We start from the raw sequence: 56545 nt of genomic DNA, 5'->3' as shown, positions 1-56545 counted from the left end.
CTTTTCCTGTCGTTTGCTCTATCAAAACAAGCATTTGTTGGTAAAATTCTGTCAAGGATTTCTCAATAAAGCACGAGAAAATTATCAGTCAAAAGGTGAAGAGTGGGATAAAGTGAGAGCTGGACTTGCACAAGAGTTGGGACTCGAATTTCAGCCAGAGAGACTTCAAGAGTTAGCCTTAAAATTTTATCAATCAGCGATAAGAAGCCCTCTATTCACTTGTAAATATAGTCATGGGGAGGATGAATATGTTTGTGATTCTATCTTGTCAGATATTGTCGGTTTGTGGGTTTCAGAGCTAGTAGGGATGTCGGTAAAAGAAATTGAAGCATTTGCTAGCACTAAAAACAATTAAATCTAAAGAACAAAAATTTATTTCCATTTAAAATATATTATGTTATAATATTAACAGCGATATTTTAAGGAGTTTATATGAGTTCTTCAGAATTTATTTCAAAGATTGATTATTATTGACATAAGAAAGAAAGTCTATTTGACAAAAGCAAGTTCAAATATACTATTCATTCCTAGTGCTAGTTACTTCCTTGCTAAGCTGTGGATTATCTTATCAGCTATCTCTTTGTTTGTTTTCTTGTCAAACGAGCACATTGCAGCTAACTTTTCATTCTTTAGCATCATTAAATTTAGTATTGTCTCTGATCAAATTGCTAACTTTGATATTCCAAATATTCTACGCCATCAGGGAGTTACCTTCATCGCTATCTTAATTGGTGGTGGTTTCTTGATAGGATTACCATACGCTTACCTTAATAAAAACGAAGAGACTTATGTCGTTTAACAATAAGCTTTCCCAAAAAAATCATATCAATAAAAGAGGAGGTCGGAAAAAAATCCAGGCCTCTTTTTGTAAGAAAGTAACTTTGACCTAATATCTGCGTGGACTGTTTTTTTGTTATTTTAACTAAAACTTTATTCTCTCTTTTTATAAACTCCAACAAACTCCTAGACCATCTTCTTTTTCTGAAAATTGAAGAGACTCTTTTGTGAATTTAATATAGAACAAGCGATAAAACATATTAACTATATTGAATAAAAGACTTAAAAAATAAAGATTTGAAAACTGTACATATGCCGATACAAAGCAAATGAAAACGATTGTAAAAATAATATAAATAAAAGAAGAAAGCCTTCCCATAATTTCGATTTTATGTTATAATATTCACAAATAAAAGTTTTAGGAGTTTATATGGTCTCATCAGAATTTATTTCAAAAATTGAATTTGCTTGTAAGAAAAAAGAAAGTCTATACAGTAAAAGTAAATTCAAATATGCGATTCGCTCAATGTTTGCAGGCGCTTTCTTAACTTTCAGTACGGCAGCAGGAGCCGTTGGTGCAGATTTGATTAATAAGATTGTACCAGGTAGTGGACGCTTCCTTTTCCCGTTTGTTTTCGCTTGGGGACTAGCTTATATTGTCTTCTTAAATGCTGAATTGGTAACGTCAAACATGATGTTCTTAACAGCGGGTAGTTTTTTGAAAAAAATTAGCTGGAGAAAAACAGCTGAAATTCTTATTTATTGTACTTTCTTTAACTTAATTGGTGCGCTTATTGCTGGCTGGGGATTTGCTCATTCAGCTGCTTACGCTAATCTAACACATGATAGCTTTATTTCTGGAGTTGTAGAAATGAAGTTGGGACGTTCCAATGAACTAGTTTTACTTGAAGGTATTCTAGCTAATATCTTTGTAAACATCGCCATTCTTTCATTTGTTTTAGTTAAGGATGGTGGCGCAAAACTTTGGTTGGTTCTATCAGCCATTTACATGTTTGTATTCTTAACAAATGAGCACATCGCTGCAAACTTTGCATCCTTTGCTATCGTTAAGTTTAGTGTTGCCGCAGATTCCATTGCAAACTTCGGTATTGGAAACATCCTACGTCACTGGGGTGTAACCTTTATTGGTAACTTCATCGGTGGTGGTCTTCTGATGGGATTGCCTTACGCCTTCTTAAACAAGAACGAAGATACATACGTAGATTAAAAGTTGGATTGATTCCAACTTTTTCTTTTTGTTTATCCATGCTATAATGAATGTAGTAATGTTAAATACAGAGGAAAATCATGAACGAAATTAAATGTCCAAATTGTGGGGAAGTTTTTACAGTCAATGAAAGCCAGTATGCAGAACTCTTGTCGCAGGTACGAACAGCAGAGTTTGACAAGGAATTGCATGATCGCATGAAGCAAGAATTAACATTAGTAGAGCAAAAAGCCTTAAATGAACAACAGACTAAACTTGCTCAAAAAGACCAAGAAATAGCCCAGCTTCAAAGTCAAATTAACAACTTTGATACCGAAAAAGAATTAGCCAAAAAGGAAGTAGAGCAAAGTGCTAGTCAAAGTCTGCTAGAGAAGGAAAAAGAAGTTCAAGCACTGGAGAATCAATTGGCTACCTTACGCTTGGAGCATGAGAATCAACTGCAAAGGACACTGTCTGATCTAGAGAAAGAAAGAGACCAGGTCAAAAATCAGCTACTTTTACAAGAAAAAGAAAACGAGCTTTCTCTGACTTCAGTTAAGCAAAACTATGAAGCCCAACTTAAGGCGGCTAATGAGCAAGTTGAGTTCTACAAGAATTTCAAGGCTCAACAATCAACCAAGGCCATAGGAGAAAGTTTAGAGCAGTATGCTGAGAGTGAGTTTAATAAGGTTCGTAGCTTTGCCTTCCCTAATGCCTATTTCGAAAAGGATAACAAAGTCTCAGCTCGTGGGTCTAAAGGTGATTTTATCTTCCGTGACTTTGATGAAAATGGGCTAGAATTCATTTCCATCATGTTTGAGATGAAAAATGAAGCTGATGGGACAGAGAAAAAGCATAAGAATGCAGACTTCTACAAAGAGTTGGACAAGGACCGTCGAGAAAAGAACTGTGAATATGCTGTTTTGGTATCTATGCTTGAAGCTGATAACGACTATTTCAACACAGGGATTGTCGATGTTAGCCACGAGTATGAGAAGATGTATGTGGTCCGTCCCCAGTTCTTTATCCAGTTGATTGGTCTTTTACGTAATGCGGCTCTTAACTCTCTTAAATACAAGCAGGAACTAGCACTAATCCGTGAGCAAAATATTGATATCACTCATTTTGAGGAAGATTTGGACGCTTTCAAGGTTGCCTTTGCAAAGAATTATAACTCAGCCTCTGTCAACTTCGGCAAGGCTATCGATGAAATCGACAAAGCTATCAAACGAATGGAAGAGGTCAAGAAATTCCTCACTACATCTGAAAACCAACTCCGCCTCGCAAACAATAAGTTGGATGATGTTTCAGTCAAAAAACTGACACGAAAAAATCCAACCATGAAAGCTAAGTTTGATGCTTTGAAGGGAGAATAGAAAGCAACACATGAACGGTATTATCAACTTAAAAAAAGAAGCAGGGATGACCTCGCATGATGCGGTTTTTAAATTGCGTAAGATTTTAGGGACTAAGAAAATCGGTCATGGTGGGACCTTGGATCCGGATGTGGTGGGTGTTTTGCCGATTGCAGTTGGCAAGGCGACACGCATGGTCGAGTTTATGCAGGATGAGGGTAAAGTCTATGAGGGGGAAATCACTCTCGGCTATTCTACAACGACCGAGGATGCTAGTGGGGAAGTCGTTGTAGAGTCACCTGTTTTGTCACCCTTGGATGAAAAAGTTGTTGATGAAGCAATCGCCTCTCTGACTGGACCTATCACACAGGTTCCTCCTATGTATTCTGCTGTCAAGGTCAATGGTCGCAAGCTCTATGAGTATGCGCGTGCTGGTCAGGAGGTCAAGCGTCCAGAGCGTCAGGTAATGATTTATAGTTTTGAAAGAACGAGTCCGATCTCTTATGAGGATAGACTTGCGAAATTTACCTTTCGTGTGAAATGCAGTAAGGGAACTTATATCCGTACGTTGTCTGTTGACCTTGGAGAAAAACTTGGTTATGCAGCTCATATGTCTCAGTTAACACGCACCAGTGCTGCAGGTTTGCAACTGGAGGACGCTCTGACTTTAGAAGAAATTTCCGAAAAAGTAGAGGCTGGACAACTCGATTTTCTACATCCGATTGAGATTGGGACAGGGGATTTAGTTAAGGTTTATCTTACTCCGGAGCAGGCAGGAGAAGTCCGTTTTGGTCGCTTTATTGAGTTAGAACATAGCGAGAAAGAAGTCGCAGCCTTTGAAGGTGAGAAACTACTTGCTATATTAGAGAAGCGTGAGAATCTCTATAAACCAAGGAAGGTTTTCTCTTAAAATTTTATAACTTAAAAAACCATTGGAAATACAGTGTTATTTGACAGTTTAGCTTACTTATGATAAGATTTAACTTAAGAAAAGCTAGAGAAAAATAGAGGATATTATGAGTATTGAAATGACTGTCAGTGAGATTGCTGAGGTCTTGGGCCTTTCCCGACAAGCAATCAATAATCGTGTCAAGGAATTACCTGAAGAAGATATTACAAAAAACGACAAGGGTGTTACTGTTGTTACTCGTAGTGGATTGATTAAACTTGAAGAAATCTACAAAAAGACCATCTTTGAAGATGAACCGGTTAGTGATGAAGTGAAGCAACGAGAGCTCATGGAGATTCTTGTTGATGAAAAGAACGCTGAGATTATCCGTCTTTACGAGCAATTGAAAGCTAAAGATAAGCAACTTGCTGAAAAAGATGAACAGATGCGTGTAAAAGACCGCCAAATCGCTGAAAAAGATAAGCAATTGGATCAACAACAACAGTTAACTCTTCAAGCTATGAAGGATCAAGAAACACTCCAGTTGGAGTTGGATCAAGCTAAGCAAGAAGTTCAGGCATCGAAGAAAGGCTTCTTTGCTCGCTTATTTGGGAAATAAGAAAAAACTGCTTGGTTTCTAGGATTAGACCAGGTGGTTTCTTTTTACAAATCAATAAGGAATGATAAGATGGAAACATTAAGAGAGTATATCTCATTTGATTTAGAATTCAATAAACACCAGAAACAGACTCATTTGATACAAGTATCAGCGGTACATTTTAAAGAAGGTGAAGAAGTAGAAGCATTTGACTCTTATGTATATACGGATGTTCCTTTGAAGAGTTTTATCAATGGCTTGACGGGGATTACTTCCGAGACCCTTAAAGGCGCACCAAAAGTAGAAGAAGTTCTGCAAAAATTTCAAGCCTTCGTTGGTAACTTACCCCTTATCGGCTATAATGCAGCAAAAAGTGATTTACCGATTCTACTAGAGCATGGATTTGACTATAGTCATCAATATCGAGTTGACGTCTATAACGAAGCACTAGAGAGACGCAGTACTGATCTCCATGGAATCGCTAATCTAAAATTACAAACTGTGGCTAATTTTCTAGGTTTTAAAGGGCAATCTCATAATAGTTTAGAGGATGCTCGTATGACTGCTCGAGTGTATGAAGCTTTTTTAGAGTCAGATGAGAGTAGACTTTTACTCAATTCTCAGAGCAGCCTCAACTCGAATCCATTTGGTGGGTTAGATCTATCTCAGTTGTTTGATTAGGAGTTCTTATGAAACCTGAAAAACCAAAAAAATTGGGTTTTAAAAAGATTTACCTAAATCTAGATAAAATCCTCTTTCTATTCTTTTTAATTTTTATGTTGGTTGACTATATCTGGTTGCCACTAAACTCAGTGATAGCTGGATTTTTATTGAGTCAAACAGGATATTTGTTTATATCCTACAACAATATTTTTGCTATTATAAAAAATGCACCTATAGTCAGTCTTGGTTTTGTAATCTTAATAGCCATCAATCTGCTGGTAGCCTATTTTCAACTCAGCCTTCTCTTTATAGGAGCACGTCATCTCCTTTATCACGAAAAAAGAACTCTCTTAGAATTTAGCCGAAAAGTCTTTCGTGAAAGCCTTGCTTTTATGAAGAAGATGACTCTTTCAAAAGCTATGTTTATCTTTCTTTTCGTAGCCATGCTGTTTCCTTTTATCAGAAAGATATTTAAGATTTATTATTTCAATAAGATTGTGATTCCAGAGTTTATCCAAACCTATATGGAAGATAACTATTGGTTATGGTGGGTAGTTATTATCAGCTTATCAGTCTTATTCTTTTATGTTTCTGTTCGATTGGTATTCACTTTACCAAAAATTTTTTATGATAAGATGACTGTGAAGGAAGCAGTTGTTTATAGTCTGGATAAAACGAAGAATTTCTTTTGGTTTTATGCCTGGCATTTATTTTTAATTGTTGTAAAAACCAATCTATTCTTCTATCTTTCTCTCGTCCCTTTACTATCAACCCAGTATATAGTAGATAGCCTTACTCAGAGAGAGTCTCTGGTCCTTGCTATTTTGAATTTTGTTCTGATCAAGAATTTGCACTATATGGCACTGACTTATTTCCTTGTCAAATTCACATCTTTCTTAACGGGAGAAGAACTTGACATTATGCCAAGGCGGGAGAAGGACCATACCATGAGATGGGGAGTCATGGTTTGTGCGAGTATCTTCTTTGCGATTGAAGGATATAATTATCTTGAAGCTCCAGTAGTCAATCCACCTCTTGTAATTTCACATCGTGGTGTATCAAATGGAAATGGTGTCCAAAATACAGTAGAATCCTTAGAAAAAACAGCTCAATTAAAACCAGATTTAGTTGAGATGGATGTTCAGGAAACCAAAGATGGACAATTTGTCATGATGCATGATGCTAAACTAAAAGGATTAGCAGGTATCAATAAAACACCGCAAGATTTGACCTTAGAAGAGTTAAAGCAGATTGACATTCATGAGAATGGTTATGAGACAAAGATTTCAAGTTTTGATGATTATCTGAATCGTGCAAATGAACTGCATCAGAAACTACTCATTGAAATTAAGACCAGTCACAAAGATAGCCCGCAGATGATGGAACATTTTCTAGAAAAATACGGTGCCAAAATTAAGGTTTATGGACATCAAATGCAATCTTTAGATTATAAGGTTATTGAAAAAGTGAGAGAGTATGACACGGATATTCCTGTATACTTCATTCTTCCCTATAATTCTGTTTTTCCTAGAACGTTGGCAACTGGTTATACAATGGAGTACTCTACTTTGGACGAATATTTTGTAACGAAATTATGGAATACTGAGCAAAAACTCTATGTATGGACAATCAATAGTTCTGAATCGTTTAATAAGTCCTTTCACCTAGGTGTTGACGGAATGATTACGGACGACTTGGAAAAAATAAAAGAAGAATTAAAAACTGCTCAGGAAGACCCTGAATACAGCGACTTACTGCTGAATAAAGCAACTGAATTCTTTGCTTTTTAACATAAATAAAAAGAGGCTGTTACACAGCCTCTTTTTCTATGATTAAAATGGCAACTTACCTGCAAATGCCCCAAGTTTCTTCTTAGTAGTTTCATCAATTTGTTCAAGAGCAGCATTGAGTGCTTGCACGGTCATATCTGATAGAGTTTCAATATCCTCGGCATCTACAACTGCTGGATCAAAATCAATTTTAACGACTTTTTTATCACCTGTTAAGGTAGCAGTTACAAGGTTTTGAGCAGAAGTTCCAACAAATTCTGAAGCAGCAAGTTCAGCTTGACTTTGCTCCATTTGCTTTTGAAGTTTTTGAGCTTGACGCATCATGTTTTGCATATTCATCATGGTGGTAGTTAGCTTCCTTTTCTTTTATTTTCCATCTTATTTTAACAATTTTAACTAGAAAAGTCTAATTAAAATCACAGGATAGATATGTCACTAGTTTAAGATTTCTTTAAGCTTTCTATATTATTCTGAAGAACTCTATATTAACCGAGAGTTAAGAATGCAAGGGGTCATTTCTTAAACGCTGTAAGTATATAGTGCTCGCATCATCAGTTACTATCTAGAAAGAACTAGTATTTATTTCAAGATAGCGCTAGATTATGATATAATAGTAGGAAATGAGTTTTTAGAACAAACCAAAGGAGAATCGATATGATTTACGCTGGAATCCTAGCCGGGGGAACTGGCACACGCATGGGTATTAGTAACCTACCCAAACAATTTCTTGAGTTGGGAGATCGACCTATTTTAATCCACACAATCGAAAAATTTGTTTTGGAACCAAGTATTGAAAAAATTGTGGTTGGAGTTCATGGAGATTGGGTTTCTCATGCTGAGGACTTGGTTGAAAAGTATCTTTCTCTCCACAAGGATCGCATTATCATTACCAAGGGTGGTGCTGATCGCAATACCAGTATTGAAAAGATTATAGAAGCCATTAATGCCTACCATCCAATCACTCCAGAAGATATCGTGATTACCCACGACTCTGTCCGTCCCTTTATCACACTTCGAATGATTCAGGACAATATCAAGCTTGCTCAAGATCATGATGCAGTTGACACAGTAGTAGAAGCGGTTGATACCATTGTTGAAAGTACCAATGGTCAGTTTATCACAGACATTCCAAATCGTGCTCACCTATATCAAGGTCAAACGCCTCAGACTTTCCGTTGCAAGGATTTCATGGATTTGTATGGTTCCCTATCTGATCAAGAAAAGGAAATCCTGACGGATGCATGTAAGATTTTTGTTATCAAAGGTAAAGATGTTGCTCTAGCTAAAGGGGAATATTCAAACCTTAAAATCACAACTGTGACAGACTTGAAAATCGCGAAAAGCATGATTGAGAAAGACTAAGGCTATGATTAATCAAATTTATCAACTGACAAAACCAAAGTTTATCAATGTAAAATACCAAGAAGAGGACATTGATCAGGAGAATCACATCCTTATTCGACCAAATTATATGGCGGTTTGTCACGCGGATCAACGGTACTACCAAGGTAAACGCGATCCAAAAATTTTAGCGAAAAAACTACCAATGGCTATGATTCATGAGTCTTGTGGTGCAGTCATTTCTGATCCAACCGGTACCTACAAAGTTGGTCAGAAGGTCGTGATGATTCCCAATCAACCACCTATGCAAAGTGATGAGGAATTCTACGAAAATTACATGACTGGAACATATTTCTTATCAAGTGGCCACGATGGATTCATGCGAGAATTCGTTTCTCTACCTAAGGATCGTGTGGTATCTTACGAAGATATCGAAGATACAGTTGCTGCCATTACAGAGTTTGTCAGTGTGGGTATGCATGCTATGAATCGTTTTATGACAGTTTCTCACAGTAGACGTCAACGAATTGCAGTTATTGGTGATGGAAGTTTAGCCTTTGTCATGGCCAATATTATCAACTACACTTTACCTGAAGCAGAAATTATTGTCATTGGCCGCCACTGGGAGAAATTAGAACTCTTTTCATTTGCTAAAGAGCTCTACATTACGGATAATATCCCAGAGGACCTCAGTTTTGACCATGGTTTCGAATGCGTTGGTGGTGATGGATGTGGACCTGCTATTAATGACTTGATTCGCTACATTAAACCACAAGGTACCATTTTGATGATGGGGGTTAGTGAGTATAAAGTTAATATCAACACTCGGGATTCATTGGAAAAAGGCTTGTTATTAGTTGGATCTTCTCGTTCTGGGCGAGTTGACTTTGAAAAAGCTATCCAAATGATGGAAATTAAAAAATTTGCCAATCGTTTGAAGAATATCATTTATCTAGAAGAACCAGTAAGAGAGATTAAAGATATTCATCGAGTTTTTGCAACAGACCTCAATACTGCCTTTAAGACAGTATTTAAGTGGGAAGTCTAATGGGGGAAGATTATGAAGGAAATCGTTAAAGAGAAGATTGCCTCTTTATTATCAGGTGATGAAGAAATTCAGAGCGTTGAACAGTTGGGTGGAATGACCAATCAAAACTACTTGGTTCAAACATCCTCAAATCAGTATATCGTTAAGTTTTTCGGTAAAGGTACGGATAAATTAATCGACCGCCAGAATGAAAAGTTCAATCTTGAATTGTTGAAAGATTTAAAATTAGATGTCGAAAATTATCTTTTTGATATTGAAGCTGGTATCAAAGTCAATCAATACATCGAAAATGCCGAAACACTTAATTTAAATACCATTAAAACTAAATTTGAGAAAATTGCTCCCATTCTACAAACGATTCATGCTTCTGGTAAAGAATTAAAAGGAGAGTTTGCTCCTTTTGAGGAAATCAAAAAATATGAATCCTTAATTCAAGGAGAGATTTTCTATCCAAACTATGAAACTGTCAGAAAATCAGTATTTTCTCTGAAAGAAGAGCTTGAACAAATCGGAATTGAGAAGAAATCATGTCATATTGATTTGGTTCCTGAAAATTTTATTGAAGCACCAGATGGGCATCTTTATCTGATTGATTGGGAATATTCTTCCATGAATGACCCTATGTGGGATCTTGCGGCTCTCTTTTTAGAGTCTGAATTCACACCGGAAGAAGAGGAAGAATTTTTGGCTCATTATGAGAGTGACAAGACACCTGTTTCAAGAGAGAAAATTCGAATTTATAAAATTTTGCAAGATATCATTTGGAGTCTTTGGACTATTTACAAAGAAGAAAATGGTGCAGACTTTGGAGATTATGGAATCTCTCGTTACAATAGAGCAGTGAAAGAATTGAATTTTAAGGGAGGTTCTCATGAAAACTAAAAATGGAGTTTCTTTTGGTCTACTATCAGGTGTATTCTGGGGATTAGGATTAACTATTAGTGCCTATATTTTTTCAATCTTTACAGAACTTTCGCCTTTTGTGGTAGCAGCAGCACACGACTTTCTAAGTATATTTATCTTACTAGGATACCTTCTCGTTAAAGAAGGAAAAGTTCGCTTTTCAATCTTCCTAAACATTCGAAATGTCAGTGTTATTATTGGAGCGTTACTAGCTGGTCCTATTGGTATGCAGGCCAATCTCTATGCGGTCAAATACATCGGTAGTTCATTAGCATCGTCCGTTTCAGCTATTTATCCTGCAGTTTCTGTCATTCTTGCCTTCTTTTTTCTAAAGCATAAGATTTCTAAGAATACAGTATTTGGAATTTTGTTAATCATTGCAGGGATTATTGCTCAAACCTACAAGGTTGAACAAGTCAATTCCTTTTATATCGGAATTCTTTGCGCTTTGATTTGTGCGCTTGCTTGGGGAAGCGAAAGTGTTCTAAGCTCATTTGCTATGGAAAGTGATCTCAGTGAACTTGAAGCCCTCTTGATTCGACAAGTCACATCCTTCTTGTCCTATCTAGTGATTGTTCTCTTCTCGCATCATTCATTTGCAGAAGTGGCAAACGGACAATTGTTGGGACTTATGATTGTCTTTGCAGCATGTAATATGATTTCTTATCTAGCCTACTATATTGCTATTAATCGATTGCAGCCAGCAAAGGCAACAGGTCTGAATGTGAGTTATGTAGTATGGACTGTTTTGTTTGCAGCAATTTTCTTGGGGCAACCCCTTAATTTACTGACCATCATTACTTCACTTATCGTAATGGCTGGTGTTTATATTATTATTAAAGAATAAAGGAGAAAACGCGTGAAAGCGATTATCTTAGCAGCGGGATTGGGAACTCGTTTGAGACCCATGACAGAAAATACTCCCAAAGCCTTGGTTAAAGTCAATCAAAAACCTTTGGTTGAATATCAAATTGAATTTTTAAAAGAACGTGGAATTGATGACATTATTATCGTTGTAGGTTATTTAAAAGAACAATTCGACTATCTAAAAGAAAAGTACGGAGTTCGTTTGGTCTTCAATGATAAGTATGCTGATTACAATAACTTCTATTCTCTTTACTTGGTAAAAGAAGAGTTGGCCAACAGCTATGTTATTGATGCGGATAACTATCTTTTCAAAAATATGTTCCGTAATGATATCGACCGTTCAACTTATTTCAGTGTTTATCGTGAAGACTGTGATAATGAATGGTTCTTGGTTTACGGAGATGATTACAAAGTTCAAGATATCATTGTCGATAGCAAAAATGGTCGCATCTTGAGTGGTGTATCGTTCTGGGATGCTCCAACAGCTGAAAAAATTGTTGGATTTATTGACCAGGCCTATGCAAGCGGCGAGTTTGTTGACCTCTATTGGGATAACATGGTTAAAGATAATATTAAAGAATTAGATGTTTACGTAGAAGAATTGGAAGAAAATTCTATCTATGAAATCGACAGTGTCAAAGATTATCAAAAATTGGAGAAGATTCTCTCTTCACTAAAATAAGTATTTTTTATGAACTGATACCTGACCTATTTTTACTTGACTTTTTAGGCTTGATGCAGTATACTAGTGAAAATTTAACCTTTAAGGGAAGTCCAGAGAGACTCACAAGGTGTCAGAGAAAAGAAACTACGATTGAAGCAAGTAAATCAAGTGCTTATTTGCTACTTTTGTGTAAATATCTTAACTGAAACCTTGCAATTGCAAGGTTTTTCTTTATCTGATCCCCTTAAAATTTAAGGAGGAAAAGTTATGAATCCAAATTGTAAAAAGCGCATGGGTGCTATTCGCTTAGAAAACATGAAAGTTATTGAGCAAAAGGAAATTGCACCAGCAATCTTTGAACTCGTTCTCGAAGGAGAAATGGTTGAAGCTATGAAAGCTGGACAATTTCTTCATTTGCGTGTACCTGATGATGCCCATCTCTTGCGTCGTCCTATTTCAATCTCATCCATAGATAAGGTTAAGAAACAATGTCATCTGATTTATCGTATTGAAGGTTCTGGCACAGCAATCTTTTCAAGCTTAAAACCAGGGGATAGTTTAGATGTCATGGGCCCTCAAGGAAATGGTTTTGATTTATCAGAGCTAGACAAGCATAGTAAAGTTCTTCTTGTTGGTGGAGGAATCGGTGTACCTCCTTTACTTGAAGTAGCTAAACAACTTCATGAGAGAGGTGTAGAAATTACAACTGTTCTTGGTTTTGCTACTAAAAATGCTGTTATTTTGGAAGACGAATTAGCCAAATATGGTCAAGTATTTGTAACGACTGATGACGGTTCTTATGGAACCCAAGGAAATGTATCTGTAGTGATTTCCGAATGTGACACTGAGTTTGATGCTATTTACTCATGCGGAGCTCCTGGCATGATGAAATACATCAATCAAACATTTTACGACCATCCAAGAGCTTATCTATCTCTAGAATCCCGTATGGCCTGTGGTATGGGAGCTTGTTATGCTTGTGTCTTGAAAGTTCCAGATAGTGAAACAGTTAGCCAACGTGTGTGTGAAGATGGGCCTGTATTTAAAACAGGAACAGTTATTTTATAAGGAGAGTCTACATGACAACAAATCGATTACAAGTTTCTCTACCAGGCTTAGAATTAAAGAACCCTATCATTCCTGCTTCAGGCTGTTTTGGTTTCGGTCAAGAGTATGCCAAATACTATGATTTGGACCTTTTAGGATCTATCATGATTAAAGCTACAACCCTTGAACCACGCTTTGGTAATCCTACTCCACGAGTAGCAGAAACACCTGCTGGTATGCTGAATGCCATTGGTCTACAAAATCCAGGACTAGATACCGTTCTCTCTGAAAAATTACCTTGGCTAGAAAAAGAGTATCCAAATCTTCCAATCATTGCAAACGTAGCTGGCTTTTCCAAATACGAGTATGCAACAGTTTCTCATGGTATTTCTAAAGCGAGCAATGTAAAGGCAATAGAACTCAATATTTCTTGTCCGAACGTCGACCACGGTAATCACGGACTTTTGATTGGGCAAGACCCAGATTTAGCTTATGATGTGGTAAAAGCAGCCGTAGGGGCATCAGATGTGCCAGTTTACGTTAAATTGACACCAAGTGTAACTGATATCGTGACTATCGCAAAAGCAGTAGAGGAAGCAGGTGCTAGTGGTCTCACTATGATCAATACCCTTGTTGGTATGCGTTTTGATCTCAAAACTAGAAAACCAATCATTGCCAATGGTACTGGTGGAATGTCTGGGCCTGCAGTCTTTCCAGTAGCTCTTAAACTAATCCGTCAAGTAGCTCAAACAACTAATCTTCCGATTATTGGAATGGGAGGAGTTGACTCGGCTGAGGCGGCGCTAGAAATGTATTTGGCAGGTGCCTCAGCTATTGGTGTTGGGACAGCAAACTTTACCAATCCTTATGCCTGTCCTGATATCATTGATAACCTACCAAAAATCATGGATAAATATAATATCGAAACTCTGGAGCACTTGAGAAAAGAAGTAAAAAGTAACTTATAGTTTTTTAAATTCGTAATATTTTGAATGCTTTCTTCTTTCTGGTATAATATGACTATGATTGTAACAATACCTATAAAAACTGAAAAAGACATTGCAACTCCAGGTCCAACCGTCCTTGTATTGGGATATTTTGACGGTATTCACCTAGGGCATCAAAAATTATTTAGCATTGCTGGTGAAATAGCTGCTAAAAAAAGATTGAGTGTTGCCTTAATCACTTTCCATGAATCACCAAAATTAACCTTGAATGCTTATTCGCCAGAGAATCTTCTTCATATTTTAAATGCAGAAGAACGTGAACGTAAGCTTAAAAGAGCTGGCGTCGAAAATCTCTATCTGATGGATTTTTCAAGTCGTATTGCAAATATGACAGCTCAAGAGTTCGTAGATACCTTTGTCAAAGAAGTTAAAGCAGATACCATTGTGGTGGGATTTGACTATAGTTTGGGTTCTGATAGAAAATCAGCAGAAGATTTAAAAGAAATCTTTGATGGAGAAGTAGTTGTCGTTCCGGCTGTAGAAGATGAAAAAGGGAAAATTAGCTCTACACGTATTCGACAAGCTATCCTTGAAGGAGATATGAAAGAAGCAGGTCAGTTACTAGGAAGTCCTCTTCCAACAAAAGGAATTGTCGTACATGGGAATGCCCGTGGGCGGACAATTGGATATCCCACTGCAAATCTTGTTCTTTTGGACCGTACTTATATGCCCGCAGATGGTGTCTATACCGTTGATATCGAAATCAAGAGAAAACTCTATCGAGGAATGGCCAGTGTCGGTAAGAATGTAACCTTTGATGGAGAAGAAGAACGTTTTGAAGTGAATATCTTTGATTTTAACGAAGATATTTATGGCGAAACAGTGACTGTCTACTGGTTAGATCGTATCCGAGATATGGTAAAATTTGATAGTGTTGAACAACTGGTCAAACAACTCAAAGAAGATGAAAAAGCTGCAAGAAAATAGAATTTGAAATAATAGGAGAGTTTGAGATTATCTCAAGCTCTTTTTTTGAAATATCATATATTATTTTTTGATAAGCGCTTTCTTCCTTTGTTTAATAGCATTTGTATTAAAGATTATTATTGAAATTTATAGGAATTTTTGCTATAATTTAATCATCAAACTAAAGGAGATTATGATGTTTAAAGAAAAAAGAAATAAAGGCTTTATTTCAGGGCTTATTCTTTCGCTAGTTTTTTTTGCTTTTTCTGCAGGAACTGTCTTCATGTGGAATCATCATCAACATCCAATGGAACCATTTTCAGACGACACACGGTCTGGTAAAGAAGTTACTATGACTGTCTATGATATCTATCCAGAAGTAGTTGGAGAAGTTGAGGGTGGAAGTGTTCTATACCTTGTGCAATATAGCAATGATGGTGATGGTAAATTTGCAGTTGTAGAAGCTAAAGAAAATGATAAAGAGATTCAAAAACTTATGGAACAAGCTACAACTAAAACACTTATAGATAATCCAGCTACTCTAGTAGGTACACAGTTACAACCTCTAAGTAAAAATGTTAACAACAAATCTCGAAATAATAGAATTGTAGACTTGTCTGGCTTTCTTGACTCTATCCTTGAACCTGATTCAACTGTTGCATTGAACATGAACTCAAGTGTCTATCTGAGTTTGACTGAACACTCAAAAGATGGCTGGTGGCATCTCATAAGTGCTGCAATTTTTGGCGGAATTGGCCTAGTCACATTAGTGAGTGCCTTTCTTCTTCGTAAAAAATCTATCGCAGCTTTTGAAGAGCTTTATCAAGCCTATCCTGAATTGCAAGGAAATGTTGAAAATCTAGCTGGTTTGGCAGAATTTTATGATGAAAGTCTAAAGGTAATCCTCTATAAAAATCATCTCATCACTTACTTTAAAGGGACTCAAGCTTTAGACCTAAGAGATGTTGAGCAACTTTATCTAGTGGAAACGAGAATTAACCGTTCTCTAATCACAAATAAAGTCTACCAGTTCTGCTATATTCGTAAGAATGCTAAGAAGAAACAAGACATGACTTTGAAAACAACAAAAACAGTTCAAGAGCAACTGGAAGAACTTTGGGATTTAATCTCAAATAAATTTCCAGAAATTCATCTAGGAGTTTAGTATGAAAGCACCGAAAATCGGTGCTTTTTTATTTATAAAAAAATGTTGTAAAATCGAGTTTATCACTTGACATCTTAAATTTTAAAGAGTAGAATGTTTACTAGTTAATTAAATGGTTAAATACTAGTTAAGGAGTGTTTATGATAAAAAGAAGTATCCGATGGCTTATGATTGCCTTCTTTGCAATTGCCTTAGGAGCGTGTGGACAAAAAGCCAGTCAAGATAATCGTAATGAAACTAAGGGAATGAAGATTGTGACGAGTTTTTATCCTGTCTATGCTATGGTCAAAGAAATTTCTGGCGACCTAAATGACGTTCGGATGATTCAGTCTAGTTCGGGTATCCATTCTTACGAACCATCCGCAAATGACATAGCAGCCATTTATGATGCTGATGTTTTCGTTTATCATTCCCATACCTTGGAATCATGGGCGGGAAGTTTGGATCCAAGCCTGCAAAAGTCTAAGGTAAAGGTCTTAGAAGCATCTGAGGGAATGACCTTGGAGCGCGTGCCTGGATTAGAAGATATGGAAGCTGGAGATGGGATTGATGAGAAGACCTTATATGATCCTCACACCTGGCTGGATCCTGAAAAGGTTGCGGAAGAAGCACAGATCATCGCTGATAAGTTATCCGAACTAGACAGTGCTAACAAGGAAACTTATCAGAAAAACGCTCAAAGTTTTAGTGCCAAAGCTCACGATTTGACCAATAAATACCAACCTATCTTTGAAAAAGCCAATCAAAAAACTTTTGTAACCCAACACACGGCCTTTTCATATTTGGCAAAACGATTTGGGTTGAATCAACTTGGGATTGCAGGGGTCTCTCCTGATCAAGAACCAAGCCCAAGACAATTGACTGAAATTCAAGAATTTGTAAAGACTTATAAGGTTAAAACCATCTTTACAGAGAGCACTGTTTCGTCTAAGATCGCTGATACACTTGTCAAATCAACAGGTGTGAGTCTTAAAACACTCAATCCTTTAGAGGCCGATCCACAAAACGATAAGTCCTACTTGGAAAATTTAGAAGAAAATATAACAGTCTTAGCTGATGAATTGAAATGAGGAGATTATGAAGATTAATAAAAAATATTTAGCAGGATCTGCAGTGTTCCTTACCTTAAGTGTTTGTGCTTATGTTCTAAACAAGCATCAAACACCTGAAAATAAAGATAATAACCGTGTATCTTATATTGAGAGCAAGGAGCCGGATGCTAAAAAGAATGAAAATCTGACACCTGATCTAGTCAATCAAAAAGAAGGAATAGAAGCCGAACAAATTGTTACAAAAATAACTGACCAAGGTTATGTGACTTCTCACGGTGATCATTTTCATTTTTACAATGGCAAGGTACCTTATGATGCTATCTTTAGCGAAGACTTGGTCATGAAGGATCCAAACTATCAACTAAGTGATGGAGATATTGTCAATGAGATTAAAGGTGGCTATATCATCAAGGTGGATGGCAAATATTATGTCTATCTGAAGGATGCAAGTCATGCTGATAATATTCGTACCAAAGACCAAATCGAGAAACAAAAACAAGAACACACATCTGATAGAGGCAGTGACTCTAAGGAAGTAATCGCTGCTCGAGCTCAAGGTCGATATACTACGGATGATGGCTACGTCTTTAATCCTGCGGATATTCTAGAGGATACCGGTGACGCTTATATCGTTCCTCATGGTGGGCATTATCATTACGTTCCAAAAAGTGCCTTATCCTCAACCGAATTGGCTGCTGCACAAGCTTATCTGGCCGGAAGAGGAAGTCAACCAAGTTCAACAGATTACAAACCGACTCCAAGTGTTGAACCAAGTCATCCAGTAGAGAAACCAGCTACAAGCAATCCTGTACAAGAAGAAAATAATCTTCAAAAACTTCTAGAACAGCTTTACGCTTTACCAGTTAGTCAACGCTATAAAGAATCTGATGGTTTGGTATTTGATCCAGCTAAAATTACCAGTCGTACGGCTAATGGAGTTGCTATCCCTCATGGAAATCATTACCATTTCATCCCTTATAGTAGCATGTCTGCTCTGGAGCAAAAGATTGCACGTTTAATACCACTTTCAGGTCTTGCAACACCATCAAATCCTGTAGAAACTCCAAGTAAACCAAGTGAAGGCCATGAACACCACCATGACCACGAAGATGCAAATCATCATCACGAAGAAGATCACGAAAATGATCATCATCACCATGAAGAGGAGCATGACCATGACTTCGCTGCTGATCGAGTGATTAGCGAGGACGACCAAGGATTCGTAGTGTCACATGGAGACCACAAACATTATTTTTACAAGAAAGATTTGACGGCCCAACAGATTAAAGAAGCTCAGGAAAACTTGAAAGGCAAAGCCGAAGTTAAACCTAATCCATCAGATGAACACCATGATGAAGACGGGCATGATGACCACCATGGAGAAGACCACAATCACGGATTCGATGCTGAACGAGTGATAAGTGAAGATGAGCAAGGTTTTGTAGTTTCACATGGAGATCATGCCCATTATTTCTTTAAGAAAGATCTATCAGCAGAGCAGATTAAGGCTGCACAAGACCACCTTCATGGCCATCAGCAGACAGAACCTGTTAAACCTCTTGCCAAGACGGTTGAAAGTTTCTCTCGAGATGCCAGCGATGAAGAAAAAATAGCTTATATTTCTAAAACATATGGCGTTCCGCTTGAGGCTATCAGAATTTCAAATGGATTCTTTGTATTTGGTAATCCAGACCAGGCTTATGACCCAACTCACATTCACCCTTACGCCGTTCGTAAGGAACACGTTAGAATTCCGCTTCAGACTGGTGATGCAGAACTTGATTTCTTAAATGAACTCTATACGACGGCTCTACGTGATGGCGTCTCTCCTTATAGTTTGCAGGTTGAAAATGGTAGTTTCGTCATTCCTCATGGAGACCATAACCACTATATCAAGGTTCAAACTAAAGGTTATGAAGTCGCTTTGAAAAATAAAATCCCGGCCTTGCAAACAACTTACCAACCTGGTGCTTTTGATGAAAAAGCAGTACAGTATAAGGTTGATCAACTCTTGGCAGAGAGTCGCGAAATTTATAAAGATAAACCAATTCAGCAAAGACAGATCGAGCTTGCTTTGGGGCAATTCTCTGAAAATATGAAGAAACTTTCAACCAACTCAACTGCAGGATATCTTGCAGCTTTGGATTTGTTTGATAAGCAGTATATCCATATTGACTCAAGTGTCAAACCAACAGAAATCAGTCCTTTAGACAAAAAATATCAAGCTTTAGTAGATAAGATCAATACCTTGGATACAGATGCTTATGGACTTCCTAAAAAGGATCTCTTGACTCAACTTCAAGAAAATAAACTAGCCCAAGATGAGGCTGGTTTAGATGCAGTTGAAGCTAAGTTACAAGCTTTGCAAGATTTTAATGATCGTACTGGAGTTACAACGGTCGAATACATCAAGTATTTCTATCAACATCTTTCTGATGGACGTTTAAATGACAATCTCCGCAATAAAGTTGCAAACTTAACGTGGACTCTTTACCAGTCACAATCCTTCCTTAAGGCAACTGACTTGAACAAACTCTTCCCAGAAATCTATCAAACAAAACTAGAAGTTGAAGAAGCACTGAAAAATGAACCAGTTGCAAGCAAGACTTCTGAAACAATCTTAGATACAGAAAAAGTAGATGGTCATAGTGCTAAAACTGCTGTTTATGAGTTCTTGAAAGGTTTGTATGATGATATTAAACCTGAGGAACAAAGTAACCATGTCTTAAAAGGGCAAGTAGAAGAATTGCTAACAAAAGCTGATGAATTAGTGGCTCAAGTCAACGAGGAGGGTGTTAAAGCTTCACTCGCTGACGAAGTGAAAAATTTGAAAACCGCGTTGGAGAAAGAAGACTCAGACCTTGATGAATTAAATACACAAGTCCAAGATCTTCTAAAACGCATTTCACAGACTATTCAGAATGAACGTGAAAATGCAAAACAAGATCCAGAGGTCATGGCTCTCTATCAACAGCTTTATAACGGTATCATTGCTCTCCATAGCTATTTGGAATTGAATAATGGTTCAGATGCTGACTTTGAAAAAGTAGATGCCCTATTCGATAAATTGGCAGCAGCAAGTAAAGATAAACAAGCTTTGCTAACGGTTGCTCAAGAAATCCTCTTATTGAATCAAGAAATTAGAACAAAAGCTACCCAAGCTGAGACAAACAAAGAATCAGCAAGTGATAAACAAGATGATTCAAGCTCAAAAGCTACAGTTACAACTCCTGAATCAACAGAAAAAGTAGCAGAATAAGGAAAAGACGAAGTAGCTTAGCTACCTCGTCTTTTTTTAGTCTTTATAAGCTACAATTCCAATAATAGTGTCGACTGCACGTTCCATAGTATGAAGACTGACGTATTCAAAACGGCCATGCATATTTTCGCCACCAGCGAAGATATTTGGCGTTGGAATTCCCATAAAGGAAATCTTAGATCCGTCAGTTCCACCACGAATTGGTTCGATAATAGGTGTGATACCAAGGTCTTCCATAACAGCTTTTGCAATGGTTACTGGGGTCATATCTTTTTCGATGACTTCCTTCATGTTGTAGTACTGGTCTGTCAATGTTAAAGTAACACGATTGCTACCAAGTTCTTGGTTCATCTTATCAGCAATAGCTTGCATGGCAGCTTTACGAGCTTCGAAAGTCTCTTTTTCAAAGTCACGAATGATATAGCTGGCATGCGCTTCCTCGACCGTACCAGTCACATCCATGAGATGGTAGAAGCCTTGGTAACCCTCAGTCAATTCAGGTCGGTCACCAGCTGGAAGTTGGTTGTGGAAATCAATGGCTAACTGAAGGGCGTTAACCATTTGTCCCTTAGCTGTTCCTGGGTGAACATTACGACCTTGGAAGTGAAGTTCTGCACCTGCAGCAGAGAAGGTTTCGTATTGCAATTCTCCAAGAGGTCCGCCGTCAACTGTATAAGCAAAGTCAACATTGAAGTCCTCGGCATCAAATTTGTTGGCACCGACACCGATTTCTTCATCAGGTCCAAAGCCGACACGGATTTCACAGTGTTTAATCTCAGGATGAGCAGTTAGGTATTCGATAGCTGTCATGATTTCAGCGATACCTGATTTATCATCAGCACCGAGAAGGGTAGTCCCGTCTGTCGTAATTAACGTTTGTCCATGATATTTCTCTAAGCTCTTGAAATCTGCCGGATCAAGCTTGAAACCAGAATTTCCAAGTTCGATAACACCGCCATCATAGTTTTCAATAACTTGCGGGTTAACACCTTCAGCATTAAAATCAGCTGTATCCATGTGGGAGATAAATCCAATCTTACGAGTCAAGCTAGGATCGTTAGCTGGAAGAGTACCGATCGCAAAACCATTTGGCAAGTAATAGACATTTTGCAAACCAACACGTTTCATCTCTGGGATGAGGACATTAGTCGCAAAGTCTACTTGGCTTTGAGTACTCGGTGTAGTAGTTGACTGCTCATCAGAACGAGTGTTGACCTTGACATAAGTCAAAAAACGCTCTAGTAGTGTAGGGTATTTCATAAAAACTCCTTTTTCATTTCTTTTAATCCATTGTATCATAGAAGGATGATAAAAACAAAATTAGGAAAGTTGATAACAGCCTTATGTTAACGTTTACTTATGAGTGGTTTAGTGATACAATAAAAAAGATAAAAATATCACAAGGATTAGATTATGAAAAAAGCAATTTTAATGATGACGTTTGGTTCACCAGAAGAGATTACCTTTGAAAGTGTAGCTGATTTTTTCACAAACATTCGTCGTGGGGTGAGACCTCAAGATCACGAGATTCAAACTCTCTATGATAATTACGTACGAATTGGAGGAACTCCTCTGCAAAAAATTACCCGTGAAGAGGTTGCCTTGGTAGAAGCTAGATTGGGACATGAATATAGTGTCTATTTTGCTAATAAGTTTTCTAGACCCTTTATTCCAGATGTGATTGGTCAGATGGAAGCAGACGGCATTGAGCAGTGTATTTGCTTGATTTTGGAGCCCCATTATTCTTTCTACTCTGTTATGGGCTATGAGAAATTTTTAGAAAGCAAACAAATTCAGTTTTTAGTCATTAAGGACTGGTATCAAGAAGGATCGCTTTTAAACTATTGGGCAGATGAAATTGCTAAGATTTTAAATGAAGAAGTAAAGCAGGATAGCTTTAAAGTCATCTTTTCTGCCCACAGTGTGCCCATTTTCGCCTTGGATTTTGGTGATCCCTATATCGATCAAATTTTTGAAAATAGCAAGTTAATTGCTAAAAAATTAGACTTGAATCCAGAGCAATATACCAATACTTGGCAGAGCGAAAGTGATATTGGTATTCCTTGGATTAAGCCAGATGTTTTGGAGTATCTCAGAGAACAGAAAGAACATCCAAATCATTATATTTTTGTACCTATTAGTTTTATCAGTGAGCACATTGAAGTCTTGTTTGACAATGATGTGGAATGTTATGAATTGTGTCAGGAATTGGGGGTGAACTACCATCGTCCACCAATGCCAAATACAGATTCTCGTTTGATTGATGCCTTGGTTAATACTGTCCGAGCTAACGAACATAAAGAATTTAGAGAATTCTTCCCAGAAGAAGAGACCTTTGATGAATTAGTCCCTTCGGATGAAACAAAAAATATTTTAGATGAATCACAAGATTTACAAATGCCAGAATTTGTTAAAAAATTGATTGAGAAAAAAGGTCGTGAAAATGTCAAGATGCCTTATTTAATCAAAAAAATGCTTGAAAAAGCTGGGAAATTACCCAAAGACTAAGTGAAAATAGGAAAGAACTAGAAATACTCTTTGAAAATCTCTTCAAACCGCATCAACGTCGCCTTGTCGTATATATGTTACTGACTTCGTCAGTTCTATCTACAACCTCAAAGCAGTGCTTTGAGCAACCTGCGGCTAGTTTCCTAGTTTGCTCTTTGATTTTCATTGAGTATAAGGTTTGTTTCAGCTATCTGCTAAGGTAGGATCTAGTTTAGAAATTGTAAGAAAAAGAGAGTGGGACAGAAATCGGTCATTCGTTAGAATTCGATTTCGTCGTCCCACCTCCGCACAGTTGAGTAGGGCTGTAAAAGCTGATGAAATCAGCGTAGTAGAGCCCACTCAACTACTTCGTCTTGCTCGACAATCCAAAGACAATTGAGAGGCTAGGACTTTTGTCCCAGCCTCTTTTTATGTTATTTACCCAAACAAAACTGGCTAAACAATTGAGTAATAAGCTCATCTGGCGCAGCATCACCAGTGATTTCTCCGAGGATTTCCCAAGTACGGGTTAAATCAACTTGAAGGAGATCGACTGGCATACCGAGTTCGAGCCCTTCGTTAACAGCTTGCAGACTTTCAACTGCCTTCTCAATCAAGGAAATGTGGCGAGCGTTGGATAGATAAGTGGCATCTTGCTCAACAAGTCCAGCATTTTCAAAGAAGAGCTCATTAATACGTTCCTCAATCTTATCGATGTTTTGATTTTTGAGGACTGAAATGCGGATAATATCTTCTGGAAGTTCTTCAGTTTCGATAGCCTCTGGTAGGTCAGTTTTGTTCAGTAGGATGATACGGTTGGTATCTTGGCTAATTTCAAGAAGTTGTCGGTCTTGAGGAGTTAGAGGTTCGCTAGCATTTAGGACTAGTAGAACTAAGTCCGCTTCCTTGAGGGCCTTCTTGGAGCGTTCAACACCGATTTGTTCCACAATATCGTCTGTTTCACGAATACCTGCAGTATCAATCAATTTGAGTGGAACACCGTTGATATTGACGTATTCCTCAATGACGTCACGGGTAGTCCCAGCAATATCAGTTACAATGGCCTTGTCTTCACGTAGGAGGTTGTTGAGTAGGCTTGATTTCCCAACGTTTGGACGTCCAATGATAGCCGTTGAAATCCCTTCACGCAGAATTTTACCACGACGGGCTGTTTTTAGAAGATTGGTCAAGAGCTGTTCAAACTCCATAGTTTTTTCACGGACAACAGCAGTAGTGGCTTCTTCCACATCGTCGTACTCAGGATAGTCGATATTAACCTCAACCTGAGCCAAGGTATTAAGAATCTCCTGACGAGTATTATTAATCAAGTCTGATAAAGAACCGTCTAACTGTTTGACTGCTATATTCATGGCCTTGTCAGTCTTAGCACGGATAATATCCATAACAGCTTCGGCCTGAGTCAAGTCCACACGACCATTGAGAAAGGCACGCTTGGTAAATTCACCAGGCTCTGCCATACGTGCCCCTTCACGGATAGCTAGTTGGAGGATTTCATTGGTTACGGCAATCCCACCGTGGGTGTTAATTTCGATAATATCCTCACGAGTGAAGGTTTTTGGAGACTTCATAGCTCCTACCATAACCTCATCCAGTACCTTACCAGTCAAAGGATCGATAATATGGCCGTAGTTCAGTGTGTGGCTAGCAACCTTGCTCAAGTCCTTGCCTTTAAAAATTTTTTGCGCGATGGCAAAGCTTTCTGTTCCGCTTAGGCGGACAATACCAATAGCGCCTTCTCCAAGCGGTGTCGAGATTGCTGCAATGGTATCAAATTCACGTGTGATCATTTCAATTCCTTTAAATTTTATTCGTTTGCTTTTATAGACTAATATCTCTTAAAATTGTAACAAAATATAGTGTTTTATTCAACGAATGCCACTTATTAAGAAAAGCCTAAGCATATTGCTTAAGCTTTACTTAGTGCGCATTTCCCCTTGCGGGAAGTAAGTTCCTTCCGGCATATCGTTAATAATAACGTGAACAGCAGATTGTGGTGCACCAGTGTTACGAACCACAGCTTCGGTTACTTCCTTTGCTAGGGCTTTCTTTTGCTCGAGCGTGCGACCTTCAAATAAATCGATGCGTACAAATGGCATAATAGCTTCCTCCACTAGTTTTTGATTTCTTCTATTTTACCACATTTTGCCGTTTAAAGCTTTTGGAAAATATGATATACTAGAATGTAGCAGAAAATTAGAAATGGACGTGAAATAGAAACATGGCACAGTTGTATTATCGTTATGGGACCATGAATTCAGGAAAGACCATCGAGATTCTCAAGGTAGCCTATAACTATGAGGAGCAAGGCAAAAGTGTTGTCATCATGACTTCAGCTCTGGATACACGTGATGGTGTTGGCTATGTTTCAAGTCGGATTGGGATGAAAAGACCAGCAGTTGCTATCGATGATACTACGGATATTTTTGGATTTATTCGAGATTTACCTGAAAAGCCCTACTGTGTTCTTGTCGATGAAGCCCAGTTTCTGAAACGTCATCATGTTTATGATTTAGCTCGTGTCGTCGATGAGTTAGACATACCTGTTATGGCATTTGGTTTGAAGAACGACTTTCGAAATGAACTTTTTGAAGGATCAAAACACCTCTTACTCTTAGCAGATAAGATTGATGAGATCAAAACCATCTGTCAGTATTGTAAGAAAAAGGCGACCATGGTGTTGCGTACACAGGATGGGCTGCCCGTTTATGATGGAGAACAAATCCAGATTGGTGGCAATGAAACCTATATCTCGGTATGCCGCAAACATTATTTTGCCCCTGAAATCAATAAGGAGAATCAGTAAGAATGAATATCTATGATCAACTACAAGCTGTAGAAGACCGTTATGAAGAGCTAGGAGAACTGCTCAGTGACCCAGATGTGGTCTCTGATACCAAGCGTTTCATGGAGCTTTCAAAAGAAGAAGCTTCGACTCGTGACACGGTAACAGCTTACCGAGAATACAAACAAGTACTCCAAAATATCGTCGATGCTGAAGAAATGATTAAAGAATCTGGCGGAGATGCGGACTTGGAAGAAATGGCCAAGCAGGAACTCAAAGATGCTAAGGCTGAAAAAGAAGAGTACGAAGAAAAATTGAAAATCTTGCTTCTTCCAAAGGATCCAAACGATGACAAGAACATCATCCTTGAAATCCGTGGGGCAGCTGGTGGAGACGAAGCAGCACTTTTTGCTGGAGACCTTCTAACCATGTATCAAAAGTATGCTGAAGCCCAAGGCTGGCGCTTTGAAGTCATGGAGGCTTCTATGAACGGTGTCGGTGGTTTCAAAGAAGTGGTTGCCATGGTGTCAGGTCAGTCTGTTTACTCTAAGCTTAAGTATGAGTCTGGTGCCCATCGTGTGCAACGTGTTCCTGTGACAGAGAGCCAAGGCCGTGTACATACCTCGACTGCGACTGTTCTCGTCATGCCTGAGGTAGAAGAAGTAGAATACGATATCGATCCAAAAGACCTTCGTGTTGATATCTACCACGCATCAGGTGCTGGCGGACAGAACGTCAATAAGGTTGCGACTGCCGTTCGTATCGTTCACTTGCCGACTAATATCAAGGTTGAGATGCAGGAAGAACGTACCCAGCAGAAGAATCGCGAAAAAGCCATGAAGATCATCCGTGCGCGTGTTGCTGACCACTTTGCACAGATTGCGCAAGATGAGCAAGATGCTGAGCGTAAGTCTACTATCGGTACTGGTGACCGTTCAGAACGTATCCGTACCTATAACTTCCCACAAAACCGTGTAACAGACCACCGTATCGGCTTGACTCTACAAAAACTTGATACAATTTTAGCTGGTAAATTGGATGAAGTTGTAGATGCCTTGGTTCTTTATGACCAAACACAAAAATTGGAAGAATTAAATAAATAATGAAATTAGCTCAAATGTTTAAAGATTTTGAGGAAAAGTTAATCGCAAAAGGAGAGGAAGCAGAAAGCCTCTCCTTTGTCTATCGTAGCCTGAAAAATCTCTCTTTTACAGACTTCGTTTTCGCTCTCCAACAAGAAGTCACAGAGGAAGAAAAAGAATTTGTGGAGGAAATTTACAAGAAATTAGCAGTACATATACCTGCCCAGTACATCATTGGTTCTGCTGAATTCTTTGGCATGCAGTTAAAGGTGGATGAGCGAGTCTTGATTCCTCGCCCAGAGACAGAAGAGTTGGTAGAAGTCATTTTGGCTGAAAATCCTGAAATGAATCTTTCAGTACTTGATATTGGGACAGGGAGCGGAGCGATTGCTCTTGCTCTAGCTAAAAATAGACCAGATTGGTCGGTTACGGCTACAGATATTTCTCAGGATGCTTTAGAACTAGCAGTGGAGAATGCTAAGGCTCAAAATCTAAATCTCTCATTTATCAAATCTGACTGTTTCTCCGAAATTTCTGCAAAATATGATATAATTGTATCCAATCCACCATACATTTCTCGTGAAGATCGAGAAGAAGTCGGTTTGAATGTTCTTCATTCAGAACCCCATCTGGCTCTCTTTGCAGATGAAGATGGTTTAGCGATTTATCGCAGAATCGCAAAAGATTCCAAGAACTATCTAAATGATGGTGGTAAGATTTATCTTGAAATTGGCTACAAACAAGGTCAAAGTGTTCCCGCTCTCTTCAGGCAACATTTTCCTGAAAAACGAGTTCGCACTCTGAAGGACCAATTTGGCCAAGATAGGATGGTTGTCATTGATGATGGAGAACATTAAGCAAGAGTTGGAACAAGGTAGAGCTGTAGTTTTGCCGACTGAAACAGTTTATGGCCTCTTTGCTAAAGCACTGGATGAAAAAGCTGTTGATCATGTCTACCAGCTTAAAGGTCGACCAAGAGACAAGGCGCTTAATCTCAATGTCGCAGGTCTAGAAGATATCTTGAACTTTTCTAAGAATCAGCCACCTTATTTACAAAAACTCGTTGAAAGTTTTTTGCCAGGCCCATTGACCATTATCCTAGAAGCTAATGACAAGGTTCCTGACTGGGTCAATTCAGGATTGATGACAGTGGGATTTCGGATGCCGAGTCATCCTGTAACTCTGGAGTTGATTCGTGAATTTGGCCCCCTAATCGGACCTTCTGCCAATATCTCAGGCCAATCAAGTGGAGTTAGCTTTAAAGAAATTTTAAAAGACTTCGGACAAGAGGTTCTGGGACTCGAAGATGATGCTTTTTTAACAGGTCAAGATTCGACTATTATAGACTTATCTGGTGACAAGGCGAAAATTCTACGCCAAGGTTCAATTACTCGAGAAGATATTCTTGCCAAGATACCAGCAATCCCTTTTAAGGAGGTATAATATGCTACGTGCTTTGAAAGAAACAGATGTTGAATCTATTTATGAGATTAACAAAGAGGCTTTAGGTTATGCTTTTAGCCCAGAGGAAACAGCTAGTCAGCTAGCGAAGTTGTCTCAAGATTCCCATCACTTCCTACTAGGTTTCGAGGGTTTAAGCAACCATGATCTCCTAGGTTATGTTCATGCTGAAGTCTACGAATCACTCTATTCACATGCAGGATTTAATATTTTGGCTTTAGCGGTCTTACCCCAAATGCAAGGTAAGGGAATCGGAAAAGCTTTACTCGAAGGATTAGAGAAAGAAGCAGAAAAACGTGACTATAAGTTTATACGTTTGAACTCTGCAGACCATCGTATTGGCGCTCATACTTTCTATGAAAAAGTTGGTTATACCTGCGATAAAATACAGAAACGATTTATTAAATTGATTAAAGGAGAAGGCCTATGATTTTTGACAAAGATGATTTTAAAACATATGACGCAGACCTTTGGAATGCCATTGCCAGAGAAGAAGAGCGCCAACAAAACAACATTGAATTGATCGCATCCGAAAATGTTGTATCTAAGGCTGTAATGGCTGCGCAAGGGTCTATTTTGACTAATAAATATGCTGAAGGATACCCAGGACGTCGTTATTATGGTGGAACTGATGTAGTAGATGTTATCGAAACTTTAGCAATTGAACGCGCTAAGGAAATCTTCGGAGCTAAATTTGCCAATGTACAACCCCACTCAGGAAGTCAGGCTAACTGTGCAGCATACATGGCATTGATTGAACCAGGTGACACAGTTATGGGGATGGATTTAGCTGCGGGTGGTCACTTGACCCACGGAGCTCCTGTCAGCTTCTCAGGTCAAACCTATAACTTTGTTTCTTATAGCGTTGATCCTGAAACAGAAGTCTTGGATTTTGATGCTATCTTGAAACAAGCCCAAGAAGTGCAACCAAAACTAATTGTTGCTGGAGCTTCAGCTTATTCGCAAATTATCGATTTTTCAAAATTCTGTGAAATCGCAGATGCTGTTGGTGCAAAACTCATGGTTGATATGGCTCATATTGCTGGTTTGGTGGCAGCTGGTCTTCATCCAAGTCCAGTTCCATATGCACATATCACAACGACAACGACCCACAAAACACTTCGAGGACCACGTGGTGGCTTGATATTGACTAACGATGAAGAACTTGCTAAGAAAATTAACTCAGCTATTTTCCCTGGTATTCAAGGTGGACCATTAGAGCATGTTATCGCTGCTAAGGCTGTTGCCTTCAAAGAAGTCTTGGATCCTGCTTTTAAAGAATATGCTGCTAATGTCATCAAGAACAGCAAGGCTATGGCAGATGTCTTCTTGCAAGATCCTGATTTCCGTATTATCTCTGGAGGTACTGAGAACCACCTTTTCCTAGTTGATGTAACCAAGGTTGTAGAGAACGGAAAAGTTGCTCAAAACCTACTTGATGAGGTTAACATTACCCTAAATAAAAACTCTATCCCTTACGAAACCTTGTCTCCATTCAAGACAAGTGGAATTCGTATCGGAGCGGCCGCAATAACTGCACGTGGTTTTGGTGAAAAAGAAAGCCGAAAAGTGGCAGAGCTCATCATTAAAGCACTCAAGAATGCAGATAATGAAGCTGTATTAGAAGAAGTAAGAAGTGCAGTCAAAGCTTTGACAGATGCCTTCCCATTATACGAGGACTAATATTTTATGGACATTTATATTAAGAAAGCCATTATCCATCAGTTCAGCCCTGATGATACAGAGTTGTTCTTAGCGGATAAGTTTCTCAATATCACTCCTAAAATCGAGGAATACTTGCGTAAAAAAGTGGAGCGCGTTTATTCGGATGATGCCAAAACTGGAATTTTCGAAGAAGATAATCCTTTTTTCAACAACATCACAGAAGATCTAATGGAAACATCTGTGACAATTGCCAATCTCTGGAAAGAGGAATTCTCTGTATCTGAAAATCAAAAGACAAATGACTTGGTCTTTGTCCAGTTTTCAAAAGAGGGAGTCGAACACTTTGCATTTCTACGAATTGCCTTGCGTGAAACCTTGATACACTTGGGTGGCGAGGTTGACAATCCGATTAAACTGACACAGAATAACTTACCTGGATTTGGAACTGGAGCAGATGAGGCCCTAGTTGTTAATCTTCAAAGTCGCAAGTACCACTTGATTGAAAAACGCATCAAGTATAATGGTGCCTTTTTGAACTACTTTTCCGAGAATCTTATTCAAGCACAACCAAAGATTTCACCTAAGAAATCCATTAAGGAACTAGAAAAAACGGCTCAAAAGATTGCCGAAACCTTTAACACAGATGATTTTCAATTTCAATCAAAGGTAAAATCGGCCATTTTCAACAATCTTGAAGAGAACAATGAGCTTTCTCCAGAAAAATTAGCCAATGATCTTTTTGACAATAATCTGACTGCTCGACTTAGCTTCATTGACCAGGTCAAAGAAGCAGTACCAGAGCCAGTACAGTTTGATGAGATTGATGCCAGTCGTCAGTTAAAGAGATTTGAGAATCAGAAACTTTCCTTGTCAAACGGGATTGAACTCATCGTACCAAACAATGTCTATCAAGATGCGGAATCAGTTGAGTTTATCCAAAACGATAATGGAACCTACTCTATCTTAATCAAAAATATCGAGGATATTCAAAATAAATAATGTTTAAATTTATACGAAGAATGCTGGTACTAGCAATCTTCCTTTTCGTTGGATATAAAGCTTATCTCATTCGTCAGGATGTCAAACAAGTCATGACCTACCAACCCATGGTTCGCGAAATCTTGAATGAAAGAGATACTCCAGCAAACGAAGAGCTTGTGCTCGCTATGATCTATACAGAAACTAAGGGTAAAGAAGGGGACGTGATGCAGTCAAGTGAATCTGCTAGCGGCTCTACTGATACCATAAATGATAATGCAAGTAGTATTCGTCAAGGGGTTCAAACCTTGACAGAAAATCTCTATCTAGCCCAGGAAAAAGGAGTGGATGTCTGGACAGCCATTCAAGCTTATAACTTCGGGCCTGCTTATATCGATTTTATCGCTCAAAATGGGAAAAAGAATACTCTTGCACTAGCTAAGCAATACTCCAGAGATACAGTTGCGCCGATATTAGGGAATACAACAGGGAAAACCTATCGCTACATCACCCCCATTTCTATCTTTCAGGGTGGAGAACTTTATGTGGATGGGGGAAACTATTATTACTCTAGACAGGTTCAACTAAATCTCTCTATCCTAAAAATTTTTAATCTATTTTAAGAGAGTGGGACAGAAATCGTTAATTCGTTAGAATTCGATTTGTTGTCCCACCTCCGCACAGTTGAGTAGGGCTATAAAAACTGATGAAATCAGCGTAGTAGAGCCCACTCAACCACTGCGTCTTGCTCGACAATCCAAAGACAATTGAGAGGCTAGGACTTTTGTCCCAGCCTCTTTTATAAGTTTTCTTTAAGGATACTTTAATATGCTAGAGTAGAAAAGGAGGAACGTCTCATGCGAAAGAAATTCTTTCTGACTAGCGCTGCAGTACTTTTAGCAGTTGCAACACTGCAAAGCGCCCAGGCAGCTACTGATGTTCAAAAAGTAATTGATGAAACTTATGTTCAACCTGAGTACGTCTTGGGTTCTTCACTAACAGAAGATCAAAAAAATCAAACACTGAAAAAACTTGGCTATGATGCCTCTAAAGATACTAAAGATTTGAAGACGATGACACCAGATGTCTACTCAAAGATTATGAATGTAGCCAACGATTCAAGTCTTCAACTTTATTCATCAGCAAAAATTCAAAAACTAGGTGAAAAGTCTCCACTTGAGGTAAAGATTGAAACACCTGAAAACATCACTAAAGTGACGCAAGATATGTACCGTAATGCGGCTGTTACCTTGGGTGTGGAGCACGCACGTATCACCGTTGCGGCACCAATCCCAGTTACTGGTGAAAGTGCCCTAGCAGGTATTTACTATTCTCTTGAGTCCAATGGTGTCCAACTTCCACAAGAAAATAAAGACTTGGCTCAGGAAGAGCTAAAAGCCTTATCAGATATCAATGATGAAAACAAGGACAAATCAGGCTATGATGCCAATAAACTGAACGTAGCCCTTGCTGATATCAAGGCTGCTATTGCTAAGGCTAAAGAGTCTAAGGGTGAACTTACAGAAGATGATGTTCGTAAGATTGTTGAGGATACTTTAAAGAACTATAAACTAGATCAGGTTATTACAGGTAATCAAGTGAATGTCATCATCAACTTCGCTTTCAATCTTTCAAAGAGCGATATTCTTAATAACGAAGACTTTACAAAGACGCTAAAAGATTTGAAACAAAGTATTGTTGCGCAAGCTGGTGATAGTTTCAACAATATCGACCTTAATTTTGATGCCAATAAAGCGATTCAAGACGGTGGAAATATCCTCAGCTCAATTTGGCAAGCCATCCTTGATTTCTTCAAGAGTTTTGGTGCTTAGGTCAATTCATGGTATAATAGATGGTAACAGGATTGTTGCCGTCTTTTTTTGTCGGCTCATAGAAAGTGAAACATATGTTAAAGAAAAATGATATTGTTGAAGTAGAGATTGTCGATTTGACACATGAAGGAGCGGGTGTTGCCAAGGTAGATGGCTTGGTCTTTTTTGTAGAGAATGCTCTTCCGACTGAGAAAATCCTTATGCGTATCCTTAAAGTCAATAAAAAGATTGGCTTTGGTAAAGTCGAGGAATACCTGACACAATCTCCACATCGTAATCAAGACTTAGATTTGGCTTACCTGCGTTCAGGTATTGCTGACTTGGGACATCTAGCTTATCCAGAGCAACTCAAGTTTAAAACCAAGCAAGTAAAAGACAGCCTTTATAAGATTGCAGGAATCACGGATATTGAGGTTGCTGATACACTTGGCATGGAACATCCTATTAAGTATCGTAACAAGGCTCAAGTTCCTGTTCGTCGTGTTAATGGTGTTCTGGAAACTGGCTTTTTCCGTAAGAATTCTCACGACCTCATGCCGCTTGAAGATTTTTATATCCAAGATCCAGTGATTGACCAAGTTATTGTAGCCTTAAGAGATTTGCTTCGTCGTTTCGACCTCAAGCCCTATGATGAGAAGGAACAGTCTGGCTTGATTCGTAACCTTGTAGTTCGTCGTGGTCATCATTCAGGGCAAATCATGGTTATTTTGGTGACAACTCGTCCTAAAATTTTTCGAGTTGAACAGTTGATTGAACAGCTGACCAAGCAATTTCCAGAGATTGTGTCTGTCATGCAAAATATCAATGACCAGAACACCAATGCCATTTTTGGGAAAGAATGGCGGGTTCTCTATGGTCAAGATTACATTACGGACAAAATGTTGGGAAATGATTTCCAAATATCGGGCCCAGCCTTTTACCAGGTCAATACCGAAATGGCAGAGAAACTCTATCAGATAGCCATTGACTTTGCGGAGTTAAGAGAAGACGATGTGGTGATCGATGCCTATTCAGGAATCGGGACCATTGGCTTATCTGTCGCTAAACATGTCAAGGAAGTTTATGGTGTCGAAGTTATCCCAGAAGCAGTAGAAAATAGCCAGAAGAATGCAAGCTTAAATGGCATTAGCAATGTCCACTATGTCTGTGACACAGCTGAAAATGCTATGAAGAATTGGCTCAAGAAAGGTATCCAACCAACCGCCATCTTGGTCGACCCACCACGCAAGGGCTTGACCGAAAGCTTTATCAAAGCAAGCGCTCAAACAGGAGCTGACCGCATTGCCTATATCTCCTGTAATGTCGCCACCATGGCGCGTGATATCAAACTCTATCAAGAATTAGGCTATGAATTGAAGGAAGTACAGCCGGTGGATTTGTTTCCTCAAACGCATCACGTCGAGTGTGTATCTTTGCTCGTAAAAAAGTAAAAAACTTGTAACGAAAAGGGTTAAGAAAAGCCTTGTAGGTAAGACCTTTTCTCGTTTAGTCGGGAAGTATTAAAGTAACCACAAGTACTTTTTACTAGGTTTGATAACTTATTTGAGATGGGTTCTATTTCCATAGACACTGTGGGGATGTTTTTGTTACCAAAGATAAGAAGTTAATGGGAATAAATGCGTCTCTCCATCATTACTTTAATAAAATGGAGAAGATAATGTGGACTAAAAGAATACATTATTTAACAGAAGTAAGTGAACTTTTGGATTATTTAAAAAAAGTAAATAATTTTACTGACTGTATCATTAGCTCTTTCAGTTTCAATAGTGAAAAGCAATTTTTATATCTAACAATTGAAGAGGATAAAACCTCAAGTGATTTTACAAACTCTTCTTCATTAGTTTGGGATTTAAAGTGTGAAGGTGTTAGTGATTTCCTCATGAAAGATATGGGCGGATTATCTAAATGGTGGCTTCATGCTCTATACTTTGAAGACAATTACCTTCATTTTCATCTGTTAGATGGCTATTTTTCATTTAAGGTAACTGATTACAAATTGGGTATTCCTTATAGCTCTAAAACTTCAATTGGGAATGATATTCAAAGATTACATATAGATTATCTACTTCAGGAATTTAAGGCTGGAAAGAATATAGACGAAACTTGCTTCTCGTTTGAAAGTGATCCTATAACAGAGTTTCGGTATATTGGTTATTCAGAACATAATCCCTTGCCATATTGGGCGGGTCTATGTGACTTACCTGATGGTAGAAGATTTCAGACTGCCGATGAACTTTTTGAAGCAAAAATTTATGATGGTAAATCTCTAAAAGAAAGGTGGGATGAAGTTACTATTTATAGTATCTATTCTTTGCCACTTGATGATTGGTTGAGTTGTTTACCACATTCCGTTGAGACAACTGTTTATGAACCAGAAGATGATTATGCTCTTTATATCAATGGTGTTGAACTTGAGGGTTTTATTGATGAAGATTCTATATGCAAGACATGTGGTGCTAATCAATGCTATTTGGACGATTATGATGAGTATTTTTGCCCCTATTGTAATATATGGATGTATAAAGATTTTTGGGATAGAGATGAATCACACTATTTTAAAAAAAGACCCCTAGAACCAGAGTTGTTATGGAAACCAAGTAAAGAATTGAATTTTTGTAATGTTCGATTCTTTCCAAGTGACAAAGAATATGTGTATTATTGTCCTGATGAGTCAATAGAGAAATATGATTGGATAGAAGTTCCTGTTGGGAAAAAATCTCATCTAAAAGAGGCACAAGTTACTGAAGTTTTCAAAAGACAAGCGAATAAACCGCCATTTCCTCTTGAAAAAATAAAAAAAGTAGAACGAAAATTATCTATTAGAAACGAAAAGATTTTAGAAACGCAAAATAGTCTATTAAGTGAAGGTGTTATCTGCGATTTATCAGGAGCTAAAGATGGAGTAAATTCCAAGCAAGCTTATGATATCCTTAAAACACCAATCGGAAACTTTTGGTTAGAGCTTAATGGTTCCCCCATAAAAATTTCCATTGGTTCACATTATCCAAATAATGATGATGAATACTATGTGGAGGCTTCTTATTACATAAAACCTCTCAATCCAGATTTTGAAAAGTTTAAATCGTTGACAATCTGCTCAGATATTGATTTAAGAAGTGCAAGATTAATAGATAATTTAGGAGGTGAACATAAAGAGGGTTATAATTGGCAAATAGATAATATTGATCTAGGTATTGTGGCTCATCCATATTCTTATCTAGAACAGGAAGTCTCTGAAACTCCAGTTGGACTTCCATACTATGTGGAATGGATTGAAAAATATAAAGAACTTTATGGATTTACAGTTGCTTGGAAGTATTTTGTATCTGATGATGATTTGTCAGTTTGGTTTAATACATAACAATTTTTATTAAGTTAAGTATGTGATATTACTCGTGTGATCTTAGTTAGTCAATAATAAAATAAAGTGTATTAAGAAGAAGTTGTAATTTCAGAAGTTGGTCATACTTGATAAATATTATGTACCTTTAGAAAGTTTGAAAGATTTGCAGGAAAAAATTTTACAGTGTAGATAGCTAGATGTGGAGATAAAAGATGATTTGGACTAAGGAATATTTTTCAAAAATTGAATTTATTATTTATTGTGGTTGTGAAATTATTGGGTATTTTAAGTGTAATCTTATGAACTCTGAATTATCTTACCAAGAGTCTGGGGTTACTGGAAGACTCTCTTTTGAACATAGTCAGAAACTGTCAGAAAAATACTTGTCCAAACTAATGAACTATACACGTCTTATTGATTTTGAACAATATAGAGTGGGAAAGAATTCAAATAAGATGGATAAAGTTATTGGTTATAGAGATTCATTCTCGATAACTTTTAAGGGCTATAGTCAAGATGGACAGCCCTTGCTGATTTATAAGATGGACTATGTATACAAGGATTGGTACAATAGACCAATTGATAAACTATACAATTTTATTAGTGATACTTATTTTTCAGACTTTCAAAATAATAGTAGTTTTATTGCTCAAGGTCTGATGGCTGGTGTACTTCCATTTTAAGTGTAATAGAAAGTGGAATCAAATAAGTCATTGAACTTTATTTCTATTAGATAGAAAATTATAAATAGTCCAAACTTCGTTAATAGAAAATTTTTAAACTATAGTTGAAAGTCTCACACGTATTACACAAGGAGGAATCTGATGCTAGGAGCAATAGTTGGAGACATTGTTGGGTCAGTATATGAATGGGACAACATTAAAACGAAAGACTTTCCCTTATTTAGGGATGACTGCTTTTTCACAGATGATACTGTTATGACTTGCGCAGTTGCAGAAGCAATCATGAATGGCGGTCAGAAAGATGACTTCATTGATGCCATGAAGAAGTACGGTAGGATGTATCCTGATGCAGGTTACGGTGCTAGATTTGGTAATTGGATTGATGGCGACGATCGAGAACCTTATAATAGCTTTGGCAATGGCTCAGCCATGCGAGTTTCTCCATGTGCCTGGGCCATGGATTGTAGTTTCTGTGCACGAACGGGAGCCTGGCCGTCCAGAAGAGCTCTTGCACGACTTTCTGCAGAAGTGACTCATAACCATCCAGAGGGGGTCAAAGGAGCTATGGCGACGTCTGATGCAATCTTTATGTGTCGGTATTATTTTGGAGGTTACAGTGGCGACTACGGAAAACCGATCAACGACAACCCTGCGGAGTGTAAGAGGCTTATCAAGGAACACATAGAGCAAGAGTATGGCTATAATCTTTCTCAATCACTAGATGAAATTCGTCCACATTATCGTTTCAATGAAACCTGTCAGGATACGGTGCCTCAAGCCATCATTGCATTTCTTGAAAGTACAGATTTTGAAGATGCAATTCGAAATGCCATCTCTCTTGGCGGTGATAGTGATACTCTTGCTGCCATCACAGGAAGTATCGCAGAGGCAGCTTACGGAATTCCTGAGTGGATTAAGGACAAGGCCTATACCTATCTAGATGAGACTTTAAAAGATGTGCTCAGACGATGGGAGGAAGAAGTTTCAATATCATAACAGATACTAACTAGTCAATATCCAACTCTGAAGATAAGATTAAGGAAATCGAGCAAATACTAGGGTAAAGAGTTATCACCTTGTGAGAAGAAAAGGAAGAAACTAACTTAACCAATTCATGAGCTTGACCACTGAAATACAGCAAATCGACGAGATAACAAATAAATCTCGTCGATTTTTACTATTAAATTAATGGCGTAATTAATCCATTTTGCTTTATTCAACTACTTACTCAGACTTTTGCTTATTCAGTAGTAAGATACCTATCATTACTGCTATACAAGATAGCAGAATCAAGTACCATAGATTTTCAAGCCGAAGCCCTTTATCTAACATCAAACGGTATCCCCAATAAGCGGGAAAAACATGGCCTATTACTTGAAGAAAATCAGGTAGCAAACTAATTGGAAACATAATCCCCGAAAGCATAATTGAAGGTAAAAATACAAGTTGAGCTAACATGGTCAGCTTTGCCTGATTTTTTAAAGTTAGTCCAAGAATACTTCCAATACTCAATGACACAATGATATAGATGGTGAGTGAAAGTAAGAAAAACGGAAGTTGAGTCGGTAGACTTGCTTTAAATAAAATAGGGGCAAGTAGCAGGATCACAATGCAGGTCATCATCAAATGGACAAAGGCCGAGAGAACCATGGTTACCAATCCTAAATAAATAGGCACACCATTTGCATTATAGATTTTTTTAATGTCGCTTCCATAAATTTCAACCAATGAAGGTGGCAAGCCAAGAAAGGCGCCCATTGAAACACTCATGACTATCATAGACTGTATGAGTGTGCTTCCCATTCCAGGCATAACGGAAGTAAAAATACCACCCATGATAAGAAAGAAAACAAGCGGTACAATATAGAAAGTAACCAAGAGAGATTTGCTTCGTATATCTAATTTCCACTGTAATGTTAGGCTATATAAAAAACCATTCATTTTGTTTCCCTCCTTGCCATTTTGATGAAATGCTCTTCCAAGTTGCCACGATCTACCTTAATATCCAACACATGAATTTTTTTCTCTTTTAATTCTGTTAGTAATGAAATTAGACTGTCCTCGATATTATCCGATTCATAAGACTTGATACCTTCAGGGGTCTTGATTTGAATAAAATATTTTCTACCTACCTTATCTGTCAGTTCTGAAGGAGTTCCACAGAAAACAATCTTTCCCCTATTCAAAATTGCAATACGATTACATAAAGTTTCTACCTCTGCCATATCGTGACTTGCCAAGACGATTGTCTTTCCCTGTGATTTGAGCTTTCGGATTTGTTCGTGGAGGGATAATCTTCCTTCAACATCAAGTCCCGCTGTCGGTTCGTCAAGAAAAATAATATCCGGATTATCTATGAGCGCTAGAGCAAGATGTAAACGTCTTTTTTGGCCTGTGGATAATTGACTGTATTGCAATTTTTCAAGTTCTTTTATTCCAAGACTGTCAAGTATGGTACCATCAATTATTGAATTGTTCCATTTCGCAAAGAGCTTTATCGCTTCCATAGGTTTGATATGGGCTGGCAAAGAAGATGACTGTAATTGAATTCCCATTTTGCCGTTTACAACAATAGTACCTCCATCATATTTTCTCAGACCTTCGATACATTCAAGTGTTGTTGTTTTCCCAGCTCCATTCGCACCGAGCAAAGCGAAAATTTCTCCTTTTACGATTTGAAAATTAAGACCTTTTAAGATCTTATGACAGCCGTAATTTTTAATTAGTTCACGAACCTCTATTGCGTTTTTCATGGTTTCACCTCCTCAAAGGGATTGGTTCCAAGTCTTGAAAAATAAACTTGCAAAGCTGGTTCTAAATAATCATTAACGATCTTTTGTTTTTCTTCCCAAGCGTTAGTGGCGGTATCAATATTACCGACTTCCATCAACTTCGGAAGCATAGTCATATCTCCATTTGTAAACTCCATGATCAAGCTCCAGTATTCTTGTACAACTTGTTGGCATTTTTCGCTTTCAGCTGGCACCTTTTCTTTTTGGAGTAGCATAATCTCATCACTTAGGCGATTAAATCTGTCCATAAAGTCTACTCCGCTTTTCTTGTCAAATCGACCGCGTATGTGGTCCAGCGTATCATCATCAAAACGTTTAATCAGAGAGTAAGATTCATTCTTCATTTGTAAATTGACAATAATATCTGCATACTTCTTAAAGTCAACTGTCTGTATTTGTAAAACTTCAACTTTTAACTGCTCTATTTCTGACAATGATGCCTGAAGCTGTTCTATTTTTTGGCGAATATCATCTGCTTGTTCTGTAAGAGCATTTGCAACTTCAGCTGGAGTTTTCAAAGAGTTCAAACGTCCCTTTATGTCCTTAAGAGAAAAACCAAGTGATTTCAAGGATATAATCTGATGAAGCATAACTAGATCTTTATCGGTATAAAGCCTACGTCCTCCCTCACTTTCTGCAGACGGGGAAAGCAATTCTTCTTTATCGTAGTATTGTAGAGTTCGGACTGTAACTCCCATTTTCTTGGCAACTTCCCCAACTGTCATAAACCCTTCTGGGATTGCTCTGAGTTTTGCCATCATTCTCACCTCCTAATATATATTATACATCATGACGTAAGGTCATGAGCAAGCGCTTTATAAAAATTATTGATAAAAGATTTATTCTAGTGTTCTCGTTTACTTAATATAAATAAAAATGCTTCTGAAAAGAGCTATTTAAAAGTGACAAAAAGGAGTTGAAAGAGAAGAACCAAAACAATTACTTGCATTTAGTATATCTTTTTGCTTTGTTCAATGATTGGTGCTATAATGTAGTTAAAAAGTAAAGAAAATATAGGAGATATATGATGAACTCAACTTATATTATTGTATTTTTTCTTGTCCTTTGGCTCTTGCTTTTTGTTGGATTTATGATTGTATATAACAATAGAAAGAAAAAAGCTGTTAGCTTTGTTAGTGATAATAATGATAAAGCTATTGTTCATTTATACTGTTCAAAAGCTAAAATTAATGGACGGAATCTTGCTGACTTTAATCCAATAACTGGAGAAAACCTAGAAAGGGTAGTTGCTTTAGTTCCAGGGAGATATACAATCGAGGGCGTTTATAAAACGACTGAGACTCGATTGAACAAAACAATCAATATCAAATCAGAAAATATCAGTATGGATCTTGACTTGGAGGCTGGAAACACCTATTCAATAGCTATGTACCTATACTATCCTGAAGAAAGACAAGAGTATGAGAATGGCAAAACTGATGAAGTTGTTTTGAGTGTTCCGTTAACTATTGTCGTGGGTAGTGATTTCATCAAAGCATACATTATTTGCTACAAAGAAAAATGATTATCTAAGAGGCTGGGCTTAAGTTTGTTACTGGCCTCTTTTCATAAAATTAAGTCAAGCTATGTTCAGCATCATTTTGTTAAGTAGACTTGCCAATCAATCTGAATTTATGGGGGAGATAAATGTTATGAAAAAGAGTACCCATAATCTATTAACTATGATTCCTATATATGGAATTTTATTAAAACAATCGAGTAAAGGTGAGATGAGGCTATGCAGTCCATTCCTTCAAAATTTGGCGGAAGAAGGGATTAGACCAATTGAAATTTATGAACTTCTAGAAGAGAAATATCCAGGTGAAGTGGTAACAAGAGATCGTTCTTATGAAGGTTATAATAAAATACTTAAATTAAAGTTTAAGCAGGAGATTGACAAAATTTAATGTCTTACTTTTATTTTTCAACAGTAGTACCACCTGAGAATGAGTAATAACGTAAAAATGATCAGAATTAATAGAAACAGTTAAGATTTGAGGATGATAGATGGTTATATTGGAATTGTACCAAAATGATTTTTCTAAAGATTTAGTCGTGTTTGATTCTTTAGAGGAGGGGAAAGCCTTTGTAGCTCAAATCCCTGGATATACTTTAGAAATAGAAGACGGGTTTGAAATGGAGTATTTTAATCCAAAAAATCTACCGGATTATATGGAAATTGTCTTCAATGGAAATATTGTCCCTTTATCTAGATTTTCGTTTGAACCCGAAGAAAATGTGGACATTATTTGGAAAGTAATTTCGAATCTGTCCCTTAAAAATGATAAAGTAATCGAAGGCGCTACAAAAATCGATGCCTATGTCGTTAACAACGATGAAGTGAAAGCCTATGTCAAAGCCAGAGAAGCAAACTTCCGCAAGGCAAAAGCATTCTTAGAAAGCAAAGGATATGAAGTCGACAGAAGCTTTTTCGGAAGTGAAGACGGCGAAGCGATTGTCTACAGAAAAAAAGGCGTCCAAGATTGGCACTTCTTATGCCACTTAGACCCGCTGTTTGTAGAGATTGAAGATGTAGAAGGATATATTAAAGAAGCGATGGAGGATATGCAATAGTCACTCAAATTTCCTTTTGAGTGTATGCCACTGCTTGCGTAGACGGCTTGAACAGTAAAGGGAAACATCTAGCCCTATCTAGCTTCTTAAGGAGAAATATCTATCATGAAAATGGAAATCGGGAAAACCTATCTTGTAAAAAAAGATATTTTTGGTTTAAAAAAAGATGATCTTTGGACCTTAGTTGACAAGGGTTATCAGGCTTATTTTGGTGAACATAATTTCGTATTTGTCAATGATGAGAAAGTGAAGGTATTTGCAGTTTTGCAAGATGGTTCAGAAGAAGATATGCGAATCTACCATCATCTGGATGACTATCTTGAAGAAGTCGCTCATGAGAATTTCTGAAGAAGGTGAGCTGCAAATTGAAAATGCTTGCTTTTAAAAAGTTTACTGAAATACTTTTGTGGGAAATCATAATTTTTAATATATTTAGTGAGAAAGATAATGGGTAAAGAATTTTATATGACACCAAATTCTGAAGAAAGCAATATTGTCCTGAAACAGGCTTTGAAAGAACTAATCGAAGATATGTACGAAAAAAATATAATATCAGGTTTGTTAGATGATGATATAGATAGTCAATCCTTTGAGGATCTTGTTCTTTCTTTAAGGGATAAACTTAAAGAATGCTATCCTAAAACTAAGCTCAAACGAATGATGAAGAGCATCCATTATGCGAATGGTTTTGAAGATAAATCTTTAAAAGAAAGTGCTTTTCTCTTGGATGAGATTGAACAGTATCTTAGTAGCAATCGCTTTCTTGATCATGATCAAGCGGTCAAGTATTTTAATGACAGAATTACTGCTGATGGCTTTGAAATCAATCCCCAATCTCTGGTTTTAATCATGATTGAAAGTTTGCATAGCTGAGAGAAGCTGTATAGGATATTGAGAAAATATGCGTAATGATAATAAAAGAGAAAGGTATAGCTATGTCTTATGATTTAGTAGTATTTGAGAAATCAATCGCACCAGCTAGTAAAGCTGAATTTTTAGATTGGTATGAGGAGCAAGTGGAGTGGAAGGAAGACCACGATTATGATTCAATTGAAGTTAGTTCAAGCAAACTAAAAAGTTGGTTTCTGGACATGATAAAACTATTTCCTCCTATGAATGGTGACTTTGATATGGATGATGCTTTAGAGAATGACCAAGAGCTGGAAAGTCGTTTTACTGACTATAGTATTGGTAAGAATCTTATCTATGCAGGATTTGCATGGTCACAAGCCGAAACAGCCTATAATACAATGCTCATGTTAGCCTTAAAACATGATGTGGGATTTTTTGATGTCAGTGGTACTGGGGCAATTATCCTATCTGAAACTATCAAGTTAGATTAAAAGATGAGCCAGGTTAGTTCTTAGGAGATTTTATGATTTCCATAGCTTCCTAGCATATGTATTTAATAACCCTTTTACAGGGAATTAATTTTGAGATAGACCTCCTTACAGAGGCAAGACCGATTATAAAAAAACTAGACTGAAACCAAGGTGAAAACCGTCTGGTTCAGTCTTTTTTTCTGTTAATGTAGTATAATGAGGGTATAGGAATTCTATTTTTTAATAGGATTTTTCCAAGAACGAAAATTCATCTAGAAAGAGGAAAAATATGAAACAATCACTTGAATTTTTAAGAGAAAGAATCACTGATAAGATGTCATTGGAGGATATGGTCGCAATCTTTGAAGACTTGTGTCGTGAGCCAATTGATGATGAAATGATTTTGTTTGAAGTAGGGACATTTACAAGCATATCTGATAAGCCATTGTTTCAACTATCCTTAGTAAGGCAAGTCCCTAATGAGGATGAAGAGTTTTATCAAGTTCACCTTGATATTTTCTATGAAGCTAGTCAAGATAATCAAATCTTTAGTGAATCGACCTGGGATGAAGATTTAGAGGAAAATATTTTTGACTACATTAGAAATTCAGAAGTATTTGCCTATGCAAAAGATCAGAAATACCAAGCGGTCAAGATTTATCTGGAAGAAACTTAAGAAAAGGTAGTAATATGTTTAAATTTTTTAAGAAAGCAACACACAAAAAACTTGAAATCAATCTCCACAACAATTCAATGATTATTAACGGAACCAGTTTATCTTTTCCTTTGTCCTTGAAAGATATTGAAGCTGTATTGGGGAAGCCTGATCAGATTGCCAAAAGAGATAATAAGTTTATTAAATACATTTATGACAATATTGGTATTGTATTTGAACATTCTTTCTCGATTAAAAATCATTTAAAAAAATCTAAAACATACATTGATGAGGAACATTTGATTTCTACAGTTTTTCTCTACTATGGCGATGTTGTAAAATCTATGACCGGAGAGAAAGAATTGCCAAAGCAGCCATGTCAAGCTGTGGTATTATCAGATGGAAAATCTCCTTATTTCTTTTCTGATAGGCATAGAGTAGGGGATTTTAACCTTATTTTATGGACTCCTTATGGTACTAATTTTAATGGAATTACAGAGACTATCACAGACACACTTTCTATTTCCTTCTTTCCAGAGATAAAACGTGAACGGGAAAGTTACAAGTTAAATACAACTGATGAAGAAGTGCTTCACTTTGACAATATAACTTTTAAACTAGCCATTATCCAGGTTTTGATGTATGATTTAGAGGTTTTGAAACCTGTTTTTAATATTTTTGACTTTGCAGAGGAAGTCAGTGAGTCGAATATCGACACAGAAAGTATGGAGATTATTCAGCCAGCACTTGATTATTTGATAAATCTTCCTATACCTAAGAAATATGCTGAACAAGTTCAAGAAATCGATATGGATGGAGGTAACGAGATTTATATGAATCTGATACCTCAGTGGGACGGTGAAGATGATAGTTTCGATCTAAATAAAGTTAGTCTTAAAGAACTGCAACAGTTTCCAAATCTGAAGAAAGCGACAATTATGACTAGTAATTTTGAACAAGTTAAGGATATTTTTAAGAGTCAAGGAATAAAAGTAGAACTACTATAAACGTCCTTTTTAACTAGATTTAATAAGTTCTCTCAAGACGGGGTGTCAAAGGATACTAGTAGCAAGCATTCTATTCTTGATGATTTTTAACATTGAAAACTTAAGAACTTTAAGAATTAATATTAAAGCAATATTAGGTAAGAGATCAATCTATTTAAACTCAGGACCTTCAATTTTTAGTTTTAAGAAATTAGTTATATAATGGCATAGTATTAAAAAAGCTATATTGAAGCTTAATTTTTTATAGTTAGGTCGTAAGGAGAATGATATATGAATAAAATAATGGTGATTATTAATCCAACATCTGGTGGCGAAAAAGCCTTGGATTATAAAGTCAAACTCGAGAATAAAGCTTTAGAACATTTTGAGCATGTTGAGACCAGAATCACTGAGAAAGCTCTTGATGCGACAAACTTTGCAGCAGAAGCTTCTCGTGAACGATATGATGCTGTTCTTGTTTTTGGTGGGGATGGGACTGTCAATGAAGTTATCTCTGGTATCGCTGAAAAAGACTACATTCCCAAACTTGCGATTATCCCAGGAGGAACTGGGAATCTTATTACCAAACTATTAGAAATCAATCAGGATATTGATGGAGCCATTGACGAGCTTGATTTTAGTTCTACGAATAAGATCGACATTGGCAAATCTAACGGAAATTATTTTGGTTATATTTTTAGTATTGGTTCACTGCCAGAAGCCATCCATAATGTTGGGATAGAAGATAAAACAAAGTTTGGTATGTTCGCCTATGCGATTAACACCATGAAGTCTGTCGTTACAGATCAAGCGTTCAACATTAGAGTTGAGACAGAAAATGGAAATTATATTGGCCCTGCCAGTCATGTCTTGATTCTCCTTACAAATTATTTCGCTGACAAAAAAATCTTTGATGAAGACAAGGATGGTTATGCTAATATTTTGATTTTAAAAGATGCCTCAATCCTTACTAAATTGTCAGTTATCCCTGATTTATTAAAAGGTGATGTTGTAGAAAATGATCACATCGAGTACATAAAAGCTCGCCACATAAAAATTTCATCAGATGCTGCATTAGAAACGGATGTTGATGGTGACAAATCTGATGACCTACCAGTAGAAATCAAAGTGCTAGGGCAGCATATCGAAGTCTATTCTCAACCGAGAGAATAAGATTTTTAAACTTTACAAAGGAAAACCTATGAAAATAAAAAAATTAGCATCTATTGGGCTTAGCTCAATGCTTCTTTTAAGCTTAATGGCATGTAGTCAAGTTCAAAAGACATCTAATGGAACTACTGAAACTTCAGCCAGTCAATCACAGTCCAATCAGGTTTCTTGGAAAGCCACTTATAGCAATTTGAACAGTAAACCTAGTGAAGAAGAAGTTCGAAAAGCCTTGGCAGCATATTTAGATAAAGATAGTGTCAATGCATTTTTCAACCTTGTAAATGATTATAACGCCACTGTTGGTTCAGTAGGTTTAACTGGAGATTTTTCTACATTTACCAAAACAAACTATGATGTTGAAAAGATAAGCAATCTATGGACACCCAAAAAAGGTGATTTTGTTGGTACCAACTGCCGTATTAACAGTTATTGTTTATTGAAAAATTCTATCGAAATCCCTAAGTTAGAGAAAGATGATTCCCTCTTGTTTGTCGATAATGATGCCATTGATAAAGGAAAGGTCTTTGGTGCAGAAGACAAGGATGCTTTTGATATTTTATTCTCAAGAGTCAAGACCGAAGCAACGACAGATGTCAAAGTTCATGCTGCAAAGATGGAACAATTTCTTTCTCAATTCAAGTTTAATGAAAATGCAAGGATGCTCTCCGTAGTAGTCCATGATGACTTGGATGGGCAATCCCTCTTTATTGGCCATGTCGGCATACTTGTGCCGAGCGAGGACGGCTATCTCTTTGTTGAAAAGTTAACCTTTGAGGAGCCTTATCAAGCCATCAAATTTGCGACCAAGGAAGATTGTTACAAATATCTAGATACAAAATACGAAAACTATACAGGTGAAGGTTTAGCGAAGCCATTTATTATGGATAATGATAAGTGGGTTCAATTTTAAGGGAGTAGACATTATGGATGTATTGTTTGGACTGATAGTCTTATTCCTAATAGGGGTATGGGCTGTTTGGGTTATCAAAGGAAACCAGCAGAGACCAAGAAATAATGAACGATTTATTGGTTATATCAATCGATACGATGAAGATGGAGATCCTTACCAAGCAGAGGTTTGGGAAGTCACTGAAGATGAGGAGTAGACATATGGAATTACAAGATTTTATGAAACAAGAACAAGAAATGATTAAAAAGGGCTTAACTTTCTCTAAGCTTAACGATAAGGAAACTGCCGATAAGATTATCGCTTTAATTCCTCAAGATATGATTAAACGAATTCCATTTTTTGTTAGAAAACATGCGATTACACGCACGATTAAGAGGATCTCTCTTGAGTATCCGGAATTGTACGCTGTTGCTGAACAAGAAGGCCAGCTGCCAGAAAAAGAAGCTCAAGAATTACGCCAAATTCTTACAGACATTTTCCAAGAGAAAATGAAAAAGCATAAGATCAAGTAGGAGAGCCTAAACGCTCATCTATTTGATTATATGCTTACTAATGACTAAAACTAACACTCCATCATTCCCACATGCTATGCTGGGCTCTGACTCCATAGCTATCAATCGAACCATCTGAATTGAATTTGGATTCAATACGGTATCTTTTCCAGAGGTCGTAATCTGCTGTTTGAATGGTTAGGATAAAGTTGTTATCCTTATCAGAGACGTTATAATCAGCTGGATTGACTTCAAAAATATCGATTAATTTTCGTGTTTGAAAATCTTGGAGCTTGAGATTTGCTAGCTTTACATGATTGATGGAAATTTTTTCTAGTTGCTTGTTATCCTTAGGTGTTCTGTAATAGGTGATGACGCAGTTTTTGAGCTGATCAGTATCTTTACCTGTGGGAGTAAGGATCATAAAGCCATAAGACTGATTGTCTCGCTTGACTTCAAGAAGTTGTCCGTAGTAGAAGTGGTCGTTTTTGGGATTGGTGATGGAAGTCTCTGGACTTTTATCTTCGAAGCTAAAGCCTTGGTCTAAAAGCTCGGAAGCCTTGCTCTCACCGATAATGACAGTAGTATCTTGAATGGTTAATGGAACAGGTTGAGCTGGAAGGCCACTCATCATCACGCAAAACATAAAAACATAACTCGTTAAAAAAGCTGTTCCGATAAAAGCGTTGGTTGATGCATAGGCATGACTGTTTTGAAAGTTTTTGCTTATAGCCAGTACAACAAATTTGCCAATACTTTTTAAAACCATACTAACAAGTACGATAAAAAATTGTTTTTTCAAACATTCATAAATGGCTTGAGGAAAGCTATTACCATGATAGTAGAAGCCAGCCAATACCAATAGATTTACGATTAGATAGATTAGAAAGAACCAATGAATCTCTTTAATGGCATTGGCATCAGTGATTTCTTCATAGTCAACGTGAATTCTTCCTTGAACAGCATGACCAAGTTTATAGATCCATTTTGGGACATCTTTCTCTTGTCTGACCGCAACTACAAGTCTGATATAGAGATAGATAGTAAAGGACAAGGATAGAAAGAAAAGAGCATAAAAAGCTAAAACAATACTAGTGAACATGACTGTTCCCCCTATTTAACATTCAATAAAACAATTTCTTAGCTCCATTATAGCATTTTCTATAGAAAAAGAGCTAGAAACATCAGTATTATCCTACAAGATTCAAAGGAGAAAAATCATGGGAATGATTGCCAATTATCAATATTTACCAGACAATGAATTAGAACAAATAAAAGCTCTTTCTAACCAAAAAGATGACTTGTTAGATTTTGCTGAGGACTCCGCTGATACTCATGATATCTTAATAGATATCGATAAGATGTGGGATGCCCTAGTCTTTGTCATGACAGGATTTAGTAGTTCAGAATTTTTGGATGACAGTCCCTTGAGAGAAGCGGTTTTAGGAGTGACTCCTCTAGAGGATGTATCTGAATATATCGCCTATACTGAAAAATCGAGAATAGCGGCTATCAGTCAAGCTTTAGAAGAATTTGATATGGACAAGGCTTTGAAAGACTTTAGTATGGAAGCTTGTAAAAAAGCAGACTTGTATCCTGATATTTGGGATTATCTTGAGGAAGAGGAAGAAATCAAGGATGAAATTCGAATCAGTTTTGAAAATATGAAAAAGTTTTACAAGCAAATCTTAAGTCTAGAAGGAAATGTTTTAGTTACCATTTGTTAATCAGAATTTATCCATGTAAGAAAAGGTAGTCAGATGAATCCATATTTACAAGAATATATCACCCTGACAAGGGAATACCATGCTCAAGATGGAAAGCCTTCAAGTGTCGCAGCTCTTTATGATTTGGCTGATGAATTAGCTAAGTCTGATGATTTAGATGCAAAGAAGGTCTTAGTTGACCTCTATGACCAATTGGGTCTCTACACTAGTGCCTATAGCTTATTGACCGAAATCTTAGACAAACCTGATCGAAAACAGATAAAGAAACTGAGCCGTTTACAAGAAACGAGTCAGAGTCATGGCGATCGTTTTGCCCTTCCTCGTCCTCTAAGAAAAGAGGAGAAGAAGCATAGGCAGAAGCTATTACAGTCTTTGCCGCATTTTATCTATCATCCAGATCCGTTGGCTACAGGTTCATTTGTTGAAGGAGAAGCTAAGGTTTGTCCATCTTGTGGGAAAGAAAGCAATATTTATTATGACTTGATCCCTTATTGTATCGAGGATATAGAATACCTTTGCCCAATGTGCATTGCAAACGGTCAAGCAGCTAAAAAATTCGATGCAGAATTTATCCAAGATGCCGAGTGGCAGGGTGAATTGGATCCAGAAAAGAATCAGTTGCTTTTTTGTCAGACCCCAGGCTACTCTAGTTGGCAGGGAGAATATTGGCTTTCTTGTTGCCAAGATTATTGTGCTTACTTGGGTACAGTTGGAACTCGAGAATTGAAGGCCATGGGAATCGCTGAGCAAGTCTTGATAGACTATGAAGCGCGTGAAGAATTTCAAGATATTGAAGACTACTTGGTCAAAGACGGGCCTATCTGTGGTTATTTGTTTAGATGTCTCCATTGTCAAAAATACCAGATCTGGGTTGATGCAGATTAAATCGAAATGTGATTAGCTATGAAAATTAAAGAGAAGACTATGGAAGAACTAGAATTATTCGAAGCTGCCTCCAAAGATTTATTTGATACTATGCAGGGATTTAAAGACAATCTATCTGCTCAATTTCCCCTATTAGATAGTGATAACTGGCAGTATGATAAGGGATCGATAAAGGTTTGTAAGGCTGATGAGTCAGGATTAAAAAAAAGATGTAGAGTCGGAGTCAGTTACAACTTGAAAATCTCCCTATCAAACGAAGATGCTGAACAAATCTGGTTACTGTTTAAAGACTGGTTCAATGCAAGTAGATTAAGTCTAGTTGAAAGAAATTCTAATAATGAGGATTTGGGAAGATATGTCTTCTCAGCAAGTTCCCCTCTAGGTGATCAGGTAGATTGTTCGCTTTATTTGCCAAATGAGTGGAATATCCCTCAGATTAGCTTTTCAGGCTATCTAACAGCTCGTTATAGGGCTTGTGATCTTGATAAATAGCAAAAATAAGATAGAGGTTTTTAGAGATGAGAAAGATTGATTGGGACAAGATAAAGACTCGCTTAGATGCTTTGCTAGTCATTGACGAATATCTGACAGATCCGAGTGAGGATTGGCTCAGACTCGTGATTAAGACTGAGGAAGACTATGGAGTTCGCTATCTTATTGACAATGGAACTGGTGATTCTTTAGATGTGATTTTGACTGACAAAATGATCCTCATAAAAGGTTTTGATCACGAGAACAGCTTAAGTCAGTTTGCTGCTGATGAGTGGAATCAAGACGTCATTAAAGGTTTTTATAAAGGACTGGATGAAAACTATCTCTCACTTTATTCTGAGGACCAAAAAGATGAAACAACTTTCTTTATCTGGTATGACGGTCAAGCGCATCAACACACTTACCAAGATCAGGATGGAGGAGAATGGTTGCTATCTTACCTCTTTGATAGCTTTGAGAGATTTCATGAGTTTGTGACTGACTATTATTCAATTACCGTAGATAAAGATTTACTTAGGAAACTCTACATGGAAGGACAACTCTCAGAGATAGAATTAAAGCAATTAATCATGGAGAGTTAAGAGAGTAATCATGAGAGTGAACTATAAAAATACACCTGAAAACTATCGAGCTATGGCAGAAACAATCATGCCACCATTGCTTAATTTACTCAAAAGTTTAACCTTGTTAGAAGAGGAAATTTTTGAGCGTAACAGAGCACTGGATAAGGAAAAAGAAGCCCTTGCCATCCCAGCAAATCAAGTTCATCCAAAGTGGAATGATCTTATGGATGACTATTTTCAGAGGCAAATGCAACTTCTAACTGGACGAGTGACCCAAAAATGCTTGGAAGGAGGAGTTCGAAATTCTTATGGCTCCCCAAGTGAGTATAACTATGTTAAAAGGAATGATTTCTCTGTAGATTTTATCATGACAAAAGCTGAAGAAGCAAGAGTCATCACCCATTATCAAGAAGCTTTAGAAATGAAGCACCAGTTTGTACTTAGATTGGTGGATGGGAATTGGCTGCTTGATGAGAAATTTTACGGTTTTGAGGATGAGGAAACTTGGTATGGCGACTTACTTTGAGTAAGAGAGCTTTGCTTTCCAACTGATATGAGAAAAAGGAGAAGTCCTGTGAATTTTTTAAAAAATCTATTTACTAGTAAGAAAGAAAAGTCAGAGAAGAAAAAACAACTGATCTTGTCCATGCCTCTTTTCAAAGGAAATCAAGCCTATTCTTTAGACCAGGTCGTTCAGGAATTGAAATCTCACTGGGAGCTTCAAGTTTCCGAAATTTCTGGGGATGATTCTAGTGCAACCTTTGTGATTGATGGTGCTCTTGTTGCGCTGGCTTTAATGGATTTGCCTATTCCAAGTCAAGAATTTGAAGAATTGTATGCCTATTCTTACCTCTGGCAGGATGTTGAGAAGGAAACACAGGAGCACACACAACACGCCATTGTTTCTATTTTGTCTGACAATCTTTCGCCAGTAGAAACTTATTCCCTATTAACTAAAGTCAATGCCTCTATCCTAAAAACTAGTCAATCAGCTATTGGTATTTATCAGGGTTCTACCACCTTGCTCTTGCCCAAAGATCTTTATCTAGACCTGGCTGACCTTTTGAAAGAAGAAATGCTTCCCCTTCAACTCTGGATTTATATGGGAATTATCAACCAGGGAGATAAAACTAGTATTTACACTTATGGTTTGAAAGAGTTCGGAAAAATTGAGATTGAAATTATCGAGTCTCCTATGAATAGCGATGACTTATATTATTTCCTCCTGTCTATTCTTCAGTATGTTTTAGGCAGTGATGTCACCTTAAAGGACGGTGAAACCATTGGCTTTTCAGAAGATCAAAAAATCAAAATCACTGAGTCAAAAGCTGTCTTTCTAGAAGGTAATTCCTTAAAATTAGATGTTTAGAAGATGATTTTCGATTGATTTCTCCACCTAGAATGAGGTTTTTATGAAACGTGATTTAAAAAAGTATTATCTTTACCGATATCTGGTCTATAGATTTGAAAAAGTTTCTTGTAAGAACCAAAGTCTCAAGGAAATAAAACCAGAAAATAAAGAAAGAATTTGTCTTGAGGCAACTCGAACGACTAGAAAGATTATTCTAGTCTTAGGAATTCTGTATGTTTTTCTAAATGCTGCTTTGTTCATTTACCTTAGAATCAGTGATTTCCAAAATCCTTTGTTTTTGATGTTTACGGACTACATCGACTATTTGGGACAGCGGATAAATGGAGACTGGGGTGGTAGTTTGCGGCAAAAGAAGGCTAGTTTTTTGATGATTGCTATACTGGCTTTACCGATTGTGCTGATAGAAGGCGGCCCCTTCTTCTTGATGGTTTTATTGATTGGGAATCGGATATTAAAGAGAAAGATAAGATTTGAGAGAAAAGATAAAGGAGTAGAGAGCCATGGCTAGAACGGTGATTATAGGTACCTTAATTGCTTATACAATCTTTAATTTACTACTCGGTCTGGGCTTTTATCTCTTTCTAAAAAAGAGGAAAGAGAATGGACAGTCATTGTACGAAACTCCTGTAAATCAACAAACTCGAACAGAAAGACTAGGTCTAGGTGAGATTTTGGTCTACCTGTCCCTGATTGCAATCGCGGGTATGTTTGCTTTTCAGACCTTAAATAGAGGTGGTGTGGGGAATTCTATTTTAGCTAAAATGATCCTCCTCCCAGCTATAATGGCTCTTTTCAATGCAAGAAAAAGGACTGGAAAGTCTTTACTTGCCCTCCTTATAACCTTTATGGTCTTTCTAGTAGGAGTTATGTTTAATATCACGATTGGTTTGCCACCTCAAACACCAATTTTGCAAATTAATGAAAGTAAAATCATTTTAGCAGAAACAAAAGCAAGTGATCTGATGGAAGCTGGGTTTGATATCTATGTCAGACAAGGTGATGGTGCTAGCGACTATGAAGAGCTCCTGACAGATGGCAGTTTCCAGAAGTATTTGGGCAATAAAACAGTCACTATCGAAAAAGGCTTCCGACTTGATAGCAATGCAGTCCCTTACGCTCCCTATCTTCTTGTAAAAGATGGTATTGTACTAGGAAGTATTTCCTTTTACGGTGCTGAGGACCAGAATGTGGCTTTAGAAGATTCTAAGGTTATTCAGGTTCGATTTAACAAGGATAGCATTGAAGCGGCTAAGAAACATTTTATCACTTTGAAATTGGATGAACTCGACTTGACTAGTCGACTGGATGTTCCACTTGTTCAAGAAACTTTCAAAAAGCATCTATGGTCAATTCCCCCATCAAATACAAGTGATGTCACTCAATTGTGGTATGGATTACAATGGGCTAGCAACAGTGACTCTCTATTTTGGAATGAGTATTACAGTCTTATCCGTCTAGATGAAAATTATTTGATGACTGATTTTGAACTAGCTGCCCAAGTAGCGCGAGATGAGTAAATACGATTTTGAAAAGTTGAATTTGCTTATGACTATCTAAAGGAATTAATTAATTTATTTAGTTCCTATTTTATTATTTAAAGGCAAATTTGAAATAGTTTTCAATTTTTGGGTATAGTAAAAATACGAACAAAAATGTAAATAATTTATAAAGTTTCCCCAAAATACTTTACAAACTTTTGTAAACATGATATAGTTATAAGGCTTAGAAAATGAGATGATGTTTTCTAGTAAATATAAACCCGAGTAAAAAATGCCTACGGACAGGCAGGGTTGAATGCCGAAGCGTGGTCGAAAAGCCACATTATTGATAGGGTTAAAAGCCTACTTTTATAAGTTGATGTTAGGACACTTGTCCTAATTCGTATAGATTTGTTAGTGTGGTGAAAGCACACGTCATCTTGTGAAACGATCAATAAAGTACGTAATATTTGCTACTAGAGAGTTAGGAAACATCAGGAACAGACATACTCAAAAGAAACAAACATAAAAACGTCAGAAGATTGTAGAGCAGGTGCCAACCTGCTCTTTTTTCATAAGTATCCTTTAGCGCCTTACACAAGGTGAAAAAAACTATGATAAAGGAGTATGTCTCTATAATGTTAAATCAAAACCAAGCTCCTATTTATGAGGGACTGGTCAAGTTACGAAAAAAAAGAATTGTACCTTTCGATGTACCTGGTCATAAGCGTGGCCGTGGGAATCCAGAGTTAGTCGAACTCTTAGGGGAAAAATGCGTTGGTATTGATGTCAACTCTATGAAGCCTTTGGACAATTTGGGACATCCCATTTCGATTATCAGAGAAGCGGAAGAACTAGCGGCAGAAGCATTTGGTGCTGCTCATGCCTTTTTGATGATTGGTGGGACAACTTCATCCGTGCAAACTATGATTCTTTCTACCTGCAAATCAGGTGATAAAATCATCCTTCCTCGGAATGTCCATAAATCAGCTATTAATGCTCTCGTTTTATGTGGAGCCATTCCCATCTACATCGAGATGAGTGTGGATCCAAAGATCGGTATCGCTCTTGGGCTTGAAAATGACCGTGTGGCACAAGCTATTCAGGATCATCCGGATGCCAAGGCTATCCTCATTAACAATCCAACCTACTATGGAATCTGTTCAGATCTTAAGGGATTAACAGAGATGGCTCACGCTGCAGGAATGAAAGTATTAGTGGACGAGGCACACGGAGCTCATCTGCACTTTACAGATAAACTTCCTCTATCTGCTATGGACGCAGGTGCAGATATGTCAGCCGTATCTATGCATAAGTCTGGCGGTAGCTTGACTCAAAGTTCGCTGCTTTTAGTTGGCGATCAGATGAATCCTGAGTACGTACGTCAGATTATTAACCTGACACAGTCAACATCCGCATCCTACTTGCTAATGGCTAGTCTCGATGTTTCTCGTAGAAACCTAGCCCTGCGTGGAAAAGAGTCCTTTGAGAAAGTTATTGAGTTGTCTGAGTATGCACGTCGTGAAATCAATTCCATCGGTGGCTACTATGCCTACTCAAAAGAACTAGTAGATGGTGTCTCAGTTTGTGATTTTGATGTAACCAAGCTGTCAGTTTACACTCAGGGGATTGGTCTAACAGGTATCGAGGTTTATGACCTCTTACGGGATGAATATGACATTCAGATTGAGTTTGGTGATATTGGGAATATCTTGGCCTACATTTCGATTGGTGACCGGATCCAAGACATTGAACGCTTGGTCGGTGCCTTAGCTGATATCAAGAGACTATACTCACGAGATGGGAAGGACTTGATAGCTGGAGAATATATCCAGCCTGAGTTGGTGCTATCTCCTCAGGAAGCCTTCTATGCAGATAGAAGAAGCTTAACATTAGACGAGTCCATTGGCCAGGTATGTGGGGAATTTGTCATGTGCTATCCTCCAGGTATTCCAATCCTAGCGCCAGGTGAACGCATTACACGAGAAATTGTTGATTATATCCAATTTGCAAAAGAACGTGGTTGTTCTCTACAAGGGACGGAAGACCCAGAGGTCAATCACATCAATGTTATTGAAAGAAAGGAGAACTAGATGGATTTATGGTTTTCTGAAGTTCATACTCCAGATGTCAAGTTAACGATGAGAACAGCCAAACAACTATATTCTGGTCAAAGTGAATGGCAGGATATTGAAGTACTCGATACTCCGGCTTTTGGAAAAGTGTTAATTTTAAATGGCCATGTTTTATTTTCAG

At 37.5% G+C, this 56545-nt stretch carries 62 protein-coding genes and 1 pseudogene (2 of these 63 only partly in view); 55 read left to right on the top strand and 8 right to left on the bottom strand.

Annotation, left to right across the window (positions count from 1 at the left end):
* The 8 genes and pseudogenes from ACVC7R_RS01805 to ACVC7R_RS01770 all read left to right on the top strand — a co-directional run.
* Nucleotides 1-355 carry the 3' portion of a hypothetical protein gene (locus ACVC7R_RS01805; RefSeq protein ID WP_447263275.1) on the top strand. 287 nt of this gene lie to the left of the window's left edge, so only the last 355 of its 642 coding nucleotides appear in the window; its start codon lies beyond the left edge, outside the window; its stop codon occupies nt 353-355.
* A 192-nt stretch (nt 356-547) separates the two neighbouring features.
* A pseudogene (locus ACVC7R_RS01800) lies at nt 548-799 on the top strand (formate/nitrite transporter family protein); the annotation flags it as partial.
* Nucleotides 800-1207: 408 nt separating this feature from the next.
* On the top strand, nt 1208-2005 hold the full coding sequence (locus ACVC7R_RS01795; RefSeq protein ID WP_447263274.1) for a formate/nitrite transporter family protein: 798 nt from the start codon (nt 1208-1210) through the stop codon (nt 2003-2005).
* A gap of 80 nt (nt 2006-2085) precedes the next feature.
* Nucleotides 2086-3360, top strand: coding sequence for a DUF2130 domain-containing protein (locus ACVC7R_RS01790; protein ID WP_447263273.1), 1275 nt, complete (start codon nt 2086-2088; stop codon nt 3358-3360).
* A 10-nt stretch (nt 3361-3370) separates the two neighbouring features.
* Nucleotides 3371-4249, top strand: coding sequence for a tRNA pseudouridine(55) synthase TruB (gene truB, locus ACVC7R_RS01785; protein ID WP_447263272.1), 879 nt, complete (start codon nt 3371-3373; stop codon nt 4247-4249).
* 106 nt (nt 4250-4355) lie between these two features.
* Nucleotides 4356-4847: a DUF536 domain-containing protein gene (locus ACVC7R_RS01780; RefSeq protein ID WP_004252719.1), complete on the top strand. Its 492-nt coding sequence runs from the start codon at nt 4356-4358 to the stop codon at nt 4845-4847.
* 69 nt (nt 4848-4916) lie between these two features.
* Nucleotides 4917-5507 (top strand): 3'-5' exonuclease, encoded by a 591-nt coding sequence (locus tag ACVC7R_RS01775; RefSeq protein WP_447263271.1) that lies wholly within the window; start codon nt 4917-4919, stop codon nt 5505-5507.
* Nucleotides 5508-5515: 8 nt separating this feature from the next.
* Nucleotides 5516-7279, top strand: a complete 1764-nt coding sequence (locus ACVC7R_RS01770) for a glycerophosphoryl diester phosphodiesterase membrane domain-containing protein (protein WP_447263270.1) — start codon at nt 5516-5518, stop codon at nt 7277-7279.
* Nucleotides 7280-7321: 42 nt separating this feature from the next.
* Here the strand turns inward: ACVC7R_RS01770 and ACVC7R_RS01765 are convergent, their stop codons facing one another.
* Nucleotides 7322-7621: a YbaB/EbfC family nucleoid-associated protein gene (locus ACVC7R_RS01765; protein ID WP_447263269.1), complete on the bottom strand. Its 300-nt coding sequence runs from the start codon at nt 7619-7621 to the stop codon at nt 7322-7324.
* A gap of 312 nt (nt 7622-7933) precedes the next feature.
* On the opposite strand from ACVC7R_RS01765, the gene ACVC7R_RS01760 reads away from it, so the two are divergent.
* From ACVC7R_RS01760 to ACVC7R_RS01710, 11 genes are all read left to right on the top strand, one after another.
* Nucleotides 7934-8641: an IspD/TarI family cytidylyltransferase gene (locus tag ACVC7R_RS01760; protein ID WP_447263268.1), complete on the top strand. Its 708-nt coding sequence runs from the start codon at nt 7934-7936 to the stop codon at nt 8639-8641.
* Between the two features lie 4 nt (nt 8642-8645).
* Nucleotides 8646-9668 carry a ribitol-5-phosphate dehydrogenase gene (locus tag ACVC7R_RS01755; RefSeq protein WP_447263267.1) on the top strand — a complete coding sequence of 341 codons (1023 nt, stop codon included), beginning with the start codon at nt 8646-8648 and terminating at the stop codon, nt 9666-9668.
* A gap of 12 nt (nt 9669-9680) precedes the next feature.
* A complete protein-coding gene (locus ACVC7R_RS01750; RefSeq protein ID WP_447263266.1) occupies nt 9681-10550 on the top strand; it encodes a phosphotransferase in 870 nt (289 codons plus the stop codon).
* Nucleotides 10540-11418: a DMT family transporter gene (locus ACVC7R_RS01745; protein WP_447263265.1), complete on the top strand. Its 879-nt coding sequence runs from the start codon at nt 10540-10542 to the stop codon at nt 11416-11418. Before ACVC7R_RS01750 ends, ACVC7R_RS01745 begins: the two co-directional genes overlap by 11 nt.
* Nucleotides 11419-11430: 12 nt before the next feature.
* Entirely contained in the window at nt 11431-12120 is a 690-nt protein-coding gene (locus ACVC7R_RS01740) for a sugar phosphate nucleotidyltransferase (protein ID WP_447263264.1), read from the top strand.
* 249 nt (nt 12121-12369) lie between these two features.
* Nucleotides 12370-13170 carry a dihydroorotate dehydrogenase electron transfer subunit gene (locus ACVC7R_RS01735; RefSeq protein WP_447263263.1) on the top strand — a complete coding sequence of 267 codons (801 nt, stop codon included), beginning with the start codon at nt 12370-12372 and terminating at the stop codon, nt 13168-13170.
* 11 nt (nt 13171-13181) lie between these two features.
* Nucleotides 13182-14117 (top strand): dihydroorotate dehydrogenase, encoded by a 936-nt coding sequence (locus tag ACVC7R_RS01730; RefSeq protein ID WP_447263262.1) that lies wholly within the window; start codon nt 13182-13184, stop codon nt 14115-14117.
* A gap of 54 nt (nt 14118-14171) precedes the next feature.
* Entirely contained in the window at nt 14172-15083 is a 912-nt protein-coding gene (locus ACVC7R_RS01725) for a bifunctional riboflavin kinase/FAD synthetase (RefSeq protein WP_447263261.1), read from the top strand.
* A gap of 175 nt (nt 15084-15258) precedes the next feature.
* On the top strand, nt 15259-16227 hold the full coding sequence (locus ACVC7R_RS01720) for a hypothetical protein (RefSeq protein ID WP_447263260.1): 969 nt from the start codon (nt 15259-15261) through the stop codon (nt 16225-16227).
* A 140-nt stretch (nt 16228-16367) separates the two neighbouring features.
* Nucleotides 16368-17297, top strand: a complete 930-nt coding sequence (locus ACVC7R_RS01715; protein ID WP_447263259.1) for a metal ABC transporter solute-binding protein, Zn/Mn family — start codon at nt 16368-16370, stop codon at nt 17295-17297.
* A 7-nt stretch (nt 17298-17304) separates the two neighbouring features.
* The gene (locus ACVC7R_RS01710; protein WP_447263258.1) at nt 17305-20538 is read left to right on the top strand and encodes a pneumococcal-type histidine triad protein; all 3234 of its coding nucleotides are present in this window, start codon (nt 17305-17307) and stop codon (nt 20536-20538) included.
* Between the two features lie 36 nt (nt 20539-20574).
* Here ACVC7R_RS01710 and pepT read toward each other — a convergent pair whose 3' ends face one another.
* Nucleotides 20575-21798 carry a peptidase T gene (pepT, locus tag ACVC7R_RS01705; protein ID WP_447263257.1) on the bottom strand — a complete coding sequence of 408 codons (1224 nt, stop codon included), beginning with the start codon at nt 21796-21798 and terminating at the stop codon, nt 20575-20577.
* A gap of 153 nt (nt 21799-21951) precedes the next feature.
* Between pepT and hemH the strand changes: the two genes are divergently transcribed.
* Nucleotides 21952-23046 (top strand): ferrochelatase, encoded by a 1095-nt coding sequence (hemH, locus tag ACVC7R_RS01700; protein WP_447263256.1) that lies wholly within the window; start codon nt 21952-21954, stop codon nt 23044-23046.
* Between the two features lie 413 nt (nt 23047-23459).
* Here hemH and mnmE read toward each other — a convergent pair whose 3' ends face one another.
* Both mnmE and ACVC7R_RS01690 read right to left on the bottom strand, forming a co-directional pair.
* Complete coding sequence (mnmE, locus tag ACVC7R_RS01695; protein WP_447263255.1) at nt 23460-24833, bottom strand: tRNA uridine-5-carboxymethylaminomethyl(34) synthesis GTPase MnmE; 1374 nt, start codon at nt 24831-24833, stop codon at nt 23460-23462.
* Nucleotides 24834-24959: 126 nt separating this feature from the next.
* Nucleotides 24960-25142 carry a 4-oxalocrotonate tautomerase gene (locus ACVC7R_RS01690; protein WP_001117401.1) on the bottom strand — a complete coding sequence of 61 codons (183 nt, stop codon included), beginning with the start codon at nt 25140-25142 and terminating at the stop codon, nt 24960-24962.
* 122 nt (nt 25143-25264) lie between these two features.
* Here ACVC7R_RS01690 and ACVC7R_RS01685 point away from each other — a divergent pair, with 122 nt between their 5' ends.
* The 13 genes from ACVC7R_RS01685 (at nt 25265) to ACVC7R_RS01625 (ending at nt 37868) form a co-directional block, all read left to right on the top strand.
* A complete protein-coding gene (locus ACVC7R_RS01685; protein WP_447263254.1) occupies nt 25265-25849 on the top strand; it encodes a thymidine kinase in 585 nt (194 codons plus the stop codon).
* A 2-nt stretch (nt 25850-25851) separates the two neighbouring features.
* On the top strand, nt 25852-26931 hold the full coding sequence (gene prfA, locus ACVC7R_RS01680; protein ID WP_006148466.1) for a peptide chain release factor 1: 1080 nt from the start codon (nt 25852-25854) through the stop codon (nt 26929-26931).
* Entirely contained in the window at nt 26931-27767 is an 837-nt protein-coding gene (gene prmC / locus ACVC7R_RS01675; protein ID WP_447263253.1) for a peptide chain release factor N(5)-glutamine methyltransferase, read from the top strand. Before prfA ends, prmC begins: the two co-directional genes overlap by 1 nt.
* Nucleotides 27751-28353 (top strand): L-threonylcarbamoyladenylate synthase, encoded by a 603-nt coding sequence (locus ACVC7R_RS01670; RefSeq protein ID WP_447263252.1) that lies wholly within the window; start codon nt 27751-27753, stop codon nt 28351-28353. Before prmC ends, ACVC7R_RS01670 begins: the two co-directional genes overlap by 17 nt.
* 1 nt (nt 28354) lies before the next feature.
* Nucleotides 28355-28801 carry a GNAT family N-acetyltransferase gene (locus ACVC7R_RS01665; RefSeq protein WP_447263251.1) on the top strand — a complete coding sequence of 149 codons (447 nt, stop codon included), beginning with the start codon at nt 28355-28357 and terminating at the stop codon, nt 28799-28801.
* On the top strand, nt 28798-30054 hold the full coding sequence (glyA, locus tag ACVC7R_RS01660; protein WP_447263250.1) for a serine hydroxymethyltransferase: 1257 nt from the start codon (nt 28798-28800) through the stop codon (nt 30052-30054). Before ACVC7R_RS01665 ends, glyA begins: the two co-directional genes overlap by 4 nt.
* Before the next feature lie 6 nt (nt 30055-30060).
* The gene (locus ACVC7R_RS01655; RefSeq protein ID WP_447263249.1) at nt 30061-31035 is read left to right on the top strand and encodes a nucleoid-associated protein; all 975 of its coding nucleotides are present in this window, start codon (nt 30061-30063) and stop codon (nt 31033-31035) included.
* Nucleotides 31035-31637 (top strand): lysozyme family protein, encoded by a 603-nt coding sequence (locus ACVC7R_RS01650; RefSeq protein WP_447263248.1) that lies wholly within the window; start codon nt 31035-31037, stop codon nt 31635-31637. Before ACVC7R_RS01655 ends, ACVC7R_RS01650 begins: the two co-directional genes overlap by 1 nt.
* Nucleotides 31638-31871: 234 nt before the next feature.
* Nucleotides 31872-32846 (top strand): DUF1002 domain-containing protein, encoded by a 975-nt coding sequence (locus tag ACVC7R_RS01645; protein ID WP_447263247.1) that lies wholly within the window; start codon nt 31872-31874, stop codon nt 32844-32846.
* 74 nt (nt 32847-32920) lie between these two features.
* Nucleotides 32921-34276, top strand: coding sequence for a 23S rRNA (uracil(1939)-C(5))-methyltransferase RlmD (rlmD, locus tag ACVC7R_RS01640; RefSeq protein WP_447263246.1), 1356 nt, complete (start codon nt 32921-32923; stop codon nt 34274-34276).
* A gap of 227 nt (nt 34277-34503) precedes the next feature.
* Nucleotides 34504-36207, top strand: a complete 1704-nt coding sequence (locus ACVC7R_RS01635) for a hypothetical protein (RefSeq protein WP_447263245.1) — start codon at nt 34504-34506, stop codon at nt 36205-36207.
* Nucleotides 36208-36401: 194 nt separating this feature from the next.
* Nucleotides 36402-36872, top strand: a complete 471-nt coding sequence (locus ACVC7R_RS01630) for a hypothetical protein (protein WP_447263244.1) — start codon at nt 36402-36404, stop codon at nt 36870-36872.
* Between the two features lie 141 nt (nt 36873-37013).
* Nucleotides 37014-37868, top strand: a complete 855-nt coding sequence (locus tag ACVC7R_RS01625; RefSeq protein WP_447263243.1) for an ADP-ribosylglycohydrolase family protein — start codon at nt 37014-37016, stop codon at nt 37866-37868.
* Between the two features lie 228 nt (nt 37869-38096).
* Here ACVC7R_RS01625 and ACVC7R_RS01620 read toward each other — a convergent pair whose 3' ends face one another.
* Genes ACVC7R_RS01620 through ACVC7R_RS01610 form a run of 3 tightly spaced genes read right to left on the bottom strand, consistent with a single transcriptional unit; the run spans nt 38097 to nt 40422 of the window.
* Complete coding sequence (locus tag ACVC7R_RS01620) at nt 38097-38813, bottom strand: ABC transporter permease (protein ID WP_447263242.1); 717 nt, start codon at nt 38811-38813, stop codon at nt 38097-38099.
* Complete coding sequence (locus ACVC7R_RS01615; protein WP_447263241.1) at nt 38810-39625, bottom strand: ABC transporter ATP-binding protein; 816 nt, start codon at nt 39623-39625, stop codon at nt 38810-38812. The genes ACVC7R_RS01620 and ACVC7R_RS01615 overlap by 4 nt, the downstream gene beginning before the upstream one ends.
* Nucleotides 39622-40422, bottom strand: coding sequence for a MerR family transcriptional regulator (locus ACVC7R_RS01610; RefSeq protein ID WP_447263240.1), 801 nt, complete (start codon nt 40420-40422; stop codon nt 39622-39624). The genes ACVC7R_RS01615 and ACVC7R_RS01610 overlap by 4 nt, the downstream gene beginning before the upstream one ends.
* 269 nt (nt 40423-40691) lie before the next feature.
* On the opposite strand from ACVC7R_RS01610, the gene ACVC7R_RS01605 reads away from it, so the two are divergent.
* From ACVC7R_RS01605 to ACVC7R_RS01550, 12 genes are all read left to right on the top strand, one after another.
* Nucleotides 40692-41189, top strand: a complete 498-nt coding sequence (locus tag ACVC7R_RS01605) for a hypothetical protein (RefSeq protein WP_447263239.1) — start codon at nt 40692-40694, stop codon at nt 41187-41189.
* Between the two features lie 127 nt (nt 41190-41316).
* Nucleotides 41317-41571, top strand: a complete 255-nt coding sequence (locus ACVC7R_RS01600; protein WP_447263238.1) for a hypothetical protein — start codon at nt 41317-41319, stop codon at nt 41569-41571.
* A 100-nt stretch (nt 41572-41671) separates the two neighbouring features.
* Entirely contained in the window at nt 41672-42238 is a 567-nt protein-coding gene (locus ACVC7R_RS01595) for a hypothetical protein (protein ID WP_447263237.1), read from the top strand.
* 105 nt (nt 42239-42343) lie between these two features.
* Complete coding sequence (locus tag ACVC7R_RS01590; RefSeq protein WP_447263236.1) at nt 42344-42586, top strand: phosphohydrolase; 243 nt, start codon at nt 42344-42346, stop codon at nt 42584-42586.
* A 99-nt stretch (nt 42587-42685) separates the two neighbouring features.
* Nucleotides 42686-43111, top strand: a complete 426-nt coding sequence (locus ACVC7R_RS01585; RefSeq protein WP_447263235.1) for a hypothetical protein — start codon at nt 42686-42688, stop codon at nt 43109-43111.
* Nucleotides 43112-43173: 62 nt separating this feature from the next.
* A complete protein-coding gene (locus tag ACVC7R_RS01580; RefSeq protein WP_447263234.1) occupies nt 43174-43581 on the top strand; it encodes a hypothetical protein in 408 nt (135 codons plus the stop codon).
* A 268-nt stretch (nt 43582-43849) separates the two neighbouring features.
* Entirely contained in the window at nt 43850-44236 is a 387-nt protein-coding gene (locus ACVC7R_RS01575) for a hypothetical protein (protein WP_447263233.1), read from the top strand.
* A 14-nt stretch (nt 44237-44250) separates the two neighbouring features.
* Nucleotides 44251-45222, top strand: coding sequence for a DUF6892 domain-containing protein (locus ACVC7R_RS01570; protein ID WP_447263232.1), 972 nt, complete (start codon nt 44251-44253; stop codon nt 45220-45222).
* 270 nt (nt 45223-45492) lie between these two features.
* The gene (locus ACVC7R_RS01565) at nt 45493-46374 is read left to right on the top strand and encodes a diacylglycerol/lipid kinase family protein (RefSeq protein ID WP_447263231.1); all 882 of its coding nucleotides are present in this window, start codon (nt 45493-45495) and stop codon (nt 46372-46374) included.
* A gap of 28 nt (nt 46375-46402) precedes the next feature.
* Nucleotides 46403-47281, top strand: coding sequence for a DUF4300 family protein (locus ACVC7R_RS01560; protein WP_447263230.1), 879 nt, complete (start codon nt 46403-46405; stop codon nt 47279-47281).
* A gap of 13 nt (nt 47282-47294) precedes the next feature.
* On the top strand, nt 47295-47477 hold the full coding sequence (locus ACVC7R_RS01555) for a hypothetical protein (RefSeq protein WP_447263229.1): 183 nt from the start codon (nt 47295-47297) through the stop codon (nt 47475-47477).
* Nucleotides 47478-47481: 4 nt separating this feature from the next.
* Nucleotides 47482-47793, top strand: coding sequence for a hypothetical protein (locus ACVC7R_RS01550; protein ID WP_447263228.1), 312 nt, complete (start codon nt 47482-47484; stop codon nt 47791-47793).
* 61 nt (nt 47794-47854) lie between these two features.
* Here the strand turns inward: ACVC7R_RS01550 and ACVC7R_RS01545 are convergent, their stop codons facing one another.
* A complete protein-coding gene (locus tag ACVC7R_RS01545) occupies nt 47855-48874 on the bottom strand; it encodes a hypothetical protein (protein WP_447263227.1) in 1020 nt (339 codons plus the stop codon).
* Nucleotides 48875-48992: 118 nt separating this feature from the next.
* Between ACVC7R_RS01545 and ACVC7R_RS01540 the strand changes: the two genes are divergently transcribed.
* The 10 genes from ACVC7R_RS01540 to speE form a co-directional block, all read left to right on the top strand.
* Nucleotides 48993-49499 (top strand): YfbM family protein, encoded by a 507-nt coding sequence (locus ACVC7R_RS01540; RefSeq protein WP_447263226.1) that lies wholly within the window; start codon nt 48993-48995, stop codon nt 49497-49499.
* A 33-nt stretch (nt 49500-49532) separates the two neighbouring features.
* Nucleotides 49533-50384 (top strand): CbrC family protein, encoded by an 852-nt coding sequence (locus ACVC7R_RS01535; protein WP_447263225.1) that lies wholly within the window; start codon nt 49533-49535, stop codon nt 50382-50384.
* An 18-nt stretch (nt 50385-50402) separates the two neighbouring features.
* Complete coding sequence (locus tag ACVC7R_RS01530; protein WP_447263224.1) at nt 50403-50876, top strand: hypothetical protein; 474 nt, start codon at nt 50403-50405, stop codon at nt 50874-50876.
* A gap of 26 nt (nt 50877-50902) precedes the next feature.
* Nucleotides 50903-51457 (top strand): hypothetical protein, encoded by a 555-nt coding sequence (locus ACVC7R_RS01525; RefSeq protein ID WP_447263223.1) that lies wholly within the window; start codon nt 50903-50905, stop codon nt 51455-51457.
* A gap of 10 nt (nt 51458-51467) precedes the next feature.
* Complete coding sequence (locus ACVC7R_RS01520; RefSeq protein ID WP_447263222.1) at nt 51468-51965, top strand: hypothetical protein; 498 nt, start codon at nt 51468-51470, stop codon at nt 51963-51965.
* Between the two features lie 48 nt (nt 51966-52013).
* The gene (locus ACVC7R_RS01515) at nt 52014-52808 is read left to right on the top strand and encodes a DUF4261 domain-containing protein (protein WP_447263221.1); all 795 of its coding nucleotides are present in this window, start codon (nt 52014-52016) and stop codon (nt 52806-52808) included.
* A 43-nt stretch (nt 52809-52851) separates the two neighbouring features.
* Entirely contained in the window at nt 52852-53319 is a 468-nt protein-coding gene (locus ACVC7R_RS01510; RefSeq protein ID WP_447263220.1) for a hypothetical protein, read from the top strand.
* On the top strand, nt 53312-54328 hold the full coding sequence (locus ACVC7R_RS01505) for a hypothetical protein (protein ID WP_447263219.1): 1017 nt from the start codon (nt 53312-53314) through the stop codon (nt 54326-54328). Before ACVC7R_RS01510 ends, ACVC7R_RS01505 begins: the two co-directional genes overlap by 8 nt.
* A 599-nt stretch (nt 54329-54927) precedes the next feature.
* Nucleotides 54928-56382: an aminotransferase class I/II-fold pyridoxal phosphate-dependent enzyme gene (locus ACVC7R_RS01500; RefSeq protein WP_447263218.1), complete on the top strand. Its 1455-nt coding sequence runs from the start codon at nt 54928-54930 to the stop codon at nt 56380-56382.
* A protein-coding gene (speE, locus tag ACVC7R_RS01495; protein WP_447263217.1) for a polyamine aminopropyltransferase crosses the window boundary here: on the top strand, nt 56383-56545 show its start. 698 nt of this gene lie beyond the right edge of the window; only the first 163 of its 861 coding nucleotides appear in the window; the start codon lies at nt 56383-56385; its stop codon lies beyond the right edge, outside the window. It begins immediately after the preceding gene.

It is taken from the genome of Streptococcus sp. Z554, assembly GCF_053010305.1.
This window is presented reverse-complemented; position numbering and strand designations above follow the sequence as displayed.

What these genes read in the sequence shown, in the direction of transcription:
- ACVC7R_RS01795 (WP_447263274.1), top strand. Translation starts at nt 1,208, where the DNA reads ATGGTCTCATCAGAATTTATTTCAAAAATTGAATTTGCTTGTAAGAAA.
- ACVC7R_RS01790 (WP_447263273.1), top strand. Translation starts at nt 2,086, where the DNA reads ATGAACGAAATTAAATGTCCAAATTGTGGGGAAGTTTTTACAGTCAAT.
- truB (WP_447263272.1), top strand. Translation starts at nt 3,371, where the DNA reads ATGAACGGTATTATCAACTTAAAAAAAGAAGCAGGGATGACCTCGCAT.
- ACVC7R_RS01780 (WP_004252719.1), top strand. Translation starts at nt 4,356, where the DNA reads ATGAGTATTGAAATGACTGTCAGTGAGATTGCTGAGGTCTTGGGCCTT.
- ACVC7R_RS01775 (WP_447263271.1), top strand. Translation starts at nt 4,917, where the DNA reads ATGGAAACATTAAGAGAGTATATCTCATTTGATTTAGAATTCAATAAA.
- ACVC7R_RS01770 (WP_447263270.1), top strand. Translation starts at nt 5,516, where the DNA reads ATGAAACCTGAAAAACCAAAAAAATTGGGTTTTAAAAAGATTTACCTA.
- ACVC7R_RS01765 (WP_447263269.1), bottom strand. Translation starts at nt 7,621, where the DNA reads ATGATGAATATGCAAAACATGATGCGTCAAGCTCAAAAACTTCAAAAG.
- ACVC7R_RS01760 (WP_447263268.1), top strand. Translation starts at nt 7,934, where the DNA reads ATGATTTACGCTGGAATCCTAGCCGGGGGAACTGGCACACGCATGGGT.
- ACVC7R_RS01755 (WP_447263267.1), top strand. Translation starts at nt 8,646, where the DNA reads ATGATTAATCAAATTTATCAACTGACAAAACCAAAGTTTATCAATGTA.
- ACVC7R_RS01750 (WP_447263266.1), top strand. Translation starts at nt 9,681, where the DNA reads ATGAAGGAAATCGTTAAAGAGAAGATTGCCTCTTTATTATCAGGTGAT.
- ACVC7R_RS01745 (WP_447263265.1), top strand. Translation starts at nt 10,540, where the DNA reads ATGAAAACTAAAAATGGAGTTTCTTTTGGTCTACTATCAGGTGTATTC.
- ACVC7R_RS01735 (WP_447263263.1), top strand. Translation starts at nt 12,370, where the DNA reads ATGAATCCAAATTGTAAAAAGCGCATGGGTGCTATTCGCTTAGAAAAC.
- ACVC7R_RS01730 (WP_447263262.1), top strand. Translation starts at nt 13,182, where the DNA reads ATGACAACAAATCGATTACAAGTTTCTCTACCAGGCTTAGAATTAAAG.
- ACVC7R_RS01725 (WP_447263261.1), top strand. Translation starts at nt 14,172, where the DNA reads ATGATTGTAACAATACCTATAAAAACTGAAAAAGACATTGCAACTCCA.
- ACVC7R_RS01720 (WP_447263260.1), top strand. Translation starts at nt 15,259, where the DNA reads ATGTTTAAAGAAAAAAGAAATAAAGGCTTTATTTCAGGGCTTATTCTT.
- ACVC7R_RS01715 (WP_447263259.1), top strand. Translation starts at nt 16,368, where the DNA reads ATGATAAAAAGAAGTATCCGATGGCTTATGATTGCCTTCTTTGCAATT.
- ACVC7R_RS01710 (WP_447263258.1), top strand. Translation starts at nt 17,305, where the DNA reads ATGAAGATTAATAAAAAATATTTAGCAGGATCTGCAGTGTTCCTTACC.
- pepT (WP_447263257.1), bottom strand. Translation starts at nt 21,798, where the DNA reads ATGAAATACCCTACACTACTAGAGCGTTTTTTGACTTATGTCAAGGTC.
- hemH (WP_447263256.1), top strand. Translation starts at nt 21,952, where the DNA reads ATGAAAAAAGCAATTTTAATGATGACGTTTGGTTCACCAGAAGAGATT.
- mnmE (WP_447263255.1), bottom strand. Translation starts at nt 24,833, where the DNA reads ATGATCACACGTGAATTTGATACCATTGCAGCAATCTCGACACCGCTT.
- ACVC7R_RS01690 (WP_001117401.1), bottom strand. Translation starts at nt 25,142, where the DNA reads ATGCCATTTGTACGCATCGATTTATTTGAAGGTCGCACGCTCGAGCAA.
- ACVC7R_RS01685 (WP_447263254.1), top strand. Translation starts at nt 25,265, where the DNA reads ATGGCACAGTTGTATTATCGTTATGGGACCATGAATTCAGGAAAGACC.
- prfA (WP_006148466.1), top strand. Translation starts at nt 25,852, where the DNA reads ATGAATATCTATGATCAACTACAAGCTGTAGAAGACCGTTATGAAGAG.
- prmC (WP_447263253.1), top strand. Translation starts at nt 26,931, where the DNA reads ATGAAATTAGCTCAAATGTTTAAAGATTTTGAGGAAAAGTTAATCGCA.
- ACVC7R_RS01670 (WP_447263252.1), top strand. Translation starts at nt 27,751, where the DNA reads ATGATGGAGAACATTAAGCAAGAGTTGGAACAAGGTAGAGCTGTAGTT.
- ACVC7R_RS01665 (WP_447263251.1), top strand. Translation starts at nt 28,355, where the DNA reads ATGCTACGTGCTTTGAAAGAAACAGATGTTGAATCTATTTATGAGATT.
- glyA (WP_447263250.1), top strand. Translation starts at nt 28,798, where the DNA reads ATGATTTTTGACAAAGATGATTTTAAAACATATGACGCAGACCTTTGG.
- ACVC7R_RS01655 (WP_447263249.1), top strand. Translation starts at nt 30,061, where the DNA reads ATGGACATTTATATTAAGAAAGCCATTATCCATCAGTTCAGCCCTGAT.
- ACVC7R_RS01650 (WP_447263248.1), top strand. Translation starts at nt 31,035, where the DNA reads ATGTTTAAATTTATACGAAGAATGCTGGTACTAGCAATCTTCCTTTTC.
- ACVC7R_RS01645 (WP_447263247.1), top strand. Translation starts at nt 31,872, where the DNA reads ATGCGAAAGAAATTCTTTCTGACTAGCGCTGCAGTACTTTTAGCAGTT.
- rlmD (WP_447263246.1), top strand. Translation starts at nt 32,921, where the DNA reads ATGTTAAAGAAAAATGATATTGTTGAAGTAGAGATTGTCGATTTGACA.
- ACVC7R_RS01635 (WP_447263245.1), top strand. Translation starts at nt 34,504, where the DNA reads ATGTGGACTAAAAGAATACATTATTTAACAGAAGTAAGTGAACTTTTG.
- ACVC7R_RS01630 (WP_447263244.1), top strand. Translation starts at nt 36,402, where the DNA reads ATGATTTGGACTAAGGAATATTTTTCAAAAATTGAATTTATTATTTAT.
- ACVC7R_RS01625 (WP_447263243.1), top strand. Translation starts at nt 37,014, where the DNA reads ATGCTAGGAGCAATAGTTGGAGACATTGTTGGGTCAGTATATGAATGG.
- ACVC7R_RS01620 (WP_447263242.1), bottom strand. Translation starts at nt 38,813, where the DNA reads ATGAATGGTTTTTTATATAGCCTAACATTACAGTGGAAATTAGATATA.
- ACVC7R_RS01615 (WP_447263241.1), bottom strand. Translation starts at nt 39,625, where the DNA reads ATGAAAAACGCAATAGAGGTTCGTGAACTAATTAAAAATTACGGCTGT.
- ACVC7R_RS01610 (WP_447263240.1), bottom strand. Translation starts at nt 40,422, where the DNA reads ATGGCAAAACTCAGAGCAATCCCAGAAGGGTTTATGACAGTTGGGGAA.
- ACVC7R_RS01605 (WP_447263239.1), top strand. Translation starts at nt 40,692, where the DNA reads ATGAACTCAACTTATATTATTGTATTTTTTCTTGTCCTTTGGCTCTTG.
- ACVC7R_RS01600 (WP_447263238.1), top strand. Translation starts at nt 41,317, where the DNA reads ATGAAAAAGAGTACCCATAATCTATTAACTATGATTCCTATATATGGA.
- ACVC7R_RS01595 (WP_447263237.1), top strand. Translation starts at nt 41,672, where the DNA reads ATGGTTATATTGGAATTGTACCAAAATGATTTTTCTAAAGATTTAGTC.
- ACVC7R_RS01590 (WP_447263236.1), top strand. Translation starts at nt 42,344, where the DNA reads ATGAAAATGGAAATCGGGAAAACCTATCTTGTAAAAAAAGATATTTTT.
- ACVC7R_RS01585 (WP_447263235.1), top strand. Translation starts at nt 42,686, where the DNA reads ATGGGTAAAGAATTTTATATGACACCAAATTCTGAAGAAAGCAATATT.
- ACVC7R_RS01580 (WP_447263234.1), top strand. Translation starts at nt 43,174, where the DNA reads ATGTCTTATGATTTAGTAGTATTTGAGAAATCAATCGCACCAGCTAGT.
- ACVC7R_RS01575 (WP_447263233.1), top strand. Translation starts at nt 43,850, where the DNA reads ATGAAACAATCACTTGAATTTTTAAGAGAAAGAATCACTGATAAGATG.
- ACVC7R_RS01570 (WP_447263232.1), top strand. Translation starts at nt 44,251, where the DNA reads ATGTTTAAATTTTTTAAGAAAGCAACACACAAAAAACTTGAAATCAAT.
- ACVC7R_RS01565 (WP_447263231.1), top strand. Translation starts at nt 45,493, where the DNA reads ATGAATAAAATAATGGTGATTATTAATCCAACATCTGGTGGCGAAAAA.
- ACVC7R_RS01560 (WP_447263230.1), top strand. Translation starts at nt 46,403, where the DNA reads ATGAAAATAAAAAAATTAGCATCTATTGGGCTTAGCTCAATGCTTCTT.
- ACVC7R_RS01555 (WP_447263229.1), top strand. Translation starts at nt 47,295, where the DNA reads ATGGATGTATTGTTTGGACTGATAGTCTTATTCCTAATAGGGGTATGG.
- ACVC7R_RS01550 (WP_447263228.1), top strand. Translation starts at nt 47,482, where the DNA reads ATGGAATTACAAGATTTTATGAAACAAGAACAAGAAATGATTAAAAAG.
- ACVC7R_RS01545 (WP_447263227.1), bottom strand. Translation starts at nt 48,874, where the DNA reads ATGTTCACTAGTATTGTTTTAGCTTTTTATGCTCTTTTCTTTCTATCC.
- ACVC7R_RS01540 (WP_447263226.1), top strand. Translation starts at nt 48,993, where the DNA reads ATGGGAATGATTGCCAATTATCAATATTTACCAGACAATGAATTAGAA.
- ACVC7R_RS01535 (WP_447263225.1), top strand. Translation starts at nt 49,533, where the DNA reads ATGAATCCATATTTACAAGAATATATCACCCTGACAAGGGAATACCAT.
- ACVC7R_RS01530 (WP_447263224.1), top strand. Translation starts at nt 50,403, where the DNA reads ATGAAAATTAAAGAGAAGACTATGGAAGAACTAGAATTATTCGAAGCT.
- ACVC7R_RS01525 (WP_447263223.1), top strand. Translation starts at nt 50,903, where the DNA reads ATGAGAAAGATTGATTGGGACAAGATAAAGACTCGCTTAGATGCTTTG.
- ACVC7R_RS01520 (WP_447263222.1), top strand. Translation starts at nt 51,468, where the DNA reads ATGAGAGTGAACTATAAAAATACACCTGAAAACTATCGAGCTATGGCA.
- ACVC7R_RS01510 (WP_447263220.1), top strand. Translation starts at nt 52,852, where the DNA reads ATGAAACGTGATTTAAAAAAGTATTATCTTTACCGATATCTGGTCTAT.
- ACVC7R_RS01505 (WP_447263219.1), top strand. Translation starts at nt 53,312, where the DNA reads ATGGCTAGAACGGTGATTATAGGTACCTTAATTGCTTATACAATCTTT.
- ACVC7R_RS01500 (WP_447263218.1), top strand. Translation starts at nt 54,928, where the DNA reads ATGTTAAATCAAAACCAAGCTCCTATTTATGAGGGACTGGTCAAGTTA.